We start from the raw sequence: 57,046 nt of genomic DNA on the forward strand, positions 1-57,046 counted from the left end.
ACGCGAGGACGGCGAGCTCGCGACCATCGTCGTACGACCGCGTGGCTGGCATCTTGACGAGCGGCACCTCACCTTCGACGGTCAGCCGGCGACAGGTGCGCTGGTGGACTTCGGGCTGTACTTCTTCCACAACGCGCGCGAGTTGCTGGCGCGAGACAGCGGACCGTACTTCTACCTGCCCAAGCTGGAGAGCCACCTCGAAGCCCGGCTGTGGGCCGACGTGTTCGCCGTCGCGGAGGAACTGCTGGGAATCGAGCAAGGCACCATCCGGGCGACGGTGTTGATAGAGACGATTCCCGCGGCGTTCGAGATGGAGGAGATCCTCTACGAGCTCCGACACTACGCGTCCGGGTTGAACGCCGGTCGGTGGGACTATCTGTTCAGCCTCATCAAGTATTTCCGTGACGCCGGGCAAGAGTTCGTTCTCCCCGACCGGAACGCGGTGACGATGACGACTCCGTTCATGCGTGCGTACACCGAGTTGCTGGTGGCGACCTGCCACCGGCGTGGTGCGTTCGCCATGGGAGGAATGGCAGCTTTCATCCCCAACCGGCGCGATCCGGAAATCAACGAACAGGCGCTGGGAAAGGTCCGCGCGGACAAGGAGCGAGAAGCCTATGACGGCTTCGACGGATCCTGGGTGGCGCATCCGGACCTGGTGCCGATATGTAAGGACGTGTTCGACCGGCAGTTGGGGAGTCGGGAAAACCAACTCGAGCGGCGTCGTGACGACGTGGAGGTAGCGGCGGCGGACCTCCTCGATGTGGGGTCGACGCCCGGGACCCCCACTGAGGCAGGGCTTGCGAACAATGTCGCCGTGGCGCTGCGGTATCTCGCCTCGTGGTTGGGCGGCAACGGAGCCGTCGCCATCTTCAACCTGATGGAGGACGCCGCCACGGCCGAGATCTCCCGCTCCCAGATCTGGCAGTGGATCCACCACGCGACACCACTGGACAATGGGGAGGTCGTCACGGCCGAGCTCGTCCGGAGCGTGGCCGACGACGAGTGCGCCCACCTACGCGAAGAGATGGGCGAAGAGAATTTCCATCGCAGTAATTTCTCGCCGGCTCGCGAGCTCTTCGAAAAGGTCGCTCTGGCGCCGAGCTACGCCGACTTCCTGACGATTCCGGCGTACGAACTCATTGACGAATCCCGTCCCTAGGGCGACTGTTGGTCATGCCGTTCGGGGGCCCGAATCCGGCCAGAAAAAGTCCCCCTGTGTTCATTGACCTCACGATTTCCGACTCGTACCCTCAGCGGTACCCCGCCGCAATACGGAGCATCTCTTCCATTGAGAAGAGTGGCCCATCGAGAAGGGATGGACCATTCAGGAGCGGTGGCCATGCTCATCCACCGCTCCGCCTTCGTCCGGCGACGCCGATCGCGTGGCCGCCCCGTCGAGTCACCTCGACCATCCCACCCCCACACCGAGTCCCACGGTGGAAGGGACCTACGCAACACCCCGAAGCAGGAGAGATGAGCAGCATGAGACGGGCCATTTCACGCAAGCAGTTCCTGACACTAGGTGCATCGGTTGTGGGCGCGAGCTTCCTTTCCAGTTGCAGCGCGCTGTCGATGGACCCCGACACGAAGGGCCAGAACGGTCAGGGCGGGGGCGGCACTGGCGGGGGAACGAAGGGCAAGGAGGCGCCGAGTCTGGCGGCAAGGGTCAAGGCAGGCGACCTGCCGCCGGTCGCCGAACGGTTGCCGAAGGCTCCACGGGTCATCGAGCCCCTCGACCAGATCGGAACCTACGGCGGGACTTGGCGAACGGTCGACGCCAGCACGGACCCCAGCTGGCCGTGGATGACGGTGTGCAACGACCACCTGATCACCTGGGACCCGACCTGGAGCGAGATCATTCCCAACGCCGCCGAGTCCTTCGAGGTCAACGGCGGCGGTAGTGAGTACGTGTTCAAGCTGCGCGAGGGAATGAAGTGGTCCGACGGTGAGCCCTTCACCGCCGACGATCTGGTGTTCTGGTACGAACACATCTTCTCCAACAAGAAGATCACGCCGGTGCCGCAGTCGCAGCTCACCATCAACGGAAAGCCGTTGGTGGTGGAGAAGCAGGATGACGTCACGGTGGCGTTCACCTACGCGCAGCCCAACGCCTTGTTCCTCGAGAACCTCGCGATCCACGGCCCGCCGTTCCGGTTGCTGCCCCGGCACTACCTCGAGCAGTTCCACGCGGAGTTCACCTCCGGCTTGCCCGACAACTGGCACGAGACGTTCCTGGAGCGGATCGACGAGCTCAACAACATCGAACTCCCGGTGCTCACCGGATGGATTCCGAAGAACCCTCATGGCGACGGCGACCGGCAGGTGTGGGAGCGCAACCCGTACTACTGGAAGGTTGATCCCGACGGAAGCCAGCTGCCGTACCTCGACAGCGTGGTCTTCACCTTCTTCCAGGACCAAGGCCCGTTGATCCTGCAGGCGGCAAATGGCGACGTCGACCTCTACCAGCGGGCGGAGGTCACGACGCCGAAGAACCGACCCGTGCTGGCCCGCGGCCAGGAGACCGGCGACTACAAGCTCGTCGACGTCAACGATCCCAACCACAACACCATGGGACTGTGCCTGAATCTCACCCACGAGAATCCGGCCAAGCGCCGGATGTACCGGAACAAGGACTTCCGGATCGGACTGTCGCACGCCATCAACCGCCAGCAGATCATCGACCTGGTCCATCTGGAGCAGGGCCAGCCGTGGCAGACCGCGCCACGTCCGGAGCTGCCGTTCTACGAAGCGGAGGAGATGGGCAAGCAGTACACCGAGTTCGATCTGGCCCTGGCGAGACAGCACCTGGAGAAGGCAGGCGTCGGTGAGGTCGACGGCCAGGGTCGACGGCTCGGCCCGGACGGGCGCCCGATCATCATCACGGTTCTGAACCAGAGCCGCTATCCGCTGATGGTGGACGCGCTGGAGTTCATCAAGCCCACCTGGGAAGAGGTCGGTATCGAGCTTCGCATCGACAACGTGGCCCCCGAGCTCGTCAGCACCCGGCTGGAGGCTAACCAGTACGACTGCACCCCCGACTCCGGCGAGCTCGGCTATCTCGACATGGTGGCGGATCCGCGCTGGTTCTTCGCCACGGGCGGATCGTCCTACGCGCCCCTGTGGTCGCGGTGGTACGAAGGCGGCAGCCCGCAGGAGGAGCCGCCGGAGGCGATGCAGCGACAGGCGCGAATCTTCCGGGAACAGGTGCTCGGCAACAGTGACCGGGAGGCGCAGTACGAAGGGATGCGGCAGATCATCGACATCGCCAAGGAGGAGTTCTGGACGATGGGGATCAGCCTGCCACCCAAGACCTACGCCGTCGTCTCCAACCGACTGAAGAACGTCCCCGGCGATGACAAGATGTGGCTGTCGTTCAAGTGCCCGTATCCCGCGGTGACGAACGTCAGCCAGTACTACATCGACGAAGGCTGACCCGGCAGATTAATGAGACGATGATCAACTTTATCGTACGCCGGGTGGTGTACATGATTCCGACGGTGTTCCTCATCTCCGTCGTCGCCTTTCTCATCATCTCGCTGCCACCAGGGGACTACCTCACGACCCTGGTGGCACAGATGCGGGCGCAGGGAATCGAGATGGACCAGGGCCAGCTGGCGTCCCTGCAACAGCGTTACGGCCTGGGCGAACCGATCTACGTGCAGTACTTCAAGTGGATATCGGCCATCCTCACCGATCTCGACTTCGGCCAGTCGTTCCAGTACAACCGGCCGGTCGCCGACCTGCTGGCACAGCGCCTACCGCTGACCATCGTGATGGCGGCGGCGACGCTGATGTTCACCTGGATCATCGCCTTTCCGGTGGGGCTGTACTCCGCGGTGCGGCAGTACTCGGTGGGCGACTACCTCTTCACGACGATCGGATTTCTCGGGCTCGCAGTGCCGAACTTCCTCATCGCTCTGGTGTTGATGTACATGGGATATCGGTTCTTCGGCCTCAGCGTCGGTGGGCTGTTCTCGCCGACGTATGCGGATGCGGGGTGGAACCTCGGCAAGGTGGTCGACCTCCTCGGACACATCTGGGTACCGATCGTCGTCCTCGGAACCGCCGGCACCGCGGGGCTGATCCGCATTCTCCGTAACAACCTGCTCGACGAGCTACGGAAGCCGTACGTCGTCGCGGCGCGAGCGCGCGGAATTCCTGAACGGAAGGTGATCCTCAAGTATCCGCTGCGGATCGCGATGAACCCGTTCATCTCCACGATCGGCTGGATCCTGCCGGTGCTCGTATCCGGTGAGGTGATCGTCGCCCAGGTGCTGTCCCTGCCGACGACCGGCCCGTTGTTGCTGAGCTCGCTGCTCAGCCAGGACATGTACCTTGCCGGGTCGCTCATCCTGATCGTGAGTGTGCTCACCGTCATCGGCACGTTGTTGTCCGACATCGCTCTGGCGTGGCTCGATCCCCGAGTCCGGCTGCGCGGAATGTAGCGGCGGGAAGGCGAAGCATGGCAGGGGTGACGGGACAGGTGCCGATCAGTCAGGTCGCCACCCCCGACGGTACGTCCGGTCCGGGCGCCGGCAGCGACCGCACGCGGGAGGAGGACTTCTCGGCGAGCCAGGCGAAACTCGTCTGGCGTGCGTTCAAACGCCACAAGCTGGCGATGATCGGTGCCGTGGCGGCGATCATCTTGTACCTGGTCGCGCTTTTCGCTGAGTTCGTCGCGCCGTACTCCACCGGAAAGTTCCACGAGGAGTATCCCTACGCGCCGCCGCAGATGCTGCACGTGCTCGACACGAGTGGCGGCGGCTGGGAGGTCGGACTCTATGTTCACGGCTACACGTCGTCGCGGGACCCCGAGACGTTCGAGAACATCTACACCATCGACGAGTCGAAGAAGATTCCCGTCCGGCTGTTCGACACCTCGACCGACGAGTACCGGATGTGGGGGCTGATCCCGACCAACCTGCACCTGATCGGTCCGGTGGACGACAAGCAACCGATGTACCTTCTCGGCTCGGACCGTAGTGGCCGGGACCTGTTGTCCCGGCTGGTCCATGGCACGAGGGTGTCCATGACCATCGGGCTCATCGGCGTCACCATGGCGTTCATGCTCGGTGTGGTGCTCGGCGGGATCTCCGGCTACTTCAGCGGCAAGATCGACACGTTGATCCAACGCATGGTGGAGTTCTTCATGTCGATTCCCACGCTGCCGCTGTGGCTGGGGCTTGCCGCGGCGGTGCCTGGCGGGTGGGGCCCACTGAAGCGGTACTTCGCGATCACGGTGATCCTCGCGACATTTGCCTGGACCGACCTCGCCCGCGTCACGCGCGGAAGGTTCATGTCGTTGCGGGTCGAGGAGTTCATCACGTCGGCCCAGCTGGACGGCAATCGCCCACGCCGGTTGATCTTCCGGCACATGTTGCCGTCGTTCACCAGCCACCTGATCGCGTCGTTGACCCTCTCGATTCCCGGCATGATCCTTGCCGAGACGGCCCTGTCGTTCCTCGGTCTGGGTCTGCAGGCGCCGGTCGTCAGCTGGGGTGTTCTCCTGCAGGACGCGCAGAACGTCCAAGTGATCGCCAACGCGCCGTGGTTGATGCTGCCGGGCGTGGCCGTGGTGATCGCGGTGCTCTCACTCAACTTCGTCGGCGACGGTCTGCGCGACGCGGCAGACCCGTACAGTCAGTAGGAGATCGATGCCACGTTCTGACGGTCTACTCGCGATCGAGGGACTGAAGACGCACTTCTTCACCGACGACGGTGTCGTCCGTGCCGTCGATGGCGTCAACCTCAGCTTGCCTGAGGGAAAGACGGTGTGCGTGGTGGGCGAGTCCGGTTGCGGAAAGAGCATCACCGCCCGGTCGATCCTCGGTCTGGTGGAGTCGCCGGGCCGGGTGGTCGATGGCCATGTCTGGTGGCGTACGGACGGTGCCGGAACGAACGGGTCCGCGGCCGCCGGTGAGGATCGCGTCGACCTGGCGGCCCTCGACATCCGTGGCGAAGGGATGCGGAAGATCCGCGGCAACGAGATCTCCATGGTGTTCCAGGAGCCGATGGCGTCTCTGTCGCCTGTCTACACGGTGGCCAACCAGCTCGTCGAGGCGATCCAGGTGCATCTGCCGTTGAGCAAGGAGGAGGCCTGGAAACGCGGCATCGGTCTGCTGGAACGCGTCGGCATTCCCCGACCTGAACGGACGATGGGCAGTTATCCGTTCCAGCTCTCCGGTGGCATGTGTCAACGGGTGATGATCGCTATCGCGCTGGCCTGCGAGCCGCGGCTGCTCATCGCCGACGAGCCGACGACGGCGCTCGACGTCACGACCCAGGCGCGCATCATCGACCTGTTCATCGACATCCAGCGCGACACCGGGATGGCGATGATGTTCATCACGCACGACCTGGGTGTGGTCGCCGAGATCGCCGACGAGGTGATCGTGATGTACCTCGGAACCGTGGTGGAGCAAGGCGGCGTTGACGAGATCTTCCATGACCCGAAGCATCCCTACACCCGGGCACTGCTGGACTCCATCCCCACCATGGGTCGCGGGGTGCGGCAACGACTGTCGTCGATCCGCGGGCAGGTGCCTCATCCGCTCGACCGGCCGAAGGGCTGTCCGTTCCAGCCGCGCTGCGACCACGCGGTCCCGGGGCTGTGCGACACGGTCGAACCGCCGACGGTCACGCTCGCCGACGAGCGCCGCGTCCGCTGCGTACTGCACGATCCTGATCTGCTCCGAAAGCACGAGCTGCGCCAGGCCACGGGAGTCCGGGTGGACGGAGGGGAGGGAGCATGACGACAGCGGCGGAAACCACCGACTCCGTGCGTACGGACGACACGGAAGCGTTGCTGCGGGTCGAGAACCTCTCGATGCGCTTTCCCATCAGAGGTCGCGGCCTCTTCGCGCGGACGACGGGCCATGTCCAGGCGGTCAACGACGTCAGCTTCGCGATCCGTCCTGGCGAGGTTCTCGGCCTGGTGGGTGAGTCCGGCTGCGGGAAGACGACGCTGGGCCGGTGCATCGTCCGCAGCTGCCAGCCCACCGACGGTCACCTGTACTACCGCAATGACGATGGCAGTGCGGTCGACCTGGCGCCGATGGGCATCCGGCAGCTCCGTGCGTACCAACGAAGGATCCGGGTGATCTTCCAGGACCCGTTCTCCTCGCTCAATCCGCGCATGACGATCCTGCAGATAGTGGGTGATCCGCTCACGGCCAGCGGGGTCGCGCGGGGCTCTGAGGTGGAGGACCGGGTGGCCGAGATCCTGCGCAAGGTCGGCTTGTCACCGTCGCACATGCGCCGTTATCCGCATGCGTTCTCCGGTGGTGAACGTCAGCGGGTCAACATCGCCCGCGCGCTCATCGTCAATCCCCAACTCGTCATCGCCGACGAGGCGGTGTCCGCGCTTGACGTCTCGGTCCGGGCGCAGATCCTCAACCTGCTACGCGATCTGCAGGACGAGTTCGATCTCACGTACCTCTTCATCTCCCACGACATGTCCGTCGTCGAGAGCATCTGCAACCGCGTGGCGGTGATGTACCTCGGAAGGATCGTCGAGGTCGCCACGACCGAGGAGTTGTACGACGATCCGCAGCACCCCTACACCGAGGCTCTGCTGTCGGCGGTGCCGCGCCCGGACCCGCGGCTGCGGGGCAGCGGACGTCGGATCCGGCTGTCGGACAACTTCCCCGACCCCGCCAATCCGCCGAGCGGATGCTTCTTCCACACCCGGTGCCGGTACGCCGACGAGGAACGGTGTACGTCGGAGCGACCGGAACTCCGGGTGATCGACGGCCACCACCTCGCGGCCTGCCACCACGCGGAGAAGCTGTCCCTCGCAAGTGCGACGATCCCCGCCGAGGACGCATGACACCCGGCCCGCGCCGCCTGCGTCCCCGAGGCACTCGTCGACGTCCGGTCTCACCTCCGCCTGGAGACATTCTCGCTTGACGCCGCGGTGTGCTTCCTGGTCTGCTTACCCGGCCCGATCAATGACTGGCGTGACGCCACCGAGACTGGAAGGAGACGAGTCATGTGTGTCCTGTTTCGTACCCTCGCTCCGAAAGGTCTCTCAGGTTGGCATTCGCACGTTCGTTCCGGTGCGCGCACTGCGGCGTAGACGTCTCGCTCGACGCGCCCGGCACCTCCCATCGCAATCACTGTCCGAGTTGTCTGTGGTCCCGGCACCTTGATCGCAACGTGCCGGGTGACCGGAAGACCGACTGCGCCGGCGGGATGGAACCCATCGCGGTCACCGTGCGCGGCAAGGGTCGGTGGGTCCTCATCCACCGCTGTACGAACTGCGGGCGGCTCCGGCTCAACAAGACCGCCGGTGATGACAATCCGCTGCTCCTCGTCCGCCTGGCCGCGTTGCCGTTGACGATGCCGCCGTTCCCGTTCCAGCGACTGCAGGACGAGTAGAGCGGGGACGGGTAGCTGGCCTCAGGGCGAGTGGTGAACAGGGGCGGGAGCTCCGGCGCCGGCCGGAAAAACGGCTGGCGGCGCACCCCTGCCCGGCTTGTACCGTGCGGGGGTGGCAGAAGACGGCGAGATCCTCCAGGACCGCTCCGACCGGCCGGTGGTCCGGGTCGGCTCGACTGTCCGCCATCCCCTGCAGCCATGGACTCCCGCCGTCCATGCGCTGCTCGGCTACCTGCGGGACGCCGGGTTTGCGTACGCCCCGCACGTGGTCGGCATCGAAGGCGACGTGGACATCCTCACCTACATCGAGGGCGAGTCCGGCCCGGACGGCTGGGCGAAGGTCGTCGACGAGCGCGGTCTGCGGGCGGCGGCGCGGCTGCTTCGGGAGTACCACGACGTCGTGGCGGCATGGCGGCCGGACGTCGAGCCGGTCTGGTTCACCGGGGAGCGCGGGACCGGCGGGCCGGGCGAGGTGGTCTGCCACGGGGACTTCGGGCCGTGGAACATCGTCTGGCAGGGCGTCCAGCCGGTTGGCCTGCTGGACTGGGAGTACGCCAACGTCGCGTCGCCCCGGCAGGACGTCGCGTACGCGCTGGAGTACATGGTTCCGTTCCGCGACGACGCCGAATGCCTGCGGTGGTTGCGCTATCCGGAGCCTCCGGACCGGCGGCGGCGCCTCGAGATCTTCGCCGAGGCGTACGGACTGGCATCGACCGATGGCCTGGTCGATGAGGTGATCGCGGTGCAGCTGGGCGGGCTGGACACCGTCCAGAGACTCGCGGACGAGGGGCACGAGCGCCAGCGGGAGCTGGTGGCCGCCGGCTATCTGGACGAACTCCGGGACCGCATCCGGTGGAGTGAGCAGAATCGCCGCCTCTTTGCGCCCTGACTGCTCGGCTGGCGGCATCTCAGGACCACTCCAGGATGGATGAGGGTGCCCCTGCTGCGAACCAGCCCGCACCGGCACCTCAGGTGAGGTGGTAGTCAGCGCGCCTGGCGCGACGGGCGCGTGCCCAGTACTCGAAGGAGAAGCCGGGCCAGATCGTCCGGTTGACACCGTCCTCGTCGAGATACCAGCTTCGGCATCCGCCCACACTCCACACCGCCTTGCGGAGTCGCCGGTGCAGGCGTTCGTTCGAGCGGCGTTGGGCGGACGGCCTGACCTCGATCACGTCCGCCCGGTGCCGCCGCAACAGCCGGAGGCAGCTCATGATGTGCTGGACCTGTGCCTCGATCATGAACACGACCGACGTGTGGCCGAGGCCGGTGTTCGGGCCGAGAAGCATGAAGAAGTTGGGGAATCCCGCGACCGAGATGCCATGGTGCGCCTCGATGCCGCCGGCCCAGGCGTCCTGGATCTTCACGCCGTTCCGGCCGACGATCTGGCGTTCCATGAGGGCAGAGGTGACCCTGAAGCCGGTGCCGTAGATGATCGCGTCGACGTCGTACGAATCTCCTTCGTGCGTACGGATTCCCCGCTCGTCGATCTCGGCGATTCCGTCGGTCACGAGATCGACGTGCGGCCGCGCGAGCGCTGGATAGTAGTCCGACGACAGCAGGATCCGTTTGCAGCCGATCGTGTAGTCGGGCGTGAGTTTCGCCCGCAGGTCCGGGTCGGAGACCTGGCGTTCGAGATGCCGCCGCCCCAGCGTCTCCAGCGGTTCCATCAGCGTGGGGTTCACCGCGAATCCGAGAGCGCGGAGTTCGAGCCCGCCGTAGATCGCCGTACGAAACGCCCACATCGCCGGCGGACTGCGCCGGAAGAGCGCGCGCCGCTTCGCGGGAATCTCGGTGTCCGGCCGGGGATGGATCCACGGCGGCGTTCGCTGGAAGACGTGCAGCCGGGAAACCTTCCCGGCGATCCGGGGAACGAACTGGACTGCGCTTGCACCGGTCCCGATCACCGCGACCCGCTTGCCGGTCAGGTCGTACGAATCGTCCCAGGCCGAGGAGTGGAAGCTCACGCCGCCGAACCGTTCCGCACCAGGGATGTCGGGATAGGAAGGCACGTGCAGCGACCCGACCCCGGACACGACCGCCCGCGGTGTCAGGACCTCGCCGGTCGCGGTAGTGACATGCCAGCGGCGCGTGTCGTCCTGCCATTCCATCGACTCGACGCGTACGCCGTAACGAATGTGCGGCGCCACCGCGTACTTCTCCACGCAGTGACGCAGATAGTCCCAGATCTCCTCGCGCGGTGAGAACATCCGCGACCAGTCCGGATTGAGTTCGTAGGAGTACGAATAGAGGTGCGACGGCACGTCGCAGGCACAGCCGGGATAGCCGTTGGCGCGCCAGGTGCCGCCGAGGTCGTCGTCCTTCTCGAGGATGACGAAGCTGTGGATTCCGGCCTTCTTCAGCTGGATCGCCATGCCGATGCCGCCGAACCCGGCACCGATGACCACGATCGCCGGCTCTGTCGTCGATGTGCCGCCGGTCATGGCCTGCGTCCTTTGACGGTCTGTCCGATCGTGGTGGCGACCAGGACGGGATCGTCGCTCATCGGTACGTGGCCGCAGCCCGGAAGGTCGACGTGACGGGCCTCGGGGAAGCGCTGTCTGGCGCGGTCGGCCTGCACGTACGGAAGGATCCGGTCCCGGGTCCCCCACGCCACGGTGACCGGGCACTGGAGGGTGCCCGCGACCGCATAGCCGCGGCCATGCCGCGCCACCGGCCGGAAGCTCTTCCCGGCGCGCATCGCGAGACTGTCGTCGAGGATCGCCGCGGGTGGAAGACGATCCGGCTCGCCGACGAACACTCCGTACGTCCAGCGACGCATCTGCCGCGAGGCGAGAAGGGAGCGTTGCACGGCCACCGGCAGGAAGGTGGTCGCCCGTAACGTGTGGAGCGTGGCCAGCGCCCGGCGGCGTTCCGACGTGGTCCAGAAACCTGCCGGCGCGAGGGCGGTGGCGGACGCGACCCGTCCGGAGATCGCGAGTTCCAGGGCGAGCGCGCCGCCGAGACTGTTGCCGGCGACGTGCGGGCGTTTCAGGCCGAGGTCGTCGCAGAACGCCGAGATGGCGGGCGTGAGGTCCTCGCGCCACCGCGGGCCGACCGGTGAGGATTCACCGAAGCCGGGCAGGTCGACGGCGATGACGTCGAACTCCCTGGCGAGCAGGTCGATCACCGGACGCCACCCCTGTCGGCGGTGGCCGAGACCGTGGAGCAGAACGAGCGGAGCACCGGTTCCCTGCCGTTCGTACGCCAGCGTCACGACGACCGTCTCCTCTCCACCCGTCCCGTCGACGACCACATTCTCACGGAATGGACGACCGGTCACGATCTGCTGAGGAGGGGCTGACGGCCACGGTCGGCCCGGGGGAAGGGCCGACGGTCACGGTCGGCTCGGGGATGGGCCGACGGTCGCGATCGGTTCAGGGAAGGGCCGACGGTCACGATCGGCGCTGAGACGCGATGCGGGTCTGGTCCGGACGCCGCTTCAGCGGTGGCGGCGCCAGAAGTCGTACGGATGCCGGCCCGGATGGAAGCCGGCGGCCTCCACCATCGCGGCGGCGGAGGAGAACCCGGTCGCGAGCATGGCCGGCTCGTGGGCGTCACTGCCGAAGGTGACTGCTTCACCGCCGACGTCGTACCACCAGCGAACCACCTGTGCGTGCAGGGGGAGCCGGGTGTTGACCTCGAGGGCGCGTCCCGAGCGAGCCAGAGCGTCGAGCGCGGTCCGAAACTCGTCTTCGAAGGCCGTCGGGTCGAACGGTCCCGCGTCGGCTGGCAAGTACCGGAGGACATAGTCGATGTGGGCCAGGACCTCGAAGGCGTCGGTCTGCTCGATGAGGCGGGTCACCTCGGCCAGATAGCCCCGAACGACCTCGGCCACTGGCTGCTCGCGGTAGAGCTGCGAAGGCTCCAGGTAGCGGTCGTTGCTCCGCAAGGCGTGCAGGGATCCCAGCACCCGGTCGAAGCGGTCGCCGGACAGCAGATCGGCGGCGGCCCGGCGGTGCCAGTGAGCTTCGCCGAGTTCGACACCGGACATGATCCGCAGGTCGGGGAACTTGTCTCGGCAGACTTGCAGACATGCCAGGTAACCGTCGACGTCGAGGCCCGGTGGGCTGAAGAGACCGTCGGCGGCGACGAGTGAGGGCGGTGGAGGCGCCGGATCGTCGGCGGCGACCACCCACGGCGTGAAGTCGGCGTGTTCGGTGAAGGCGATCGCGGGAAGACCGATCTCGACGGCCCGGGCGCAGGTCCGTTCCATCGAACCGTTCTGCGCATCCCATGACCATTCGCTGTGAACGTGGTTGTCCGGTGGTGGCGATGTTCGTCGGCTCATCACGTCCAGTGTGCCGTGCCCTTGCCGTTGGAACGCCAGGGGGCAGCGGGGTCACTGCCCTTCTGGGTCGTGGGGGCGGCACTCGACGGCGAGGCGCCCGGTCGGGAGGTGCCTGGTCGCATGGACCTCGAGCCCGGCCGCGCGGGCGAGCTCGCCGAAATCGGTGAGGCGTCGATCCTTGCCTCCCATCAGGACTGTCTCCGGTATCAGGGCGGCCGACCTTCCTGCGCCGTCGGAAACCCCACCGACTATCAGAACCCGGCCATGGGGGTGTGCCGCTTCGCCGCAGCGTTGCAGGATGGCGACGGCCTCGCGGTCCGGCCAGTCGTTGAGGATGGACATCAGGAGGTAGAGATCGGCCTTGCCAGGCAGCAAATCGAAGAAGCTCTGTCCATGTGTGGTGACGCGGTCGGCCACTCCTGCGGACCGGAATGTCGAGTCTGCGCGTGCGACTGTCCTCGGCAGATCGACCAGACTGGCATGGATGTGTGGATGCGTACGCAGGATTTCCGCGAGCAGCGCTCCTGTGCCTCCGCCGACATCGACCACGGTGCGCACCGAGTCCCAGTCGCCGGTGACCAGGATGTCGGTGTCTGGGGTGCCATGTCCCGCAGGGCCCATGAGATCGTCGAAGCTTGCCGCGACGTCCGGATGGGCGTCCAGGTCCTCCCAGAACGGTCGGCCGAAGAGTTCATGGTAGGCGGGCTCTCCGGTGCGTACGGCCTTCAGGAGCGTGCTCCATGCGTGGGCCATCCTGCCGCCGATGCCGTCGAGGTCGAGGAAGAGGTGCGTACCAGGGTCGAGCAGCGCGCGTGCGGTCTCGTTGATCGCGAACCGTCCGGGTGTGGGCTGGTCGAACACGCCTTTGGTGACGAGGTGCGAGAGCACTCGGTAGAGGACGTCGGGATCGCAACCCGCCGCCGCGGCGAGGTCGTCAATGCCTACGGTCGTGTCAATGTCTGCCGCGGCATCTGCGTGCGCCGGCCCGCTGCCGTCGCCCTCGCCGGCTGTCGTCCTGTCAGCCGCTGCGGTGTTGTCTGCGTCTGTGGTCCTGCCTGTCTCTGCGGTGCTCTCTGCGTCCGCGAGGAGTTCAGCGATGCGAAGGGTCGCCACGACCCGGATGCACCAGGGCGTGCAGAGGTCGCTGAGGGCTCCGAGGTTTGCCGACATGAGCGCCATCCTGCCGGTGAAGTGGACAACTACCAACCCCTACGCTCGAAGTCTTGCGTTGCGTACGGGTTCTCGGGTTCTGCTGACCCATTCGGGGGTGGGACAAATTCCGGCATGCCGTCGCCGGCTATGCGTACGGTCCAGGCTCCTTGGTGGGTGAGGCGGTGGTGAAATGCGCACAGCAGGACGCCGTTCGCGACCGTGGTTGGCCCGCCTTTCAGCCAGGCGATCACATGGTGGCCCTCACACCATGACGGCGGGCGGTCGCATCCCGGAAAGGCACATCCGCGATCCCGGAGTTCGAGGAGTCGGCGGGTCTTGCCGACGAATAGTCGGATGCCGTCGATGCGGATGACCAGGTGCGGCTTCTCACCGGCGTGGGATGGTGATTCGCCGGAGTCGAGGTAGCGGCGGAGGAGTTCGTGCAGTCCGTCGCCCATGCGTTGGGCGTAGGTGCGGGTGTCGGGTCCGTCGGCGGTGGTGGGGCGTGGTTTCGCCAGCGGCTCCAACGCGGTGCGCAGCATCTCCGATGTTTCGGCGTCGAGTTTCCCGCGAACGAAGGAGCTTGTGCTGTAAGGGTCATCGCTGATCGAGAGCTCTCTGGCGCGGGCTGCTCGCTTCTCCTCGTCGGCCAACTTCTTTGCCAGGATCTGGTCGGTCAACTCTGGGTCGACGGAGTTGAGGATCGTTTTGCCGATCTTCGTCAACTCCCCGGGGTGGAAGGTGTGGGCGTGCTCGAGCATGGCGTGTTCGGCGTCGAACCGCGTATCTGGTCCGGCCTCGGACGGTAGGTCCCGCATCGTCTGGGCGATCACGTCGGCGGTGTCGGCGCTGATCCGGCCGGCGTTCATCTCGGTCCGAGTCATCACCAACGATGTGTCGAGATCCTTGGCGAGTTTGACTTTCCGACTGGCCTGGCCGGGACGTATCCGCAGCATGTCGGACAGCCAGTTTGTGGTGGAGGTGGCGCCGGCGGTCTTGCCGAGGTCGCGACGATCGGCTTCGCTGATAGCGGCCAGCAGTCCGGCGTCGCACTGGGCGATCAGCCCCTGCAGGTCAACCAACAGGTCGATGAGTTCGTCCTCGCCCATCGACCACAACACCGGCGGCAACTCCTCACCAAGCCGGCTGCGCATGCGCGACACCAGCACCGACAACGCATTCGCTTGCTGCGGTGTGGTGCGCGTGGTCCCCGTTTACATGATCCAACCATAAACGCGACCACCGACAGCCGAACCGCGAAAGCCCTGTAGAACAAGGGCTGTTCCATGATCATGAAGGAATAGCCAACTATATAGGCCGAGAATCCTTCATGATCTCGATCATGATCACGGGACGGCGAACTCGCTGGCCGTACAATGCCTGGACGTTTGGGTGAGAGGATGCGGACTGTTGGAGCAGGGCGACGCGGCGAGGGGTCGTGCTCGTGGGCGGCGAGCGATTCTCGCCGGCACGATCCATCCCGAGCAGCCGCTCCACGACGGTGGTCGCTGGGGCATCAGTGTGGTCTTCCGCTCCGCTCATCCGGTGATGCAGGTGCTGGCCGACCTGGGGCGCGAGGCCGACGCGCTGGCAGGTTCTGGGCACTGGGCGCACGGACCCGACGACATCCATTTCACGATTCGCGCGCTCGAACCGCACCGGTCGTGTGTCCCGCGCGACGATCCCCGACTTCGTACGTACATCCGGGCGTTGGACGAAGCAGCCGAGGGTCTCCCTGCACTCCGCATGGTCGTCCGCGGCGTGAGCCCGCACCCGGGCGGCATTGCGGTGGTCGGCTACCCCCGCGACGACACCGCGGACGAGCTCCGTCGACGACTGCGAACGATCCTGGAGCGGTACGCAGTGCCCCCCATCGAGACCAGCATCCGCACAAGCTGGTACGCCCATCTGGTCCACTTCGCCGCGCCCGTTCCCGACACCACGGCGGTCGTCGCATGGTGCGATGCGCGCAAGAACCTGGAGCTGGGGGAGCTCGAGTTCGGCGCCGCCGAGCTGATCAGCTGGCACCAGCCGGACCCCGCCGGCGGCGTACGTGGCTCGTACCTGCACCGCGCGGCCCTTGCAGGCGGCGGGCATGACTCGCTCCTGCACCGCGCCGCACGTAACACTCAGCCCTGACGAGCAGCCACCGAGCCGGAGAGTCGCGCCGCCGCCTGCACGGTGTGGTGCAGCAGCATGGCGGTGGTCACCGGTCCGACGCCTCCGGGCACCGGTGTCAGCGCTCCCGCCACCTCGCCCACCGCCTCGGCGTCGACGTCGCCGACGAGCTCACCGTCCGGGGTCGGGTTGGTCCCCACGTCGATCACCACCGCGTCCGGGCGTACGTGCGAGGCGTCGATCAACCCCGGCCACCCCGCGGCCGCGACCAGGACGTCGGCCTCCCGGCAGACCGCCGCCAGGTCGCTCGTTCGCGAGTGGCACACGGTCACGGTCGCGTGTTCGGCCAGCAGCAACAGGGCAGTGGGTTTGCCGACGATGGTCGAACGTCCGACCACCACCGCCCGCCGACCGGGGAGGGCGACGCCGGACGAGCGCAGGATCTCCATGACGGCCGCCGCGGTCGCCGGCGCGAACGCCCCTGACACCCCCGCCGCGACCATGCCGAGCGACGTCGGGTTGGCCCCGTCGACGTCCTTCGCCGCCACGATCGATCCGGCGACCTCCGACAGCGTGGTGCCCGCGGGCAACGGCGTCTGGCAGACCACGCCGTGCACGGAGGGATCCGCGGACAGTTCCGCGAGCCGTCGCGCGATGTCCGAGCCCGACGCGGACACCATCGAGTCGACCCTGCAGTCGACACCCACCCGTTCGCCAGTACGCCGGATCGACCGGACGTACCACGCCGTTCCCTCGTCGTCGGTCGGCACGACGATCGCGAGCGTCGGGACGATCGGCTCGCCCGTGTCGCCCCGAAGCCGCTCGGCCGCGCGGATCGTACGTTCGTTGACCGCCGCCGCGATCGCCCTGCCGTCGATGAGAGTGCTCATGGCCCGATCTCCTTGCGTACGGCGTCGACGACGCTACGCCCGGCACTGACCTGCAGACGATGGCGCTCGATCTCCGCTGTCAACCGCGTCTTGACATCGACATCGCGGAGGGACCGCAGGTTGATGTCGGCGTTGACCCCCGCCGACTCCAGGCCGGCGACCGCAGAAGCCGCGGCGACCGCGATGTCGGAGACGACCGAAGGATTGGAACGACCGAGCAGGCTCTCCGCCAGCCCGACCACGCGCGCGGCCACAGCGGCGATGTCGATGGACACCTCCGTGGCGCGGACGGTCGCGGCCCGGATGGCGGTCGCCCGCGCGGCCTTGTCGGCGTCGGTCACCTTGGGGAGCCGGAACGTCGCCATCAGGGCGTCGAAGGCCTCAGCGTCCTGCGCGACCAGTTCCACGGCGCGGGTCCGCAGCTCGTCCGCCTCGTCGCGCACACGTGTCACGTGCGGGTGGTGTTCGGCGTAGGCCTGCCTGCCGATCGTGAGGTTGGCGACCATGGCGACGAGCGCGGCGCCCATGGCGGTGTTCATCGCGGCTGCGGCTCCACCCCCCGGCGCCGGGGCCGCCGATCCGAGGGCGTCGAGCCAGGCACCGATCGTCTCGTCATGGGTGGGTTTCGTCACGATGATCCCCCAGGTGAGCAGCAGTCGCTCACAGTACCGTCGCCCACCGCCCGCACCGCATTGGGCCATACACCGGAGTCGAGCTAGCCTCCCGTCCATGGCCGATCACGTCGATCACGGCGACAACGCCGTACGCGGAGGGCAGGAGCCGCCCCCGCGACGTGTCGAACGGGTCGGCGACACCATCCGCCGCCCGGTCGCCCCGTGGACTCCGGCCGTCCACGCGCTGCTGCGGCATCTGGAGTCCGTCGGGTTTCCCTACAGTCCGCGCGTGCTCGGTTTCGACGAGCAGGGCCGCGAAGTGCTCACGTTCCTCGAAGGCGAGTCCGGTCCCGCCGGCTGGGCCAAGGTCGTGCCCGACTCGGGGTTGCGCGCCGTCGGCCGGCTGCTGCGGGAGTACCACGACGCGGTAGCGGGCTGGCGGCGCGACCCCGACCTGCTGTGGTCGAGCGGCATCCAGGAGCCCGGCGATCCGGACAACCCCGACGAGATCGTCTGTCATGGTGACTTCGGCCCGTACAACCTCGTGTGGCAGGGCGACCGGCCCACCGGCATCCTGGACTGGGACTTCGCCTATCCCGCACCGCAACGCTGCGACATCGTCTACGCGGTCGAATACCTCGCGCCGTTCCGCAGCAATGCCGAGTGCATGAAGTCGCTCGGTTATCCCGAACCACCCAACCGCCCGCATCGCGTCGCCGTCTTCGCCGAGGCATACGGCCTCACCTCGACCACCGCACTCGTCGACGACGTCATCCGTACGCAGCAGGAGACGTACGACACCGTACGAAAGCTGGCCGCGGAAGGCTGCCAACCACAGGCGACCTGGGTCGAGCGCGGGTATCTGCACCTCCTCCTCCACCGGATCAGGTGGAGCGAACGCCTCCGCAGCCTCTTCGCCGGCTGAAGCCTGCTTCGTCGGCGGTCGAACTCCGTTTGTCGACGGTGAAGATCGTGGTGCCATAACCTTGATCTCCGCGGCCTGCGTGTTCCCGCCGGCCGGCCCGCGCGGCAAGGGGGAGCATCGTGTCGGAGGAACGCACCCGGGCCCAGATCCGCATCGTCGGGCAGTGGCGGCGGGTCCGCATCACCGTTCTCGTCGTCGTGGTGCTGCTGGCTGTGCAGTGGCCCATGCGCAACGCTGTGCTCGACGCCGACCCGGCCTGGGCCGAACGCTGGGGTGCGGGCATCGCCGGCGGAGTTCCCGCCTGTGTCGTACCCGCGCGGTTGTCGTTGCTGGTCGACGTCATGTTCATCTATGCGTACGTTCTCGCCGCCTGGCGAGCCCGCGACTTCATCTGTGTCCGTGCGCCCTGGTCGCGCACGCTGTCAAGGGTCGGTCTCGCGGGTGCGGGGCTCGTCTCCCTGGCCGCCGTGCTCGACGTCGCGGAGAACGTCGTCCTGTGGCAGCGGTTCGGCGCGGCGCCGCGGTCGTCGGGCGGCAGTGTGTGTCCGTCGCTCGAGGTCGCCACGCTCAGTCCGGTGATGTGGCTGGCCTGGCTCGCGGGCGTACTCGTCGTTTGCGGTGCGTTCCTCGCCGCCGTGTTGTCGCGCCGGCAGGTCGAGGGCCCCGAGCCGGCCGATCCGCGGCGCCGCGACGAGGGCGGACAGATCATCTGCTGTTCCGGTGGGGGAATCCGGTCGGCCGCGTTCTCCCTCGGCGCTCTCCAGCACCTGACTGACATCGGCGAGTACCAGAAGTCCACGTCGGTCATCGGAGTGAGTGGCGGCGGCTACATCGCGGCGGCCTTCCACATCCTGCGGCGCTCCCTCACCGGCCGGGAGGGCGAGCGGCCGCCGTTCGCCATCGGTACGCCTGAGCTGGCCCGGCTGCGGCGGCACACCAACTACCTGATGCCGTCGGTGTCGGCGGGCGCGCGGGGCATCATGTCGTTGCTGTACGGCGCTGTCGTCAACCTCGTCCTGATCGGTGTCGGCCTTCGCCTGGTGTCCTGGGTCCTCGGCTGGGCGATCGCCGAGGTCGGCGTCGTCAACGGTCTTGGCACGCCGGACGCCGCGGTCGACTTCGCCGATGTCCCGATGTGGTACTGGCTGGGGGCTCTCGGGCCACTCGCGCTGGTCGTCGTCCTGTTCCTCGTCGAGGTCGTGGTGGACCGGTTCCGGGTGCCGCCGGACTGGTTGCGTACGGAAGGACGTGCGTTCGCGCAGGCCCTCACTCTGCCGGGCTTCCTCGCGGCCGGCCTGCTGATCGGCATGCCCATGTTGCTCGTCGCCGCCAACGACTTCGGGCAGAGCCAGGTGAGCGTGCGCTCGAACGGCGGCGCGGGCGGGCCGGACGGCGCGGGTGACGCCGGCCTCATGGCCGACCTGGCGAACGGTGTCGCGACCGGCCTGGCCAATGCCGCCAGCGGCGTGGCCGGGATCGGCGCCGCAGGTGCCGACACGGCGCTGGACTCCCAGTTCGGCTTCGCGACGCTGGCCGCGTTGGGTGCCGCGTTCCTCGCGCTCGCCCGCTCGGCCTGGAAGGGGTTGGAGACGTTCGACGTCGGCGCTGACTCCCGGGCAGGTGCCGAAGCAGATGGCCGTCCTGGCGCCGTAGGCGCGGCTCGTACGGCGGGCACGTTCGGCGGCGGGCTCCGGGACCGGCTCGTGCGGTGGGCGAGGACGACGCTGGTGCCGTGGCTCGGTTCGGCACTCCTGCTGCTCGCGGGTCTCGTGGTGCTGTCACGGTGGACTGCCGGCTATGTCGCCAGCGAGGAGTGGCGGGCGCGCTGGTGGGTGGCCGCCGTGTGCGCCGGGCTCGTCGTGCTGGTGGCTGTGTTCACCGACGCCACGCGGACGTCGTTGCATCCGTACTATCGCGAGCGCCTGTCCACGGCCTACCTCGTGCGCCGCACCGGGCCGGACTCGGCAAGTGCGTACGACTATGCGATGCCGATGCCCTACTCCTCCTGGGGTGGAGCCACCGACGGCGGTCCGCAGCTGACGATCGTCGCGTCGGCGAATGCGTTCGACCGCGAGTTCATCCCGCCCGACCGGGGGTGTGTGCCGTTCGTCTTCGATCCGGCGTTCACAGGTGTCGCCGGCGACGTGACCCTGCCGAGCGAGGGACTGGAGTCGACGTCGGCGTACGAAGTGCGTGCGGACCATCGCCAGCGGGACGTCACGATCGCGGGTGCCGTCGCCATCAGTGGCGCGGCGTTCGCCCCCCTGACCGGACGCGAGAACGCACGGACCCGGCCCATGCGCCTGCTCTTCGCGGTGGTCAACGCACGGCTGGGTGTGTGGCTGCCCAATCCCTACTGGGGATCGACCTCGAAGCCGTCGGAGTTCGCGCAGAAGTGGCTCGACCGCGCGGAGCATGGCCGCGGTGGCGTGATGGCGCGGGTCATCGCGAAGGTCGCCGACCAGGGGGCTCACCTGGCGAGCGTGGCGGACAAGCCCGGTGCCTACCGGTTGTTCAAGGAAGCGGTCGGGCGGACGTCGCTTTATGACCGGCGGCTCTACGTCACCGACGGCGGGCACTACGACAACCTCGGGCTCGTGGAGGCGTTGCGCCGGCGGCCGCGTCGGATCATCGTCATCGACGCGTCCCTCGATCCGGAGGACAGCTTCGCCACCGTCGGATCGGCGATCGCGACGGCGCGGATGGACCTCGGTGTGAGTGTCAGTTTCGATCCACGCCAGGTGCAGCGTCATGACGGGGACCGGGTCCAACGCGGCTGGGTTCGTGGGCTGGCCCGTTATCCCGACGGCGGCGAGGCGGAGATCCTGCTGGTGAAGGCGATGCTCGCGGGCCAACTCTCCTGGGATGTCGAAGCGTACGCGCTGCGCCATGGCGACTTTCCCCTGCGTTCGACGGGCGACCAGATCTACGGCGAGTTCGACTTCGAGGCCTATCGCGCTCTCGGGCACTCGTTGACGAAGGACATGTGTGAACATCTGCGGGCTCCCAAGGTGTCGCCGGAGGTGGCGCTCGAGGTGGCGCCGGCCGACGTCGAGGGAAGAGCCGAGGTCGAGGGCAGGACCGAGGTCGTGGGTGAATCGTCAGGTCATCTGACTACCCAGGAGAACGCCGGGCGGGGCCGGTCACCGGTCGCGTGACGACCGGCACCTGTGGGCCCGCACAGGTCCGTGATCGTGCGCATGCGGTCGCCATCGTCGACGGCTTTGCCGAATCGTCACCTGACCCGCCGTCTCGGGTGACCTTCACGCCGCCCTGGTGGACGAGTAACGTGCGCATGCGATGATCACGCTACGGACCCGAGTCACGACAATGGGTGGGATGTCACATGACGGCGCGATTACTCACGCGTAGCGGACGTGCACCCGACGTGCGTACGGTCTCCGAAGCCCTCACCGCGGCAAGCCTCGCCACGTTTCTGCAGGTGACCGAGGTATCGGTGGCGGGGGCGGCACTCCCGCTGTTCCGACGCGGGACCACCGGCGACCTCGAGCAGGTCGTCCGCCTGGTCTTCACGCCGCCAGCCGCCGACGTCCGACGCGTCGAGCTGATCCGACCAGATGGTGGGATCGCCGTGTCGTGGACGGGGTCACTGTTCGGTGACGGCGTACTCGACCTGCTCGTAGCTGAGATCAGGTCACCCGCGACCTGGACGGTCGCGGTCACGATCGCCGGTGCGGAGCACCGTGGCACGTTGTCGGTGGCGCCCGGCCGCAAGCTGACCGTGCATCTCGTCCACCACTCCCATCTCGACATCGGATACACCGACACCCAGGGCGCCGTCCTGCGCAACCAGGTCGACTATCTCGACGCCGCGCTCGAGCTTGCGCGCCAGGGCGAGGACACCGATCCGGACACGCGCTTCCGGTGGACGGTCGAGTCCAACCTTCCCGTCCGGACCTGGCTGCGGCATCGGCCACGGGCCACCATCGAGGAGTTCTGCCGGCTCGCCCGGATGGATGTCATCGAGGTCACGGCGATGCCGTTCAACCTGCACACCGAGATGGCGAGCCAGGAGGAACTGGCGAGCCTGCTCCGCACGGCGATCGAGCTTCGTGAGGTCCACGGCATCCCGATCCGGTCGGCGATGCACACCGACGTTCCTGGCGCGACAACCGGCTGGGTGGACGCGCTCGCCGAAGCCGGTGTGCGGTATCTGTCGGCCGCGCACAACTGGGCCGGGCGTTCGGTGCCGTACCTCGTGGACGGGCAGGACCTGACGCGACCGTTCTGGTGGCGTACGCCTGGCGGAGCGCGCCTGCTCACCTGGTTCACCGACAGTGCGCACGGTGCGGCGTACCTGGAAGGAAATCTGGTCGGACTGTCCACTTCCTATACCGACACGCTTGCCCTCCTGCCGATGTACCTTCAGGCGCTCGTGACCCGGCCGTTTCCGTTTCCCGACGGCGTTTTCGGGCTCTCCGGCATTCCGGAGGGCGCCGAGATCACGAGACGTCCGTATGCGTTCGACCTGCTCCAGCTTCGCGTCCAGGGACGGCCTTCCGACAATGCCGGACCCAGCCGAACTCCGGCGGAGATCGCACGACGATGGAACTCCGAATGGACCTATCCGCGTCTGGTGTGCGCCACCAACGGTTCCTTTCTCGCCGCCGCCGAAACCGAGATCGGTGACCAGGTGGCCGAGCACTGCGGAGACTGGGGCGACTGGTGGGCCGACGGTGTGGGTGCGGGAGCGCGCCCACTCGGCTACAACCGTCGTACGCAGGGACTCGTCCGAACGGCCGAAACCGTCCACGTGCTTGCCGATCTGCAGCTGGGAATGCGGCATCCTGTCCGCGAGACCGTCGACTCCATCTATGACAAGGTGGGCCTCTTCGACGAGCACACGTGGGGCGCGGCGAGTCCCTGGCATGACCACGAGGCGGGTGTGGACTCCGGCGGCCTGCAATGGACGCGCAAGCAGGAGTATGCGCACCAGGCCTATGACGAGGCGCTGGACCTGCTGCAGGGTGGAATCCACCGTCTGGGCGCGGGTGTGGGATCCGCGACCTTCACCGACGTTCTCGGCTCGCTGGCGGTCTACAACACGACCGGTCAGCCGCGTACGGACGTGGTGCGGGCATTCGTACCAGAAGGCCAGCTGAGCGGAACCCCTGTCGAGGAAGGGTTTCTGGCCGTCGTCGACACCCGCAAGGACGAACGGGTGCCGGTGCGTGTCACGGCCGCGGACCGCCCGGCGACACCTCGCGGGTGGGAGCTGGAGTTCGTGGCGCGCGAGGTCCCCTCGCTGGGATGGGTACGTTTCGACCTCGTGGCCACCGGTGAGCCGTCCGAGGACGCCGTCACCGAGACTGCCACCGGCAGCGGCAAGGACGCCTTGACAGTGCCGGCGGCGCTCGCCCACGACGGGCTTCCTCCCGGACCCAAGTCGGCGTACCGGCTGGCCAACGACTACTACGAACTGACCTACGACCCGACCCAGGCGATGGTGACCTCGATCGTGGATCGACGCGCCGGTCGGGAGCTCGTCAACCTACACGCGTTGACCGGGGTCAACGAGTACATCGTCGACACCTATGGATCGGCCGCTCATGTCAACCACCTGTCAGGGCGGGTACGGGCCTCGGACCTCACTCTTCTCACCGCACGGCAGGTGGGGCGCCACGCGGTTGTCCTTCGTACGCGGCATTCCGCGCTGGGTGACGAGCTCGAGGTCGAGGTGAGAGCGCCCGGGGTCGATCGGCTTCGCACGACGATCTCGTTGCATGCGGGAGTTCCGCGGGTCGACATCACCAACCGGATCCAGAAGCCGGCAAGCTCGACGAAGGAGAGTATGTATTTCGCGTTCCCCTTGGCCGGAACGAGTGAGCCCCTCTACGAGCTCACCGGTTCCGTTGCCGGTGCCGGTGTTCCACACGTGCCGGGAGCGCCGGCGCACATGCACGGAATTCGGCACTGGGTGGGAATCCGCGAGGACGACTATGCGATTGTCTGGGCGACGCTCGAGTCACCGCTCGTACAGTTCGGCACGATCGCGTTGCCCTACCAACCGTTCCGGTCCACGATCGATGCCGAGGTGCCGGAGCCGTCCACGATCTATTCGTGGGTCGTCAACAATCTCTGGGATACGAACTTCCCTTCCCAGCAACAAGGCGAGATGACCTTCCGATACGCGATCGCCGGCTCGTCCACCGAGTCCGTGCAGGCGCTCGGCGCGTCGACCGCGGCAGGACTCACCGATCCCCTGGTGCCCATCGTCGCGGCTGGTAAGGGAATCGCGCCCCTCGTGTCCTCGGGAAGCCTGCTGGCGGTGAACACACCGGACGTCGTGGTGAGCAGCGTGGGACGGCCGCGTGACGGATCGGACGGGATCGCGGTGCGACTGCGGTCACTCGCGCTCGACACCGTCGATGCCGAACTCACCCTGGAAGGGTTCGACGCGTCGGCGGCAGCGCTCAGCACGCTCGTCGAGTACGCGACGCCCGACCTACCGGTGGAGGAGGTGCCGATCGGGGACGGCCGGGTGACGGTACGACTGCCGGCGGGAACGTCGCGTACCCTCCTGCTGCGACCCTGACCCGCGAGGAGTCGCGACTGTCAGGGGATCTCGGTGGGGGTGGCCTCGAACACCCGGATCTTCGCGGGCCCTTCGGCCGAGTCGGCGAGGACGCTGTCGAGGGCGGCCATGTGCGCGCTTGCCAGGTGGGCTTCCAGGGCTGCCGCGTCCCGCCACTCCTCCACGCAGGTGAAGAGGCAGTCGTCCTCGAGGTCGACCACGAACGCGTAGTGCAGGCAGCCGCTGTCGTCGCTGCGGGTGGCATGCTGCATCGCGATCAACGCCGCGATCGTCTCCGTGCGTCGTTCGGGGCGGGAGCGGAACACCGCGTGTACGACGATCATGCACCAACCCTATGCCGTCGTCCCGCCTGCGGGGAACGGCCGGGTGAGGCGGTCCGGTCGACGAGACACGAGCGCCGCGGACACCCACGACATGCTGAGATCGGCTTCATGAGCGGAAATGGAAACCAGACGCGTATCCACCGGATCGCGGTCATCCCGGGCGACGGGATCGGTGTGGATGTGACCGCCGAGGCGTGTCGGGTGGTCGACGCCGCGGGCAAGGCATACGGCTTCGACGTGGAGTGGACGTCCTACGACTGGAGCTGCGAGCGCTACGCCGCCACCGGCCGGATGATGCCGGACGACGCGCTCGACCAGCTCCGCCCCCACGACGCGATCCTGCTCGGCGCCGTCGGTTATCCCGGTGTCCCTGACCACATCTCACTGTGGGGCCTGCTGATCCCGATCCGCCGGGCGTTCGAGCAGTACGTCAACCTGCGCCCGGTGCGGCTGCTCCCGGGCGTCCAGTCTCCGCTGGCCGGCCGGACCGCGAGCGATGTCGCGATGACTGTCGTACGGGAGAACTCCGAGGGCGAGTACTCCCGGGTCGGCGGGCGGCAGGGCGTCGGCGTGGACGAGATGGCCATCCAGACGTCGGTGTTCACCCGGCGCGGTGTGGAACGTGTCGTGCGGTACGCGTTCGAGCTGGCGCGGGCCCAGGACCTCCCGGTGTGCTCGGCCACGAAGTCCAACGGGATCGTCTACTCGATGCCGTTCTGGGACGAGGTCTTCGCCGTGGTTGCCGCCGACTACCCCGACGTCGCCTCGGAGCAGTGTCATGCCGATGCGTTGGCCGCGCGGATGGTGCTGGCGCCGGAGCGCCTCGGGATCATCGTGGGGTCGAACCTGTTCGGTGACCTGTTGAGCGACCTGTCGGCGGCGGTGGCGGGCGGGTTGGGCATCGCGCCGGCCGCCAACATCAACCCTGAACGTACCCACCCCTCGATGTTCGAGGCCGTCCACGGCTCGGCCCCCGACATCGCCGGGCAGGGCATCGCCAATCCGGTGGCGCAGGTCCTGACCGCGGCCATGATGCTCGACCACCTGGGTGAGGCCGGGGCGGCGGCCGGGATCGGGACGGCGGTGGACGCGGCGCTCGCCGAGCCCGCCCATCGCACGCCCGACCTGGGCGGCCAGGCGACGACGACGGAGTGCGGGTCGGCCATCGTGGCGGCCCTGTGAGCTGACCCGGAACCGCACGCTCCGAAGGTCTCCCCGGCTGGGCGCTGATCCCTTCCAACAGGTCGGGGCTCGGGTGCGGTGCGAGACCGAACTCTCTGCGTTTTCAGCGCGTTCTCCAGCAGTTCCGGATTATCCGGGATAACGTCTTTTGGTGGGCCGGACTCACCCGGACGGATTCGCGGAATGATCGATTTCTTACAATATTCTCATCGTCACGACGCCATACATGGATTGTTTGCCGAGTGGGCTAACCACCGCCTTTCGGCATGCGGTGTGGCTCACGCGATCTCGGGTCGATCATGAGGAACGAAGTCGCCGCCGTGCCGGCTGTCTCCGCCGTGCCGGCCGTCTCCCCGGCGAGATTCGTTCTCGACCGCGCCGCCAACCTGGCCGTTCGCGTGTGGATGCTGTCTGTCGTCCTGTTCGGCACAGCGCTGCTCTCCGGCGCCGGGATCATTGCGACCGTACGCCAGCTTCCCTTGTGGATCTGGGCTCTCGTCATCGTGGTTCTCGCGCCGCCGGTGATCCAGGCCCGAAGCTGGAAGCGTGCCTCGGTGGCGACGAGAGGCCTGGTGCGGTGGAAGGGCCGGGTCGCGCTCATTCTCCTGTTCGAGGCCGCGAACTACGCGCTGCTGTATCTTCTCGGAGTCGCGTTGGGCGGAGAAGCGGAATACCAGTCGCACATGAACGCGTACGTCACGTTCATGATGAGTGCCGGCACGAGCTACCTGAGTTTCCTTGCCGTTTTCTACTGCGCCTGCACATTGCGGTTTCCGATCATCGACCGACTCGCGTCGGTGATCTCGCGTCCTCCTGTGCGGTTACCGTCGCCCGCCAGGTCGAGGTCCGGTAGTGCCCTTCGCCAGCCTTCGACGACCCACGTGGCAACGGACCCGAGCGATTGCCGATCGAGGACAGGGATGCTCGCCAAGGGAGACGAACGTCCAGGGACTGGACATGGTCGGCTACCGTAGGCGCGGCGCAGGGTGCTCCCGGGGACCGGTGTCGTTCGCCGGAGCACCTCACAGTGCCATGCAGGTCGAGGGAAGGGTCGTAGGTGTCAAGTACCGCCGGTCAAGGCGACCCTGACACCTCATCCCCTGATCCAGCCTCACCCGCCGATCCGGCGTCATCCTCCGATCCGGCGTCATCCTCCGATCCGGCGTCACCCCCCGGTGCGGCACCGACCGGCAACGGCCGGCGGCGGCGGTTCGACATCCGCAAGATCGTGGTCGACACTCGCCCGCTGGCGGTCCGCCCGTACCGTCGGCTCTGGACGTCCACGATCGTCACCTCGGTCGGCAGCCAGCTGACGGCGGTCGCCGTCCCCAAGCAGATCTACGACATCACCGGCTCGTCGGCGTACGTCGGACTCTCGGGTCTCGTCGCCCTCGCCCCGCTGGTGGTCTTCGCGCTGTGGGGCGGTGCCATCGCCGACGCGGTGGACCGGCGGAAGCTGCTGCTCGTCACCAACACCGGGATCGCGGTCACCTCGCTGCTGCTGTGGGCACAGGCGGCGGCCGGCATGAACTCCGTCTGGGTGCTGTTCGTCCTGCTCGGCATGCAGCAGGCCTGCGCCGGCGCGAACCAGCCCGCCCGGAGCGCGTCGATCCCGCGGCTCGTGCCCGCGCACCTGCTGCCGGCGGCCAACGCCCTGAACTCCACCGTCTTCCAGACCGGTTCGATCATCGGCCCGCTGCTGGCGGGTTCCCTGATCCCGGTCCTGGGTCTGTCCACGCTCTACCTCATCGACTCCATCGCACTCACCGTGACGCTCTGGGCGGTGTACCGGCTGCCACCGCTGCCGCCTCTGAACGGTGCGCCGAAGCGGGCGGGGCTCCGCCATGTGCTGGAGGGTTTCGCCTACCTCGCGACGCGGCGGATCCTGCTGGTGTCGTTCCTCGCCGACATCATCGCGATGGTGCTCGGGATGCCGCGGGCGCTCTTCCCGCAGATGGCGCAGGAGACGTTCGGTGACCCGCCCGGTGGTGGTCTCGCGCTGGGCATCCTGTTCGCCGCCATCCCGCTGGGAGCGGTACTGGGCGGCCTGTTCTCCGGGGTGTTCTCCCGTGTCCGCAGGCACGGTGTCGCGGTCGTCCTCGCCGTCTGTGGCTGGGGCCTCGCGATCATCGGTTTCGGCCTGTCTCCGTGGCTGTGGCTGGCGGCGGTGTTCCTCGGGCTCGCGGGTGTCGCCGACCTGGTGAGCATGGTGTTCCGCGGCACGATCCTGCAGACCGCGGCGACCGACGAGATGCGCGGCCGGATGCAGGGCGCGTTCACCGTGGTGGTGGCCGGAGGTCCTCGACTCGCCGACCTGCTGCACGGAACCGCGGGCGCCGCGGTGGGTACGTCGATGGCGGTGAGCGGCGGCGGCGTCCTCGTCGTCGTGGTGATGCTCGCGGCGGTGGCGGCGTTCCCGGTGTTCTGGCACTACCGCGGCCCCGGACCGGAGAAGAACGAAACCTGAGTACGCGCTGGTGCCGCCGCCGATCAGCAGTGCACCTGAGCGTGCGTGCACCTGAGCGTGCGTGCGCCGGAAGGCCACCCGCGGACGACGTCCCGCGACGTTGGCCGCCGACGGTCAGAGTCGGACAAGTCGCCGCATTCCGGCCTATGCTGCGGCCACCTTGCTCGCCCGGCCGGTAGGGGGCCACCGTGCGCCGACGGTTTTCGACCATCGCCGTGGGCGCGGCCGCGCTCGGGTTGCTGGCGACAATGGCGTTCACCGCCAGCGCGCCGCCTTCGCGGGCGGCACACGGGGTTGTCCCGCCGGCGGTCGGAGTCAGGACCGTCCAGGTCGACGTCACCGTCGGACCGGCCAAGGACACCACCTGCCGGATCGTCGGCGACCTGTACCAACCCGCGACCGCCACCGCCGAGACGCCCCAGCCGGCGATTCTCACCACCCACGGCTTCGGCGGTAGCAAGGACGACCAGGCCGGTCTCGCGCACCGGCTCGCCGAGCAGGACTACGTGGTGCTGGCGTACTCCGGGCTGGGTTTCGGCGGTACGCAGTGCAAGATCCACCTCGACGATCCCGACTGGGACGGCCAGGCCGCCAGCCAGCTCGTCGACTACCTGGCCGGGGAGCGGGTGGACGCGGACGGCGACCGGCTCGACCTGGTGGCCCTCGACGGACCCGGCGATCCCAAGGTCGGCATGTTCGGCGGCTCGTACGGCGGGCAGGTGCAGTTCGCGGCGGCGGCCGTGGACGACCGGATCGACGCCCTCGTCCCGGCCATCACGTGGAACGACCTCGACTACGCACTGGCTCCTACCAACGCCGGGCTCACCCCCGGCACCGTCACCTCGGACGAGCCGGGGGTCTTCAAGCGGATGTAGGCGGACCTCTTCGCCGCGCTCGGCGTCCTGCGCGGCGCCGAGCACGCGCTCGGCGACCCGCGCCGGCTGACCGGCTGCCCGAACTTCGCCGACCAGATCTGCCCGGCGCTGATCGAGGCCAACGTCGCCGGCTACCCGTCGGCGCAGACCCGCGCCATGCTGCGCCGCGCGTCCGTCGCGTCGTACGTCGGGAAGGTGCGCGCGCCCACGCTGCTGCTCCAGGGGCAGGACGACACCCTCTTCAACCTTCAGGAGGCGATCGCCACCTATCGTGCCCTTGACGCGCAGGGGACGCCGGTCCGGATGGTCTGGCAGTCGTGGGGACACTCCGGCCAGACGCCCGCGCCGGGTGAGATCGACCTGAGTGGCGCCCGAGACCCGATGACGACCTACGAAGGCCGCCGGTGCTGGACTGGTTCGCGTACTGGCTGCGCGACGATCACACCGCCTCGCTCGGGCCGCCGCTCGCGTACTTCCGCGACTGGGTCCGCTACGACGGCGCGGCACCCGCCGGCGCTGAGCCCGCCTACGGCACCGCGGACGCCTACCCGGTCGGCGGGACACAGCGGTTGTACCTGTCCGGCGACCGCAGCCTGACCCCCGTGCCCGGCGATGTCGTCGCCGGCGCCCAGACCTGGGTCAACCTCGCCGCGGGCGTGCCGTCGTCGTACTCCGAGCTGCCGCCGGAAGTGGAGGCGATCCCGCCGTACGACACGGCCGGTACGCACGCCGCCTGGACCACCGCGCCGCTCACCGGCGACGTCGAGACCGTGGGCGTGCCGACCCTCGACGTCACGCTGCGGTCGCCGCTGGCCGGGGTCACCCAGGCCACCGGACCAGGTGGGCGGCTGATCGTGTTCGCCAAGCTGTACGACGTGGCGCCCGACGGTGAGCTCACGCTCGTCCACCGACTGGTCTCGCCGGTCCGGGTGGCCGACGTCACCGAGCCGAAGCCGCTGCACATCGAGCTGCCCGGCATCGTCCACCGCTGGCAGGCGGGCCACCGCATCCGGGTGGTCCTGGCCGCCAGCGATGCGGCGTACGCCAACAACGTCGCGGTCCTGCCGGTGACCGTGCGGACGACGGTCACGGATCCGCCGGTCCTCACCCTCCCCGTCCTGGGCCCGGATGCTGTCCTGGGACCAGGTGCTGTCCTGGGCCATAAGGCTGCCGTGGGCCCGGATGCGGAGCTCGCCCGGTCTGGCCGATGATGGGCCCATGCCGAAACCGCGCATCCTGCTCACCGGCGCCGCGGGTGGTGTGGGCCAGCTGCTGCTGCCCGGCCTGGTCGAGTCCTACGACGTGGTCCTGACCGATCGCGTGCCCGCGCCCGGGATGGTCACCGGCGACCTGGCCGACCCGGACTTCCTGGCCAAGGTCACCTCCGGTGTCGAGTCGATCGTCCACCTGGCGGCCAACCCGGACGCCGGCGCGACCTGGGACGAGCTCCGTACCCCCAACGTCGACGTGGTCGCCAGCATCCTGGCCACCGAAGTGCCACGCGTGGTGCTCGCCAGCTCCGTCCACGTGATGGGTGCGTACGCCGGACATCGGCAGGTCCCGGTCGACCCCGACTGGGCCCCGGCGCCGTGCTGTGCGTACGGCGCGACGAAGGCCCTGGCAGAGGCGCTCGCGCGCGTCCGTACGTACCAGACGGGCAGGTCGGTCGTGGCACTCCGGCTCGGCGCGACCTCGGCGGAGCCGGGCGACGTCACGGCGTTGGCGGGGTGGCTCGGACCGGCCGACCTCCAACAGCTGGTGGTGCGCGCGCTGGAGGCCGACGTGACGTTCGCGGTGTGCCACGGCGTGTCGGCCAACACCCGAAGCGACTGGCTCGTCCGCAACCCGATCGGCTACGAGCCCGTCCTCGACTCGGAGGACTACGCCGACCAGGTGCCTGTCGACGACTACTGGGCGTTGTGCTCGCCCGGCAGTGGGACACAGCGGTAGGGAACCAGGCGCCGGCAGCGGCTGATCCGTCCGCGACACCGGGACACCCGGAGGCGAGTTGTCCACAGCCTGTCAATCGTCGCTGGCGTGGTGACGGGGCGGCGTGCATGATCGAGCTGTAGGGAGTCCCGGGGGTGGAGGAGGCCGCATGTCGGGGACCGGCGATCTCAGTGCGACCGCCATCGACCAGTTGTTGACCGACACCCGACGTGCGCTGGAGACCATGCGGTCCGGCCAGCAGGTGGGGGAGCCGGCTGAGCCGATCATTGGTGAGGGCGAGGCTTCCGACGGCAAGGTGCACGCCGTCGTCGCGCTGCCCGGCGAGGTCCAGTCGCTGACCATGGATCCCCGCTTGATGCGGGAGGGTTCGGAGAGCGTCTGCGATGCCGTCGTCGAGGCCGTCAACGCCGCCTTGGCGGACCTGCGCGCGAAGGCCACGACAGAGGTCGGCGGTTCGGTCGACCTCGAACAGCTCAGCGGCGACCTCGAAGCCGTTCAGAACGAATCTCTGCAGACCATGAAGACGATGTTCGGCGCTCTTCAGGAGGTCATGGACCGCATCGACCGGAGGACGTGACGCATGAGCGCGAGGAGCCCTCGCGGAGGTACGCCGAGGTACGAGGCGTGCCGGAGTGAGGCACCGCAGTGGTCGTGCGAAAGGGGCATGGCATGAGCAAGCAGTTCGACCCGGACAAGATCGACACGGCGGGCAGGGACCTGTTGAAGGCAGCCAACCGGCTCGACGATCAGATCGACGACTTCCTCACCACGACGCAGGGCATCGGCGAGCCGTGCGGCGATGCGGAGCCGATCGGCATGCTGCTCGGCGTGAGCTACGCAGCCGCCGAGGAAGTCCTGACCGAAGCGCTCGAGTCGGTGGTCGAGTGTCTGGAAGGTCATGCGCAGAAGCTTCACGTCGCGGCCGCCAACTACGCGAACTCCGAACAGGACAACCTGACCGCCGTCGAAGGAGTGGGGATCTGAGCGATGGCACAAGGGATCGTCCTTCCCGGCCCACTCGTGACCCTGCTGTCCGAGCTGGGCTACCTGTGGCCGGACGCCGACGAAGTACGCCTCATGCAGCTCGGCCAGGCCTGGATGGAGGTCCAGGGCAAGCTCGACGAGGTCGTCCAGCAGGCCCAGGAGACCGCCGAGCGAGTCTGGAACGAAAACCACGACGACGCCATCGACGCGTTCAAGGCCTCATGGGAAGCACCGGACGACGGCCTCGACACGCTCCGCCAGAACGCCACCGGGGTCATGGTGGTGGGTGCGATCATCCTGGTCTGCGCGATCGTCGTTCTGATGCTCAAGATCTGGGTGATCGTCCAGCTGGTCACGCTGGCGATCGCGATCGTCCAGGCCATCGCCGCGGCTGTCCCCACCTTCGGCGCCTCGCTGCTCACCATTCCGGTGGTCAAGGAGATCATCGGCCGGATCATCAACCTGCTGATCAGCCGGGCCCTGGAGGTGCTTCTTGGGTAAGAAGCGCCTCCTGCGCGGCATGGCCGGCCGCCTGGAGGGCAAGGTCGCGAAGACGGCGGCGAAGGCGCTACCCAAGGCCAGGAGCGCCGCGCGCAAGGTTCCTGACATCCCGAAACGCAAGCCACCGGTGAAGCCGACGGCGACAAACACCAAGCTCCAACGGCACATCGACAACCTCTGGAAGCACGCCGGCAAGAAGGGCACCGCCGGCGACGGCACCACGTTCGACGCGATCCGGAACGAGCTGCTCACCGGTCGGGCGTCCAACGGGATCTTCCACCTCCAGAAGGGCCGGGAGATCATGAACGGTCTGCGAGGGCTACTACGGAAGACGGGCCGCGACGCCCTGTCCCCCTCAGACCGTAGGATCGCCCAGGAGCTGTTCAACGAGCTCAGAGACGCCTACAGACGAGGCGGTGGACACCCCTGATGTCGCAGCAGGTCGAGGCACTGCTGACCCGGCTCACCCAGGCCGTGCCCGGGCTGGCGTCGATGCTGTCCGAGCACCGGCAGCAGTTCGGTCACCAGGCGCCGAGGGCGTTCCTGCGTACGGCGGCGTTCGTCACCGCGGCCGGGTACCAGTCCAGGGACCCGGACAGCGCGGGCCAGTTCCAGGAGCTGCTGGACCTCCTGGAGTCCGAGGTCGGAAGGGACGACGAGACGGATGCGCTGATCGCTGGTTCGTTCCTGGCCAACCTTCCGCTCGGCGACGATCCGCGGGGGTCGGTCGACGCCATTCTCGGGCCCAGCTTGCGGAGTCTGCTCGATCGGCGCCCGTCGATCACCGCGTCGCACAGGGCGATCCAGCGCCTGGTCGCTGCCGAACCCGCGCTCATCGGTGAGCTCAATGAGCACCTCGAGACCTACGACGAACTCCTTCCCCACGTCTTCATGGGCGAGCTGATCGATCGACTCACCGAGTGGATCGGCTCAGGTCAGGAGCCCGCCCTCGCCCGGGTCCGCAACGTGCTGAGCACGCTGGAGGACGAGTACGGCAAGGATTTCGAGGTCGATGAGTTGATCGCCGCGTCCTTCCTCGAGGATCTTCCCGAGCGCGGTGAGCCGGGCAGCGGCATCCTCGACCTTCTCGGCCCCAAGCTCGGCAAGGAACTCAACCGGCAGCGAAGCTAGGTGTACTGCCCGGGCTCGCCGGGCGGCTGAACGCGGCGAACGGGTCCGCCACTGGTGCCCGCCTCCGGGTCGACGACGACCGGGCGTCGTACTCTCCAGGAAGTGGAAGCAGGGTAGGGTCCGCGTCGGCGCTGGCGATCCGAGTCGTTCGTACGACCGGATCGTAGGTCCGGCGCTCACGGGAGGAACGGAGGGCGCCGTGGCGAACCCGCATCGGGTGATCCTCGACACCGATATCGGCTCCGACGTCGATGACGCGCTGGCCCTGGCCATGCTGTTCGGCGCGACCGATATCGAGCTGCTCGGGGTGACGACGGTCTATGGCGACGTCGATCTTCGTGCCCGGATCGCCCGACGCCTGGCGCGGCTGGCCGGGCACGACGGGCTCGCCGTGGCCTCGGGCGCCGAGCGCCCGCTGTCCGGTGCCGAAGCCTGGTGGGCGGGCTTCGAGGGTCAGCTCTACTCCGACCTGGGTGGCGAAGTGTTCATGGAGGACGTCACCGCGGCTGAGTTCCTCGCCCAGACGGCCGCCGACATCCCAGGCGAGCTGGACGTCGTGGCGGTCGGGCCGTTGACCAACCTCGCGACGGCGATCCGGACCGATCCGGCGTTCGTGAGCAACGTGCGGCGGGTCTATGTGATGGGTGGCCGCTTCGACGTACGGGAGCAGGCGGAGCACAACTTCAAGTGCGATGCCGAGGCGGCGGCGGAAGTCTTCGCGTCGGGGATTCCGGTGACCGTCGTCGGCCTCGAGATCACCACGAGAGCTCGCATCGGGCCGGACGAGCTCGCACCGATCGCGGCCGCCGGTGCACTCGGCCGCCAGATCGAGGCGGAGGTGCACCAGTGGTGGCAGTACACCGAGCACCAGTGGAACCACCCGCACGATCCCATCGCCGTCCTCGCCATGCTGCGACCGGACCTGCTCGGCCTGAAGGGGCCCGTTCGGGTACGCGTCGAGCCGGAGGGTGACCTGGCCGGCGTCAGTGTGGCCGAACCGGTGCCCGTCGGCGAGAGTGTGGACGCGGCGCGCGCGACGTACGTCGTCGACAGGGTCAACGTGGCGGGTGCGGTGGCGGCGACGGTCGCGCTGATCAAGGCCGCCGGCGACCTGGGACCGTCCTGAGGTGACGAGAGCTGGTAAGGGCCAGCCGCGCGGGTTCATGATCATGCACGGGAAGCCGGGGCTTCGAGGTCAGGCACCCGTCGAGGTACTCAACCCGCGCGGGTGAACGCAGCGGTGGCGCCCGCCGGCAGCCGGTAGGTGTAGGCCGTACCCGCCCAGGACACCTCGAACGTCGCCACCTGCCGTCCCGCGTTGTAGACGACCTCCAGCTGGGTACCGTCAGGCAGGCTCGCCGTCCGGCGCTGCAGGTCACCCTCGCCGGTGGTGGTCACGGCGGGCACGGCCGCGTTCGCACCCGCGGCGGCCGCGTTGGATGCGGTCGCACCATCCGGCGCCAGGAGGTTCAGCTCGTGGATCGACCACCAGCTGCCCGAGCTGCCCGTGTTGACGATCCGGACGTACCGCGCCTGGACCGGTGGAACGAGAACCCGGAGCTGCGTACGCCCACCGCCGCGGGCGATCGGCTCGCCCCATGTCTCGCCGTCGTCGGAGACGTAGACCTCGTAGCCGCGAACGAAGTCGCCGGGGCTGCCCGAGGTGTCGAGGCTGATCTCGCTGAACGACGTCGGCGCGCCGAGGTCGACCTGGAACCAGTCCCCGGGTGCCATGCCGGCGCCGGTGCTCCACCGCGTAGCCGGGTCGCCGTCGATCGCCTGACCCGCCGGATCCGCTGGCGCACTGGCCGATGCCGAGACCGTCCAGGCATCCCGCGGCAGCGCGGTCGGCGTACCGGGTGGTTCGAGCGCGCCACCGGTCGGTACGGAATAGCCGAGCCAGTTCTCCCCGACCCGGACCTGGTCGAGAGAGGTGAGCAGCCCGGAGTCGTAGCTCACGACCGGCCGGCTGCCGTCAGCGGCCCTGAAGGCGAGGTCGACCTGCCCGATCGTGTCGGCATCGGGCTCGCCGTGTTGGCGACCCGACCACACGAACGTCGCCGCGGCTCCTGGGGCGAGTGCGTAGGAGAACCACCGGTCGCCCCACTGGATCTGGAAGGTCGTGCGTTCGGTCCCGGAGTTGTGCGCCACCAGGGCCTTCGAGCCGTCGGGGTTGACGAACGCGACGTCTGCGACGTTGCCGGCGTCCAGCGTGTTCGAGGCGATCCGGCGGGCGCCCGGCCGGACGAACTTGCTGGCGTGGCCGAGCGCGTAGTAGTCGACCGTCTTCGCGTAGTCCCAACCCCCGTTGGCGTCCTGCGTCACCTTCAGCACGCCGCGGCAGGTGAGGCAGCCACCGTTGGTGGGGCCGTTGGCCGCGTCGAGCGCCATGTTCCACCGGACGACGGACTTGGCCCAGTCGCGCGTGGAGTTGATGACGAGACCGATCGCACCGGCGAACCCGTCCTCGTCGGTGCCTTCCCATTCCCCGCCCGAACATTCGGTGTGGTACGCCGGCTTGGCCGGATAGTTGTTGTGGGACAGGGACTGCGCCCGCACATCGCCGCCGTAGCAGTGCCATGCGGTGCCGTGGACATGGCGCGCCGTTTCGGGGTCGGCGTAGAGGCTTTCCGGATAGCTGATGACGTCCCAGTTGTGGTCGTAGCCGAGAATCCTGGTGTCGATTTCGTGCTTGCGCAGCGTGGGTCCGAGGTGGTTTCGAATCAGCTCGCCCGCTTCCTCGGCGCTCAGGCCGAGGCCTGGATATCCACCGGGGATGTAGAGCGGTTCGTTGTTGGGAGAGATGTAGCGGATCGGAATTCCCTCGTCGGCGTACGCCTGGATGAACTTCGCGAAATAGTCGGCGAGTGGTTGGTAGGCGTCGGGTTTGAGATTGCCGCCGATCATGTTGTCGCTGGTCTTCATCCACCCGGGCGGGCTCCATGGCGAGGCCATCAGGGTGAGCTGTGGGTTGAGCTTCCGGGCCTGGGTGAGCAACGGAATGATGTAGGCACGATCGTGGTCGATGGAGAAGTGGGCGAGAGTCGGATCGGTCTCACCCGCCGGCATGTCGTCGTAGGAGTAGTTGCCCTCGACGGCGAAGTCGCTCGCTCCCATGGGTTGCCGGACGAAGCTCAGGCCGATCCCGTCGCGCGCGCTGAACAGGTCGCGCATCGCGGCGTTGCGGCGTTCGGTGTCCAGGCGGGTGCCGACCAGCCAGGCGGACGAGTCGGTGAACGACGCGCCGAAGCCCTCCATGCGCTGGTATCTGCGGGTCTCGTCGATCGCGATCGTCGATCCTTCGGGGGCGCCACCAAGCCGCCATGACACGCTCGGCGCCTGCGTCAGGTACGTCCCGGCCGCCGGATCGCTGACCCAGACGTCGACGCCGCCCGCCGGTGCCGCCGAGACGTCCTGGCTCGCGGAGTCAGCGGCCGCGGTCGTGCCCAGTGACGCGGCCACCATGGCGACACCGAGAGCCAGGCCATACAGTCGTCGAGGCATCCGTCCCCTCCCGGGTTCCTGGCCGGAACGTAAGCCCGGTCGAGGTCGTGGTCAATCCCGGTCGTCAGGCGCGACCAGATCGGCCATGCGTTCGTCCTCATGCGTGCCACCGAACGGACGGCGTTCCCTTGCGGTGAAGGCGGATCCGGCGCTACGCCGTGCGGGTGCCGACCAGTAGAGAGTTGGCGAGGTCGGGGAAGACGACCTCCACCGACACGAGCCGCAGGTTGCCGAAGAAGAAGTCCCGCTTGGGATCGTTCTTACGCAAGGGGGAGTCGGCCGGCAGCGCAGCATGTGGTGTGACGTCGTCGAAAACCACGCGGCCGCCGATCCGCAACAGGTCGACGGTTGCATCGTCGGCCGTCCACCCGCCGTCGACGAAAAGCAGGTCGTACGGCGCGTGATCGGCGAGCACGAGTTGCGCATCGCCGTGAACGACCCGCACCCGAGAGTCGGCGCGGAACACCTTCGCGGCCGCCTGGGCGCGCGCGTCGTCGAACTCAACCGTCACCAGCGTGGCGGAGGCCGGCATTGCCGAGGCCATCCATGCGGTGCCGACGCCGGTGCCGGTCCCGGTCTCACCGATCCTCCCGTCCTGGCACCCCGCCGCAAGCATCGCGAGGACCCGCCCGGCGTCGGGCAGCGAGCACGAGGGGTCCCGGCCGTCCGCCTCGTCGCGGCTGGTGGGGAACCTGAGGTCGCGGGCCGCCGCCAGGGCTTCCCGTACCAGAGCAGGAAAGTCGTTGTCGTTGTCCGCTGTCATCGAGTTGCCGACCCTTCACTACCACCGCGTCGCGGTTCGTTCGGGTTCATCGTTCCAGCCGGGTCGCGTAGGCACGGAGGGCGCGCAGGAAGTCCCGCTGCCGGAAACCCGGCCAGTAGACGTCACAGAAATGGAGTTCCGAGTACGCCGTCTGCCAGATCAGGAAGTCGGACAGTCGCTGCTCACCACTCGTACGAATGACGAGATCCGGCGCGGGTTGCCCACTGGTGTCCAGATGGCTCGCGATGTCGGCGGTCGAGAGCCGATCGGCCAGCGCGCGGACGGAGGTTCCGGCGCGGCCCTCGTGCTCGAAGAGCGAACGCAGCGCATCGACAAGCTCGGCCCGTCCGCTGTAGCCGATCGCCAGCGTCACGTGGCTGTCGGTCTCCTGCCCGGCGGTGGTCTCCCGGGCGAGTTTGAGGGCGTGTGCCGTCGAGTCCGGCAACAGGTCGAGGTGTCCGGCGAGATGGATGCGCCAACGACTGGAGGGCTGCGCGAGGCGCTCGGCGATCACCCGCTCGGTCAGGTGCATGAGAAAGGTGATCTCGTCGGGAGAACGCTTGCGGATGTTGTCGGCGGAGGCGACGAAGACGGTGACGTGCCGAATTCCCGCGTCCGCGCACCAACCGAGGACCGTGTCGATGTGTTCGGCGCCGGCCTGGTGGCCGAGGCTGACGTGGGCCAGTCCCATCTGGCGAGCCCAGCGGCGGTTGCCGTCGATGATGAGGGCGACATGTCGCGGGATCGGCCCGGACGCGACCTGTCGGCGCAGCCGCCTGAGGTAGAGCGAATTCACCAGATCAACGAAACCCATCCGGTTCAAGCTACCGCACGCCTCGCTCCTCCACCGCCGGGAACTCCACGCCGACACTCGTCAGGCCGCAGCCTGCGCCGACAGCCTGATCGTGGTGTCCGTGGACGTGCCGTTCACCGTGACGGCGAGCCGGATGGACGCCGGCCTCCACGCGGTGAGAGTGCCGGTACGCGGGTCGAAGACTGCCGCGTGCCACACTTCGCGCTCGGACTCGTCGCCGATCAGGACATTGGGCGAGCCGGACCACGAGGCTGTCATCGGATAGCCGACGGGGAACGTCTCCTCGCCTTGTGTCAAGAGTGCCTTGACATCCACCGACTCGCCGACCCCGACCTCGCCTGGCGCGGCCAGCTCGAGGGCGTCGACGTGCGGGCGTACCTCCGCGGCGATCCACTCCGGTGCGTCGCGCAGCGGATCGTCGCGCGCTGCATCGGCCTCCTTGCCGGTGACCGGATCGACGCCCCACCGGGACCAGCCGGTGACGCCACCGTCGGCCGGTGCAGTAGCCGGGGACTTCGCGGAGTTGCCGTTGACGAACGCAGGAACGCCGTCCACATGCGCGGCATGGAACGTTCCCACATGCGCGCCGATGAACACCGCGCCCTTGCCGGTCGAGCGTTGGAAGTCCGACAGCCACGACTCGATGACCGCCGCCTCCTTGCGATCGCTCAGCTCGCTCGCCTTGGCGGGCGTGGGGTCGCGCAGCGGCACGTGCTGGACCAGTGCGACCGATCCGACGCCCCGATCCTGCGCGGCCTTGTCCAGCTCCTGTCGCAGGGTGCGCAGCTGCGTCCAGTCGCTGCCTCTGATCGACAACGCGGAGGTGTTGATGGTGATGAACCGGGTCCCCTTGTGGTCGAACACCCGGCTCGTCTCGCCGAACGCCGCGGTGAAGTTGTCGATGCTGCCGCCCATCACCTCATGGTTTCCGGGTACGTAGTAGTACGGCAGCTCGCCCTCGAGGTCCTCGTCGAGGATGCGTGTGGCGAGGGCGAAGTCCTCAGGAGAGGCTTCGTCAACCAGATCGCCGTTGATGAGCAGGAAGTCGGGATCGCTCGCGCGGATCTCCCGCAGGGTACGCCGCGCCTGTCTCACCAGGGCGCTGTCGGGATCGCGGGCGACGAACTGCGCGTCGGACATCACCGCGAACGTCCACGGTGCGCCGTCGACCGTTCCGTTCTGCACGATCAGCGGGTCTTCGACCTTCGGCGCTGGTGGGACCTCGACCTCCGGCGGGACCAGGGCGGTCAACTCGTCGATGATGAGTTCACCCTTGTACTGCGCCTCCGGCTTGGTCTCGGCCGAGTAGTAGCGCCGGATCGTCAACGGGTACTGCGTTCCCGCCGGCACACTGAAGCTGAGCTGCTGCCATCCGGTCGAGGTGAGATAGCCCGCGCGGAACGCCGGCAGCAACGCCCCGGTCCCGTCGTACGCCTGCAGACTCGCCCACTCACCATGGCCGGACGAGTGGACCCAGAGCCGCAGTTCGCGTGGCTGGCCCGGGACCTCGATGCCGTCGGTCGCGAGCGCTCCACCGGTCCGCGTGGCCGTCGACTCGTCGAAGTTGTAGGTCAGTGCGAGGCCCTGGCCGACCTTGCCGGGTGCCGGAGCGATACTGCCGGTGGCACGCTCGCCGAAGTAGCTCCACACGCTCGGGTCCTCGAAGTCCGACACGACGATCTCGTCGAGACCGACGGTGACGGGCAGTGTCAAGCTCACCTTGCCCGCTCCGGTCGTCGCGCTGATGACCACCTGCGTCGAACCACGTGGCTGCTTCGCGGTCACCGTGAACTGCCCGGTGCTGTCCGGTGTGATGTCGATCAGCGCGTCGTCGTAGGACAGCGTGAGCTCGCCGGGCTCGATCGGAGCGGTGTAGCCGCCGGCGTCCTGGCCGACCACACCGAACCTCGCGGTTCCTCCGTCGTCGACGATCGCCACCTGCTGTGTGCTGGCGGAGAGTCTGGCGAGCGGGCCCAGCACGTGGAGTTCGGTCGTCCCACGGACACTTCCGTCGTAGGCCTCCACGGTGACCCTCCCAGGTTTGCCGGCGTGGAAAACTCCGTCACCGTTGACGGTTCCGTGCTTCGGTTCGTCCGTCGTCCAGGTCGGGTCGCCGTCGGCCGGACCGTAGGTCTCGTCGTAGCCCGTCGCGGTCAGTCGCCGGGTCAGCCCGGGGAACACCCGGTCCGGCCGGGCCGGCGCGACGCTCGACGAGCCGGCTGCGGTGTCGGGATCCAGCGCGGTCTCCACCCAGAGGCCGTGGAGTTCCTTGCTGCCCTCGGGCGCGAACAGCGCCAGCCCGTTGGGATCGGAGCGTTCCCTGCCGTCGGACGGGCGGTTCTCGACCTCGGCCGTCGTCGCGCCCGGTGTGCGGGCAACCATGGTGGTGGACCCACCGCCGTCGAGGTTGACCGCGTTGTGCGCACCGAGTTCGACCATCATGGTGGCCAGCTCGTCGAGTCCGAGTCCGTCGGCGAACGCCGGCTGCCGGCCGTCGGCGGTCAGGACGTACATCTTCGTACCGTCGGCGGAGAATCCGACCGCGGTGCGTGGAGCCGGCGGCACGTTGTTGCCCTGACTGGCCTTCTGTGGGACGCCGTCCACGACGAGCAGCTGCCGGCCGTTGAGCGCGGTCCGGATCTCCTTCTCGTCCGCCGTACGTGCCGCGTAGTCGATGCTCACGGCGTCACCGATCGCCAAGCCGGCAAGGGCATCCGCGCCTGCCTCGCGACCGACGAGGACGAAGCCGCCGGCCGGGATGGCACCCTCACCGGCTTGCGGCCGCACCGCGGTCACCGTCCCGTCGACGACCTCGACCTCGGTCACCTTCGCCGCGTCCTGGGTCGCTCGGCACCGGCAGTACGTGCCCCAGAGCGGGGTGAACGCCTCGATCGCGTCCGGCGCGAGCGTCGGTTTGTTGATGCCGGCAAGGGGAGCGGACGCGCCGTCCGGCAACGCGATCGTGCCGTTGAAGAGGACCTCGCCGATGCGGCCGAGGCCGTCAGGAGTGAGAATCGCCGCCGACTTGTGCCAGGTCGGATTGGTGTCGGGCGACTGGATGACCTCGCCGTCCCTGATGCCGACACCCAACGGTGCGGTGGAGTTGTTGATGTCGAAGAAATCGCCGTTGACGGCCGCGACGGCGCCGACCCGGTTGGCCTGGACGGAGATGGGCTCGCCCTTGGCGACCTGACCGGGGAAGAGGTAGCCCGGCACCGTCCCCTTGGTGAGGTCGACGGTCAGGCTGTCGGCCTGCAGCCAGGTGGGCGTACCGGTGAAGCCATCCGGTCCGTACCGGTCGAACGACCGCAGGGTGACGCCTGGTGCGACGGGTCTCTGCCGTTCGTACGTCTCCATCCGCGGTTCGACCGCGGCCGATGCCTTGGGCGCGCTCCTCGGCGCGTCCAGGTCGAAGCGCGCGGCGTCCGACGTCGACGACCGCAGGTCGGGGAGTGGCGCCGGCGTCGCGTCAGGCGGGCCGGCCGCGGCGGGTCTCGTCCCGCCCGGCAGGACCAGACCGAGGAGAAGCAGCGCGGCCGCGGCGATCGCCGTGGCGGGTGCGAGACGTCGAGTGCGTGTGGACGTAGCCGTCGAAGACATCTGAGCCTCCCCTGGGTCGTACGCAGTGAAGCGCAGAAGGAGGCGGTTTACCAGACATTGAGCTTGACCGAAAGAAAACACCGCATGGCCGGCGGGAGTTGCGGCGGCCGCGGGCCGGGAGTTGCGGCGGCCGCGGGCCGGCGTCGCGGGAAGCGCGGGTCGAGGCGTTGGGGTGCGGGGTCAGGTGAGGACGTTCACCGGAGTTGCGGCGAGGTACGCGGCGATCGCGTCGACGGCCTCGGGATACCACGTGGCGTACGTCCCTCGCGTCACGAAACCGATGTGCGGCGTCAGCACGGTGTTCGGCGCGGACAGAAGCGGATGTCCGGCGGGAAGCGGCTCCTTGTCGTAGACGTCGAGGGCGGCGCCGGCAATCTGGCGGTCCTGGAGCGCCGCGACGAGGGCCGACTCGTCGACGACCGGCCCGCGCGAGGTGTTGACGAGAAAGGCCGTCGGCTTCATCAGGCCGAGCTCATGGGCACCGACCAGTCCGCGCGTCCGCGCACTGAGCACGAGATGCACGCTGAGGACGTCGGATCGCGCGAACAGTTCGTCCTTGTCCACGCGCACGGCGCCGCCGTCAGCCGCGGCGGAGTCGGTGAGATTCTGACTCCACGCGATCACGTCCATGCCGAACGCCCGCGCCACCGGCACCATCGCCCGCCCGAGCCGGCCCAGACCAAGCAGCCCGAGCGTCGACCCGCCGAGATCCGTGCCGAGCGTGTGCTGCCACCCACCTGCCCGCATTCGTGCGTCCTCCGCCGGCAGGTGGCGTACGACCGCGAGGATCAGCGCCCACGCCAACTCCACCGTGCCCGGCGTACCGCCTCGCGTCCCGCACACGGTCACGCCATGCTCGCGGGCGGCGTCGAGGTCGATCGAGGCGTTGCGCATGCCGGTGGTGACGACCAGGCGCAGCCGGGGAAGCCGGGCGATCAGGGGCCGTCGCAGCGGGGTGCGCTCGCGCATCAGCACGAGGACGTCGTAGGACTGGAGCCGGTCGACCAGCGCGTCCTCGTCGTCGAGGTGGTCGGCGAAGAACGTCACCTCGGTACCGTCGGGGAGGGCTTTCCAGTCGGCCAGGTCGGCCGCCACCTCCTGGTAGTCGTCGAGCACCGCGACCGTCGTCATCACGCGTCCCTTCCGCCGGTTGTCACCGGCCCGATCATGCCGGGTCGGCGTGGTCCACGGCCAGGGACACCTCCGGCAACCCGGCGTCCACCAGTCCGCGCCCGCGTGCGGCGGCGTTCCGCTAGGCTTCCGCGATGACCGCCCTGCCGCCCGACGTCCAGCGCAAGGTCCGGCAGCTCGACAACGACGTCCAGTCGATCTACGAGCTGCTCGTGACCATCCAGGTGACCCAGCAACGCCAGGGCAACCGACTGGACGAGCTGGCATCGGACATGGGCGCGCTCAGGTCCGATGTGGGTCTACTCAAGTCCGAGGTGGGTGCGCTCAAGTCGGACGTGGGCCTGCTCAAGTCGGATGTGGGTCTGCTCAAGTCCGACGTGGCCAGGCTCCAGGCCGAGCACGGGGCAAAGCTCGACGCGATCCTCGACCTCCTGCGCAACCGCGAGTCGGAGCGGCCCGGGGCGCGGGACGGTCAGCCCGCGTAAAGGGAGAACTCGCCGGCCGGGCTCAGCCGGCGAAGGGGAGGACGGGGAGCCCGCGCACCCCGGTCTCGGCGACGAAGATCGCACCCGCCGACGGCTGCTTTCCTTCGGGTAGCCCTTGGCGCGAGGTCGTGATGTAGAGCTCGTCGAGGTTCGACCCGCCGAACGTGCACGCCGTCACCTGCGTCACCGGCAGCTCGACCACACCGTCCAGTCGCCCGTCTGGCGCGTACCGGCGGACCGCGGAACCGCCCCACATCGCCACCCACAGGTAGCCCTCTGCGTCGACCGTCATGCCGTCCGGGCCGCCGTGTTCGCCGGGGATCGTGACGATCGGGCGTCGGCTCTCCGCCACGATGCCCCGCGCCGGGTCGTAGTCGAACGCATCGACGCGCTGCGTACGGGTGTCGATGTAGTAGGCAAGGTGCTGCTCGGGCGCCCAGGCGAGGCCGTTGGAGATGGTGACGTCGGTGAGGACGACGGAGACCCTGCGGTCGGGGTCGAGGCGATAGACCGTACCGGCGCCGGGCGTCCCGGCGAAGGCCATCGAGCCGCAGTAGAACCGGCCGTGCGGATCGCAACCACCTTCGTTCATCCGGATGGTGGGATCGGACCAGACCTCGCCGAGGTGTTCGATGGTGCCGTCGTCGGCGAGGAGGAGGAACCCGCGCTCGTTCGCCGCGACCAGTCCACCGCCGACCCGGGGGCGGAAGGCCGCCGCCACCTCTCCGATGTGCGTACGCGTGACGGCGCCGGTCGCGAGGTCGGCGGTGAGGATGTCGCCCGCGAGCATGTCGACGAAGCGCAGGCCGCCCCAGCTGGGGTGCCATACCGGGCCCTCGCCGTGGTGCGCGTGTGGGTCGGTGACCTGCTCGACAGCGACCATGGTGTCCTCCGCGTAGTCGTCCTCTGGGTCGGCGGCCTCGGCGGCCAGCTCGGTGCCGCCGGGTGATCCGGCACCACTCGCCATCGCGATGATGCCGGATCACCACCGTCCGCGGCCAGCCGCGGCAGCAAGTGTCCCGACGAAACGGATCAGGTAACGGAGGGTGATGTCAGGATCAGACAGGTTGTGGCCACGCAGGTGCATGGCTCGTCGGCGGTCCGCCCACGCATCCTGGTGGGACGAACGTCAGTATCGCGAAGGGGTGTGCCATGTCCGCTGTCCCACAGGTCGAGCGGCGGCCGTCGCCGGTCGTCCTGCACGAGACGGTTTCTGACGCGTTGATCGAGCAGGTCCGAGAGGACGGCTTCGCTGTGCTGGCAGGTGCGCTGTCGCCGGCCGAGGTCGCCGAGATCAACGCGGAGGCCGTCCGCCTGTGCCGCGGCGACCTGGGCGAGATCAGCGGAGTCGAGGCGGCGGACGCCGACGAGTCCGACGCCGACGTGATGCGGCGCTATCTGTGCATCCACTTCCCGAACAAGCTGTCGAAGGTGATCCAGCGCTCGCTGCACCATCCGCGGATCGTCGACGCCCTCACGAAGGTGATCGGGCCGAACGTCAAGTGCATGCAGTCGATGCTGTTCATGAAGGCGGAGGGCAAGCCGGGACAGGCGTGGCACCAGGACGAGTTCTTCATCCCGACCCGGGACAGGTCGTTGACGGCCGCGTGGATCGCGTTGGACGACGCCACGATCGAGAACGGCTGCCTGTGGGTGCTGCCGGGTTCGCACCGCCGCGGCGTGATCTACCCCGACCGCGACCAGGACGACGAGCGTTTCGACTGCACGGTCGAGCTGTACGACTTCCCCTACCGTGACGAGGACGCCGTGCCGGTGGAGATCCCGGCGGGCGCCGCGGTCATCTTCAACGGCTACCTGCTGCACCGGTCGCTGCCGAACTCCGGCCGGGATGGGTTCCGGAGGGCACTGACCAACCACTACATGAGCGCCGAGTCCCTGCTGCCCTGGGGCAAGGTGCCCGACAACATGCACGTGGCCAAGTGGGACTACCGCGACATCGAGATGGTCGCGGGCGAGGATCCGTACGCCTACAAGGGGACCGAGGACTTCGCCCGGCCCGGCGTGCGTCCTGACAAGGAGGGCGGCTGCGGCCGCTGACCCGCGCCTGGCGCGGCCGGGAATGACCACGCTGAGCATGCCTGTGGCACCTGGGCATGGTGTCGGCACCTCGATGACGTACGCACGCATGCTCAGCGTGGTCATTCGCACGAGGCGCAGTCGCCGCCCGTCGCACGACAGGTCAGGCCGGGCGGCGTGGATCCAAGAGAGCCGACTCAGCTCTTGATCGAGCCGATCATGAGGTTGTCGAGGATGTGCTTGCGGCCCGCGACGATGACGATCGGCACGGTGACGAGGAACGAACCCGAGAGGATCGTGCCGTACTCCGTGTTGTAGAAGCCGACCAGGTTGGCGAGCCCCACCGGATAGGTCTGGCGCTCGGGGCTGCTCAGCACGATCGACGGCCAGAGGTAGTCGTTCCACGAGGCGAGGAACGTCAACACTCCGAGCACCGACAGCGCGCCCGGGCGGGCGAAGAGCGCGGGGTTCTGTTCAGGAGGTGCGGAGCAGGCGGCACCACGGGTGCAGCGGTGCCTGCACGACGACACAACCCATCGAGCGCGCGAAGCGGATGAGCTCGGCGACCTGACGCTCGAGCGCTTCGGTAGTCGCGGCGCCCGGTCCGCCCGCCGCGCCGGCCCCGGCCGCCGCGCCGGTCGCCCCGACCACCAGCAACAGCGTGGGTCCGGCCGTCAAGACCAGCGTCGGCGTACCGGCCAGCACCGGTGTGCCAGCAGGTGCCGGCGTACCAGCGGTGACAGCGGCCGGGCCCGAACCCGACCGCAGTGCGGCAACGGGTCCCAGGTCGGCCGGGCCTGGAAGCCGTTCCTGAAGGATCGCCACGTGCAGCGCGCGGGTGGCGCGGGCCGGATCGACGCCGAGCTCGGTCGCGAGGGCGGAACACCCGCGCACTCGACCTTGCCGACGAGTCCGGCTGGCGGGAGGCGCGAGCCGTCGCGCTCGGGGAGATCGGCATCCTGCGCCGCCGTGCCGGGCGGCTCGACGGGGCGGCCGACTACTTCTCGCGGGCGCTCGACACCGCGCAGGAGATCGGCTGGATGCCGATCGTCGCTGGCCGGTTGGTCAGCCTCGGCAACCTCTTCGCCGAGGCCGGCAACCTGCCGCGGGCGGCCGAGTACTACGCGGAGGCACTGCCGGTCTTCCAGCAGGTGGGTTCCCGCGGCGGCCAGGCGGTGCTCCTCGGCAACCTCGGTGAATGCTGCCTCGTCCTTGGCCGGCTCGACGAGGCACTGACCCACTTCACCCAGGCGCTGTCGCTGAACCGGGAGCTGGGCCATCGCGTCCAGGAAGCCGACAACCTGCGCGCCCTCGCCACGGCACACTGCGACGCGGGGCGGTACGCCGAGGCGCTCGAGCTCGCCCGGGCCGCCCTGTCGGGGAGCCGCGAGGCGGGAGACCGGCGGTTCGAGGCCGATGCCCTGAACACTCTCGGTACGGTCCACCAACGGCTCGGCAACTTCGCCGAAGCGGTCGACCACCATGACCACGCCCTGCGGCTCAGCCGCGAGATCGGAGTCCGCCAGCACGAGGTCGCCGCGCTGATCGGGCTGGCTCATTCGTACCAGCATCTCGGCCGGGCAGACGACGCGAGCGGCTGCGTCGAGCAGGCGCTCACGATGGTCCGGCAGGCGGGGTACCGGCTGCTCGAGGGCCCGGCGCTCACGGCATCCGCCACGATCATGATGGCGCAAGGCCGGCTTGACGAAGCGGTCGAGGGTGCCCGGACGGCTCTGGGGGTGCACCGCGAGGTCGGGCACCGCCTCGGGGTGGCCCGCACGCTGCTCGTGCTGGGTCGGGCGTTGCGGGAACGGAACGAACCCGGCGCTGCCGAGAGCGCCTGGTAAGAGGCGCACACGGTGTTCGCCGAGCTGAACTCGCCCGAGGCCCACCCGGTCCGTATCCTCCTCGCCGACTCCTCCCCGTCCGGGTGATCCTGGGGATCAGGAACCACTGGACGGGTCGTCGGCCGGCGTCGGGTCGGAGGGCGCCGGGTCAGCGATCGGTGTCGGGTCGTCGGCGGGCGTTGGGTCGGCAGGCGTCGGCTCGGCGACCGGGGACAGCAGCAGGATGGGGATCCGGCGACGGGCCGCGGCAGCGCGCCGTTCGTACTTCTTCCATCCCGGGTGGACATCCAAGGCCAGCCGCCAGAGTCGCAGGCGTTCGTCGCCGGTGGTCTCGCGCGCCTCGACCACGGTCGAGACCCCATCGACGGTGATGATCGCGCGGGGATGGGCGCGCAGGTTGTGGTACCACGCCGGATGGTGGCTCTGGCCGAAGTTCGACGCGATGAGCACAAAGTCGTTGCCGTCCGGGATCGTGAGCACCGCCAGGGTGCGTTCCTTGCCCGTCCTGGCACCGGTCGTCGTCAGCATCGTCACGGGCAGGCCCGACACCAGGCTGGACGCGGTGTGCCGGCCGTGGGTACGTCGATAGACCAGGGCGTCGATCCGGTGCAGTATCCGCGCATAGACCCAGGACACGGGAGCTGTCGCCGACGACCAGCGAACGAAGCGGGCGAACGGTCCTGCTTCCGTGTTCCTCGTCAGTCTCATCGCCATCAGATCCCCACTGGTTCGTCGAGGGAGAGCTGGTAGATGTGCCAGGACCCAGTGTTCTCCACCGGCAGCGGCGTCGTACCGGTGAACCCTGCCACGGTGGCATTGGCAGCGATGGGCTCCGTCATGTTGCCTCCGCTTTCGACCGCAGTTCTACTCCCCGCCGAGCGCAGCCGGTGGCCCGCCCCACCGCAGCCGCGCGTCATCGGGCGGGTGCGATGGTGCCGCTCAGGACGACCCGTCCGAAGGACTCCGTACCCTCACCCTCGCGCTGAAGGGTGACGGTGAGCAGCGGATAACGGGCGGGGTCGATGCCGGCCCAGAGCTCGACCGGTTCCTCGTCACCCTTGAGGTGGAACGTTCCGATTGGGAGCAGGTCGCCCTCCGGTGACTTCATCCATGCCTCGTAGAACGTTCCCGGTGGTGCGGGTGGCAGGCCGGTGACCCGGACGGTGATCGCGAGTCCGCTCGCGGTGTCCCTGACCCGAGCCACGGCGCCCGCGTCCGGGGCGAGTTCGGTGCCTGCCAGGACCACCTCGGTGCCCCGTCGTCCGACGTTCTCCTCCGCGGCGAACCAACCACCGACGGCGCCACCACCGAAGATCAACACCGCGGTGGACGCGGTGCGACCGGGACTTCACGGTGCCCAGACGGGTGCCGAGGTCACGTGCGTCTTCGACGGCGCGACTCTAGCCGACGTCTCTTCGAGTTCGGCCGTCGGCATCCGCCTGCGGGAGCGCCAGATGTCGACCGAGACCCGGCGGGCGATCGTGAAGAGCCACGGAGCGATGTCCTGCGTCGGGTCATAACGCGCCGCTGCCCGCCAGGCGCGGACGAACGTGTCCTGGACAGCCTCGACCGCCAGCTCCCGATCGCCGAGCACGCTCCACGCGACGGCGAAGACCGGACCGTTGTAGGCGAGATAGACCTCGCGCACGCCACTGTCCTCGCCCCGACGGAACGAGTCCAGTACGGAGGGCGCGAGCGCGGTCGTCGTACGTGCGGCCATTTGGTCGCGAGCTTGGTCCCGGACATTGCAGTGGCGTTGCGGCTGCGCCCCCTGCAACCGCGGTGCAACGCGCCGCGGCAGCGTGCCGGCTGGTGTTCCGCGAGCGACGCGCAACGTCCGCGGAACACCCACAGCCCATCAGGAAGGAACGTGAGGGCGCGATGGACAACGACAAGCTGATGGAGTTCCTGGGTCGGTTCGTCGGCGACGTCGGAGCGACGATGGCGGCCGGAAACGTCGTCGTCGGCGAGCAGCTCGGGTTGTACCGGGCGTTGGCCGAGTCGGACAAGCCGCTCCAGCCGGCCGACGTCGCCGAGCGGACCGGCACCGATGCCCGCTATGTCGAGGAGTGGCTGCGTGGGCAGGCCGCCGGGGGCTATGTGGAGTACGACGCCGACGCGGGCGCGTACTCCATGACCGAGGAACAGGCGTTCGTCCTGACCAACCCCGACGGCGCGGTCAATGCACCAGGTGCGTTCCAGCTCGCCCTCGGATCCCTACGCGCGCTGCCGAGGATCGTCGAAGCCTTCCGTTCCGGCGAGGGTGTCGGCTGGCACGAGCACGCCCAGGAGGTGTTCGTCGGGTGTCAACGCTTCTTCCGCCCGGGCTACATCGCGCATCTCGTGAGCGAATGGCTCCCGGCACTCGACGGCGCCGAGGCGAAGCTGGCGGCCGGTGCGCGGGTGGCCGACGTGGGGTGCGGTCACGGCGCGTCGAGCGTGTTGATGGCGGACGCCTACCCTGCTTCGACATTCGCAGGCTCGGACTACCACGCCGGTTCGATCCGTTCGGCGAACTCCCGTGCGGCCGAGGCGGGCCTGTCCGAGCGGGCGAGTTTCACGGTCGGATCGGCGCAGGACTTCACCGGTGGTCCGTACGACCTGGTGACCACGTTCGACTGCCTGCACGACATGGGCGATCCGCTTGGTGCCGCGCGACACATCCGGGACTCGCTCGCCTCCGACGGTACGTGGATGGTCGTCGAGCCGTTCGCGGGGGACTCGGTCGCTGCGAACCTCAACCCGGTGGGGCGTGTCTACTACTCGTTCTCGACGTTCCTGTGTGTTCCGAACGCCCTGTCGAAGGACGGTGGCTACTCCCTCGGCGCGCAGGCCGGCGAGCCTGCGATCCGGCAGTTGGTGACCGACGCGGGATTCACGAGGTTCCGCCGGGTCGCCGAAACGCCGTTCAACATCGTGTACGAAGTGCGCCCCTGACCCCACCGGTCGACGCTTACGGCGCAGGCGTGCTCCCGCCGCTTCTGTTGCATGAGGGGCACCTTGATCCAGGCGGCTGCTGGATCACGGGACCCCTCATGCAAACGCCGAGCTCCCGACGAACACCCGCCGCCTAATGGGACTCGCGCGGGACCGCGTGCCCACGGGAGCCTTGCAGGAAGTCGAAGTCCACTCCCTCGTGGGCCTGAAGCACGTGCTCGGTGTAGAGCCAGGCGTACCCGCTCGTGTACTTCTGCTCGGGCGGGGTCCATTCCGCCCGGCGGCGTTCGAGTTCGGCGTCGGACACGTCGACGGTGAGGGTGCGGGCCGGCACGTCGAGCACGATCCGATCGCCCGTACGCACCAACGCCAACGGTCCGCCGACCGCCGCCTCGGGCGACACGTGCAGCACCACCGTGCCGAATCCCGTCCCGCTCATCCGCCCGTCGCAGATCCGCACCATGTCGGTGACGCCGGCCTTCAGCAGCTTCGTCGGCAGCGGCACGTTGGAGACCTCGGGCATGCCCGGGTAGCCCTTGGGTCCGGAGTAGCGGATCACCAACACGTCCGACGCGTCGACGTCCATGTCCGGATCGTCGGACACGGCGTGGTAGTCCTCGGGTGAGTCGAAGACCAGCGCCCGTCCCTCGTGCTTGAGCAGCCCGGGCGACGCGGCCGACTGCTTGATGACGGCACCGTTCGGCGCGAGGTTGCCGCGCAACACCGCCGTGCCCGTGTTGGGCGGCTGGAACGGTTCGTCCAGCGCGTAGATCACGTCGCGGTTGTAGCACTCCGCGTCGGCGTTGTTCGCGGCGATGCTGCGTCCGGTCACCGTGATCTGGTCGTTCCGCAGCAGCCCACCGTCGGCGAGTTCGCGCAACACCACCGGCAGACCGCCGGCATAGCAGAAGTCCTCCATGAGGTACTTCCCGGACGGCATCAGGTTGACCAGCGTCGGCACCGGTCGCGCGAGGGTGTCGAAGTCGTCAAGGTCGAGCTGTACGCCGAGCCGGCCGGCCAACGCGAGCAGGTGCACGATCGCGTTGGTCGAGCCGCCGATGGCGGCATTGGCGCGGATCGCGTTCTCGAACGCCGGTCTGGTGAGGATCTGGCTCGGCCGCAGCTCCTCGTGCACCATCGAGACGATCCGCTGGCCGGCGCTCTGCGCGACTTCGTAACGGCGGGAGTCGACCGCCGGCCAGGTCGCCGAGCCCGGCAGCTGCATGCCCAGCGCTTCGGCGACACATGCCATCGTCGACGCCGTGCCCATCGTCATGCAGTGGCCGTTGGACCGGGCCATGCATCCCTCGGCGAAGTAGCACTCCTCCTGGGTCATCTTGCCGGTCTTGAGGTCGGCCTCGAACTTCCACACATGCGTACCGGACCCGACGTCCTGGCCCTTGTACTTGCCGTTCAGCATCGGCCCGCCAGTCACCATGATGGCGGGGATGTCGACCGACGAAGCGGCCATCAGCAGGCCCGGAGTGGTCTTGTCACAACCGGAGAGGAGGACGACGCCGTCCATCGGGTTGGCCCGCATCAGCTCCTCCGCCTCCATGGCGAGGAGGTTGCGGTAGAACATCGCGGTCGGCCGCAGCATCGTCTCGCCGAGTGCCATCGCCGGGAACTCCAGCGGGAAGCCGCCGGCCTGCCAGACACCGCGCTTGACGGCTTCGGCGACGCGGTGCAGGTGCGAGTTGCAGGGCGCGAGCTCTGACCAGGTGGTGGCGATCCCGATCACGGGCCGGCCGTCGAACACGTCGGGTCCGAAGCCCTGGTTGCGCATCCACGAACGGTGCGTCATACCGGAACGCCCGGTCGCGCCGAACCACGTCCGGCTCCGGAGGGGCGCCTTCTCCCCTACGGCTCCCTGCGCTGACGCTCCCTGGCCTGGCGTCGACTGGCCTGGCGTCGACTGGCCTGGCGTCGACTGGGTGCGTGCTTCCTGGCCTGATGTCGGCTGCTCTGACATCGCCCGCTCCTTCGAGGCTCGGTCACCGCCAGGCGTGCAGTACGGAACACGCTGGCCTGCTGGGGCGTACTCAGCGGACAGCATAGACATCTGACGTATTCCGCCGGCCGGCCGTGGCATGGTTCGTGGACAGCCCGGCCAGCCGACACGGTGGCGATCATGCAGGGCGAACTGGAACGATCGCCGCGACGCGGGGGCCACTGGAAGGACGCAGGGACCACGCAGGACCACGAAGGGACCACACCGGGACGACGACGCTGGTCAAGCAGCGCCCTTACGTTGCACAAGTCGATGTCCGTGCTGGCTTTTCGTACTCGAGTGATCGCATACTGTGGCAAGGGTCGGGGCACAGCGCGCATTCGGACGACCTGATTCTGCGGGTCCGAGCGCGACGGGAGGGCCGGAAGCGGTCAGGTTCATGACATCAAAAGGGGCGGAGCTGTGCGGACGGGGTTGACGCTTCGAGTGGACCTTCGAGTGGACCCTCGCTTCGTCGGCTACATCCTCGCGCGCGGCCTCAGCTACGTGGGCGACAACGTCTGGCTCATCGCCGTCGGCTGGTCGGCCGCACAACTCGGCGATCCACGGTTGACCGGAATCGTCCTGGCCGCCACGGGCATTCCCCGTGCGGCGTTCATGCTCGTCGGCGGTGTGGTGGCGGACCTCCGGGGGCCACGACGGTTCATGTTGGCGGCTGACGTCCTGGCCGGTCTCACCGCTCTGGTAGGCGCCGGTCTCACCGCCGGTGGCGAGCCTCCCACTGCGTGGCTCCTCATCGCTCTCGGTCTGGCGTTCGGCACGATCGACGCGTTCTACCTGCCGGCCGCCAACAGCTATCTCGCAGCGCTCCTGCCCCACGCGGAACTTCCGCGGGGTGCGGCCGTCCGGCAGTTCACCCGGAGCATCTCCGAGGCGCTCGGACGAGGTGCCGGTGGCATCCTGGTCGCTCTCGGCGGATTCGCGCTGGCTGCGTTCGTCAACGGCGCGACTTTCCTGCTCTGCTTCGCGATTCTGATGTTCGTGCGTCCGCGGTTCACGATCGTACGACCGAAGCGGGACACCGGCGTCAGGCAGGCGCTGACCGACGGGCTGCGTTACGTCGTAGGGCATCCGCTGATCCGCGGGCTGGCCGTCATCACGCTGATCCTCAACATGGTGGCCATTCCGGTCGAGACGATCGGTGTCGTCCTCAAGGCACAGGACGCGGGCTGGGGACCGTCCGGATACGGCCTGGTGGCGGGATTCCTTGCCGGTGGGCTGATCGTGGGTGGCCTGCTCGGCGCGGTCGCGCAGCCGCCGAAACGGGCCGGCTTCGCGTTGGCGCTCTGGATCACCGCCGGACTTCCCGGCTTCGCCGGGCTGATCTTCGCCACCGACGTGTGGACGGTCTGCGCGGCCGCGGCATGGTGGTCGTTCTGCCTCGGACCCTGCAACGCGATTCTCAGTGGCCTGCTGCTGACCGAGACCAGGCCGGATGTTCTCGGCCGGGTCCAGAGCGTCGTGACGGTGGTGTCGAGTGCCATGACGCCGTTGGGGATCGCGGCGTTCGGTGCGTTCGTCGGCGTGGCCGGCCTCGGGCCCGTCGGGGTGGCCTGTTTCGGCTGTGTGGCCGCCACGACCGGATGGATGCTGCTGTCGCCGGCGATCAGTCGGGCGGAGGTCCATGACCACTCTGACGGCCCCGGTCACGCGCCTGCGGCGATGTCCTCATCGGACTGACGACCGACGCCGGCCGGGCTTCACGGCGATCCGGCGGGTAATGAGGACGATTGCCTCGTACGCAGCGTGCTTGCATACTATGCGAGGTCGAATCGCTTCGACCTCTGGTCGGCAGCTTCGTCGGCACCATCCTTGTGTGAGCAACAGCTTGTGGTGAGCAACAGCAGGGGTAGCCATGGTCGGGATCGTGGATGTCGCTCGGCACGCCAAGGTGTCGGCCAGCACGGTGTCCTACGTGCTCAGCGGCAAACGCCCGATCTCTCCGGAGACCCAACGCCGCGTCCACGCGAGCATCCGGGCGCTGGGATACCACCCGCACGCGGGCGCACGGGCCCTTGCCAGCAAGCGCAGCAACGTCCTCGCCCTGGTGGTTCCGCTGCGTACCGGCGTGCACGTTCCGGTCCTCATGCAGTTCGTCACCGCCGTCGTCACCCGGGCCCGCGAGGTCGACCACGACGTACTCCTCCTCACGCAGGACGAGGGTGAGCGCGGCCTGCGCCGCGTCGAGGCGAGTGCGCTCGCTGACGCGATCATCGTGATGGACGTCGAGTTGGACGACGTACGTGTGCCGTTGGTGCGGTCGCTGCGGACTCCCTGCGTACTCATCGGGTTCCCCGCAGACGCCGAAGGACTGACCTGCGTCGACCTCGACTTCGCCGCTGCCGGGCGGGCGTGCGTGGGGCACCTCGCCGACCTCGGGCATCGACGGATGGGTCTCGTGGGGAGCCCGCCGGCGGTCTACGCGCGCGGCACCGGCTTCGCCACCCGGGTCGCCGGCGGGGTGGCGTCGGCGGCAGCCGAGCGCGGCGTCCTCGTGGAGACGCGTGCGTGCGAACCGACCCGGGAGGCGGCGTTCGCGGCGATCGACGAGTTGCTGCAGACGATGCCGGAGCTGACCGGGCTGGTCGTCCACAACGAGTCGGTGATCGAGTCGGTGCTCGCCGCCCTTCGCGAACGCGACCGGCGAGTGCCCGACGACATTTCGGTGGTCGCGATCTGTCCGGACGAGCTGGCCGCGCGCCTCGACCTGTCGTGTGTCGCCCTGCCCGCCGACGACGTGGGCCGCCGCGCGGTCGACCTGGCGATGGCCAAGCTGTCCCAGGGTGTGGTGCCGGCCGCCACGCAGCTCGCGCCACGGCTGACGGCCCGCGCTACGTCCGCGTGCGCGGTCGAGGGTCGGCTGCTGCGGTGATTGACCACGCTGAGCAGGTTTCTTGTCGGCGCGGCCCCGTCGGCCGCTGCGGTGATTGACCACGCTGAGCAGGTTTGGTGTCGGTGTAGCCCGTCGGCGTGGCATCGTGGTTGGGCTGGTCCGGCCAGGGGAAGTTTGGCAGGCTACTTGCCTGGTCGGGTCCGCAACTCGCCTGGTTGGCTGGGTGACTCGCCTGGTTGGCTAGGTCTGTGGACCCTGGGCGAGGTGTTGACGCCGTCTTTGTGTCTCCATGCCTGGTTGACCTGGCCTTGTTCGGGCGGCGTGTTCGGGCGGGCCCGCCGCGTTGACCAGGCCACTATCGCGGCTGTGCCTCACGACCAGCGCATCCACTGGGACAGCCACCACCGTGGACGTCAGCCATCGCGGAGGGCGTTCCCGGTCGGTCAACCCCGGTCGGTCAGGCGGATCGGCCCGCTCGACCAATCCCGATCGGGCCCGCTCGAACAGGCCCGGTCGAACAGGCCCGCTCGACCAGGCCCGATTGAACAGGCCCGCTCGACCAGGCCCGATTGAACAGGCCCGCTCGACCAGGCCCGATTGAACAGGCCCGGTCGACCAGGCCCGATCGAACAGGCCCGATCGAACAGGCCCGGCAGTCCGCCCGACCGGGTGAGAGTCAGCCCTTGAGGCCGGTCCTGGCGATGCCCTCGACAATCCGGCGCTGGAACAGCAGGAACACCACCATG

Annotated in this window: 52 protein-coding genes and 1 pseudogene (2 of these 53 only partly in view); 31 read left to right on the forward strand and 22 right to left on the reverse strand. The window is 68.5% G+C overall.

Going from position 1 to position 57,046, the window contains the following annotated elements; translation table 11 throughout:
• The 8 genes from aceB to ABN034_RS21745 all read left to right on the forward strand — a co-directional run.
• Window positions 1–1,162 carry the 3' portion of a malate synthase A gene (gene aceB, locus ABN034_RS21710; protein WP_349692829.1) on the forward strand. Its footprint begins 458 nt before the window's first position, so 1,162 of the gene's 1,620 nt are visible here — the last part of the coding sequence; its start codon lies off the left edge, out of view; it ends in the stop codon at window positions 1,160–1,162.
• 413 nt (window positions 1,163–1,575) lie between these two features.
• Window positions 1,576–3,435, forward strand: a complete 1,860-nt coding sequence (locus ABN034_RS21715; RefSeq protein WP_349692830.1) for an ABC transporter substrate-binding protein — start codon at window positions 1,576–1,578, stop codon at window positions 3,433–3,435.
• A gap of 20 nt (window positions 3,436–3,455) precedes the next feature.
• A complete protein-coding gene (locus ABN034_RS21720) occupies window positions 3,456–4,448 on the forward strand; it encodes an ABC transporter permease (RefSeq protein ID WP_349692831.1) in 993 nt (330 codons plus the stop codon).
• A gap of 17 nt (window positions 4,449–4,465) precedes the next feature.
• On the forward strand, window positions 4,466–5,650 hold the full coding sequence (locus ABN034_RS21725; protein ID WP_349692832.1) for an ABC transporter permease: 1,185 nt from the start codon (window positions 4,466–4,468) through the stop codon (window positions 5,648–5,650).
• Window positions 5,651–5,657: 7 nt separating this feature from the next.
• A complete protein-coding gene (locus tag ABN034_RS21730; protein WP_349692833.1) occupies window positions 5,658–6,755 on the forward strand; it encodes an ABC transporter ATP-binding protein in 1,098 nt (365 codons plus the stop codon).
• A complete protein-coding gene (locus ABN034_RS21735; protein ID WP_349692834.1) occupies window positions 6,752–7,831 on the forward strand; it encodes an ABC transporter ATP-binding protein in 1,080 nt (359 codons plus the stop codon). The genes ABN034_RS21730 and ABN034_RS21735 overlap by 4 nt, the downstream gene beginning before the upstream one ends.
• Before the next feature lie 164 nt (window positions 7,832–7,995).
• Window positions 7,996–8,382, forward strand: coding sequence for an RNHCP domain-containing protein (locus ABN034_RS21740; RefSeq protein ID WP_349692835.1), 387 nt, complete (start codon window positions 7,996–7,998; stop codon window positions 8,380–8,382).
• 112 nt (window positions 8,383–8,494) lie between these two features.
• The gene (locus tag ABN034_RS21745; protein WP_349692836.1) at window positions 8,495–9,271 is read left to right on the forward strand and encodes an aminoglycoside phosphotransferase family protein; all 777 of its coding nucleotides are present in this window, start codon (window positions 8,495–8,497) and stop codon (window positions 9,269–9,271) included.
• A 79-nt stretch (window positions 9,272–9,350) separates the two neighbouring features.
• Here the strand turns inward: ABN034_RS21745 and ABN034_RS21750 are convergent, their stop codons facing one another.
• From ABN034_RS21750 to ABN034_RS21770, 5 genes are all read right to left on the reverse strand, one after another.
• Window positions 9,351–10,823 (reverse strand): flavin-containing monooxygenase, encoded by a 1,473-nt coding sequence (locus tag ABN034_RS21750; RefSeq protein ID WP_349692837.1) that lies wholly within the window; start codon window positions 10,821–10,823, stop codon window positions 9,351–9,353.
• The gene (locus ABN034_RS21755; RefSeq protein WP_349692838.1) at window positions 10,820–11,662 is read right to left on the reverse strand and encodes an alpha/beta fold hydrolase; all 843 of its coding nucleotides are present in this window, start codon (window positions 11,660–11,662) and stop codon (window positions 10,820–10,822) included. The genes ABN034_RS21750 and ABN034_RS21755 overlap by 4 nt, the downstream gene beginning before the upstream one ends.
• Before the next feature lie 159 nt (window positions 11,663–11,821).
• The gene (locus ABN034_RS21760) at window positions 11,822–12,670 is read right to left on the reverse strand and encodes a PHP domain-containing protein (RefSeq protein WP_349692839.1); all 849 of its coding nucleotides are present in this window, start codon (window positions 12,668–12,670) and stop codon (window positions 11,822–11,824) included.
• 51 nt (window positions 12,671–12,721) lie between these two features.
• Entirely contained in the window at window positions 12,722–13,840 is a 1,119-nt protein-coding gene (locus ABN034_RS21765; RefSeq protein ID WP_349692840.1) for a methyltransferase, read from the reverse strand.
• 29 nt (window positions 13,841–13,869) lie between these two features.
• Window positions 13,870–14,976 carry an HNH endonuclease signature motif containing protein gene (locus tag ABN034_RS21770; RefSeq protein ID WP_349692841.1) on the reverse strand — a complete coding sequence of 369 codons (1,107 nt, stop codon included), beginning with the start codon at window positions 14,974–14,976 and terminating at the stop codon, window positions 13,870–13,872.
• A gap of 256 nt (window positions 14,977–15,232) precedes the next feature.
• Here ABN034_RS21770 and ABN034_RS21775 point away from each other — a divergent pair, with 256 nt between their 5' ends.
• Window positions 15,233–15,961, forward strand: coding sequence for a hypothetical protein (locus ABN034_RS21775; RefSeq protein WP_349692842.1), 729 nt, complete (start codon window positions 15,233–15,235; stop codon window positions 15,959–15,961).
• On the opposite strand, the gene ABN034_RS21780 is transcribed toward ABN034_RS21775, so the two are convergent.
• Both ABN034_RS21780 and ABN034_RS21785 read right to left on the reverse strand, forming a co-directional pair.
• A complete protein-coding gene (locus tag ABN034_RS21780; protein ID WP_349692843.1) occupies window positions 15,952–16,830 on the reverse strand; it encodes a bifunctional 5,10-methylenetetrahydrofolate dehydrogenase/5,10-methenyltetrahydrofolate cyclohydrolase in 879 nt (292 codons plus the stop codon). The two genes, ABN034_RS21775 and ABN034_RS21780, sit on opposite strands and share 10 nt — an antisense overlap.
• Entirely contained in the window at window positions 16,827–17,531 is a 705-nt protein-coding gene (locus ABN034_RS21785) for a cyclodeaminase/cyclohydrolase family protein (RefSeq protein WP_349692844.1), read from the reverse strand. The genes ABN034_RS21780 and ABN034_RS21785 overlap by 4 nt, the downstream gene beginning before the upstream one ends.
• Window positions 17,532–17,559: 28 nt before the next feature.
• On the opposite strand from ABN034_RS21785, the gene ABN034_RS21790 reads away from it, so the two are divergent.
• The 3 genes from ABN034_RS21790 (at window position 17,560) to ABN034_RS21800 (ending at window position 24,925) form a co-directional block, all read left to right on the forward strand.
• Window positions 17,560–18,369 (forward strand): aminoglycoside phosphotransferase family protein, encoded by an 810-nt coding sequence (locus tag ABN034_RS21790; RefSeq protein ID WP_349692845.1) that lies wholly within the window; start codon window positions 17,560–17,562, stop codon window positions 18,367–18,369.
• Window positions 18,370–18,488: 119 nt separating this feature from the next.
• Window positions 18,489–21,527 (forward strand): patatin-like phospholipase domain-containing protein, encoded by a 3,039-nt coding sequence (locus tag ABN034_RS21795; RefSeq protein WP_349692846.1) that lies wholly within the window; start codon window positions 18,489–18,491, stop codon window positions 21,525–21,527.
• 188 nt (window positions 21,528–21,715) lie between these two features.
• The gene (locus ABN034_RS21800) at window positions 21,716–24,925 is read left to right on the forward strand and encodes a glycoside hydrolase family 38 N-terminal domain-containing protein (protein ID WP_349692847.1); all 3,210 of its coding nucleotides are present in this window, start codon (window positions 21,716–21,718) and stop codon (window positions 24,923–24,925) included.
• Window positions 24,926–24,945: 20 nt separating this feature from the next.
• On the opposite strand, the gene ABN034_RS21805 is transcribed toward ABN034_RS21800, so the two are convergent.
• Window positions 24,946–25,248 carry a putative quinol monooxygenase gene (locus ABN034_RS21805; protein WP_349692848.1) on the reverse strand — a complete coding sequence of 101 codons (303 nt, stop codon included), beginning with the start codon at window positions 25,246–25,248 and terminating at the stop codon, window positions 24,946–24,948.
• Window positions 25,249–25,356: 108 nt separating this feature from the next.
• Between ABN034_RS21805 and ABN034_RS21810 the strand changes: the two genes are divergently transcribed.
• The 13 genes and pseudogenes from ABN034_RS21810 to ABN034_RS21865 all read left to right on the forward strand — a co-directional run bounded on the left by ABN034_RS21810 (window position 25,357) and on the right by ABN034_RS21865 (window position 35,464).
• The gene (locus ABN034_RS21810) at window positions 25,357–26,430 is read left to right on the forward strand and encodes a tartrate dehydrogenase (RefSeq protein WP_349692849.1); all 1,074 of its coding nucleotides are present in this window, start codon (window positions 25,357–25,359) and stop codon (window positions 26,428–26,430) included.
• 299 nt (window positions 26,431–26,729) lie between these two features.
• Window positions 26,730–27,404, forward strand: coding sequence for a hypothetical protein (locus ABN034_RS21815; protein WP_349692850.1), 675 nt, complete (start codon window positions 26,730–26,732; stop codon window positions 27,402–27,404).
• A gap of 83 nt (window positions 27,405–27,487) precedes the next feature.
• Window positions 27,488–28,897 carry an MFS transporter gene (locus tag ABN034_RS21820; RefSeq protein WP_349692851.1) on the forward strand — a complete coding sequence of 470 codons (1,410 nt, stop codon included), beginning with the start codon at window positions 27,488–27,490 and terminating at the stop codon, window positions 28,895–28,897.
• A gap of 188 nt (window positions 28,898–29,085) precedes the next feature.
• Window positions 29,086–29,772 (forward strand): alpha/beta hydrolase, encoded by a 687-nt coding sequence (locus tag ABN034_RS21825; RefSeq protein ID WP_349692852.1) that lies wholly within the window; start codon window positions 29,086–29,088, stop codon window positions 29,770–29,772.
• 156 nt (window positions 29,773–29,928) lie between these two features.
• A pseudogene (locus ABN034_RS34500) lies at window positions 29,929–30,042 on the forward strand (hypothetical protein); the annotation flags it as partial.
• A 134-nt stretch (window positions 30,043–30,176) separates the two neighbouring features.
• A complete protein-coding gene (locus ABN034_RS21830) occupies window positions 30,177–30,983 on the forward strand; it encodes a CocE/NonD family hydrolase C-terminal non-catalytic domain-containing protein (RefSeq protein WP_349692853.1) in 807 nt (268 codons plus the stop codon).
• 7 nt (window positions 30,984–30,990) lie between these two features.
• Window positions 30,991–31,722 carry an NAD-dependent epimerase/dehydratase family protein gene (locus ABN034_RS21835; RefSeq protein WP_349692854.1) on the forward strand — a complete coding sequence of 244 codons (732 nt, stop codon included), beginning with the start codon at window positions 30,991–30,993 and terminating at the stop codon, window positions 31,720–31,722.
• Between the two features lie 148 nt (window positions 31,723–31,870).
• Window positions 31,871–32,299 carry a YbaB/EbfC family nucleoid-associated protein gene (locus ABN034_RS21840; protein ID WP_349692855.1) on the forward strand — a complete coding sequence of 143 codons (429 nt, stop codon included), beginning with the start codon at window positions 31,871–31,873 and terminating at the stop codon, window positions 32,297–32,299.
• Between the two features lie 92 nt (window positions 32,300–32,391).
• Window positions 32,392–32,706 (forward strand): type VII secretion target, encoded by a 315-nt coding sequence (locus tag ABN034_RS21845; protein WP_349692856.1) that lies wholly within the window; start codon window positions 32,392–32,394, stop codon window positions 32,704–32,706.
• Window positions 32,707–32,709: 3 nt separating this feature from the next.
• Entirely contained in the window at window positions 32,710–33,207 is a 498-nt protein-coding gene (locus tag ABN034_RS21850) for a WXG100-like domain-containing protein (RefSeq protein WP_349692857.1), read from the forward strand.
• Window positions 33,200–33,637, forward strand: coding sequence for a hypothetical protein (locus ABN034_RS21855; RefSeq protein ID WP_349692858.1), 438 nt, complete (start codon window positions 33,200–33,202; stop codon window positions 33,635–33,637). The genes ABN034_RS21850 and ABN034_RS21855 overlap by 8 nt, the downstream gene beginning before the upstream one ends.
• A complete protein-coding gene (locus tag ABN034_RS21860) occupies window positions 33,637–34,338 on the forward strand; it encodes a DUF7674 family protein (RefSeq protein WP_349692859.1) in 702 nt (233 codons plus the stop codon). The genes ABN034_RS21855 and ABN034_RS21860 overlap by 1 nt, the downstream gene beginning before the upstream one ends.
• Before the next feature lie 199 nt (window positions 34,339–34,537).
• A complete protein-coding gene (locus ABN034_RS21865) occupies window positions 34,538–35,464 on the forward strand; it encodes a nucleoside hydrolase (RefSeq protein WP_349692860.1) in 927 nt (308 codons plus the stop codon).
• Between the two features lie 89 nt (window positions 35,465–35,553).
• Here the strand turns inward: ABN034_RS21865 and ABN034_RS21870 are convergent, their stop codons facing one another.
• The 5 genes from ABN034_RS21870 to ABN034_RS21890 form a co-directional block, all read right to left on the reverse strand.
• Window positions 35,554–37,842: a discoidin domain-containing protein gene (locus ABN034_RS21870; protein WP_349692861.1), complete on the reverse strand. Its 2,289-nt coding sequence runs from the start codon at window positions 37,840–37,842 to the stop codon at window positions 35,554–35,556.
• Between the two features lie 151 nt (window positions 37,843–37,993).
• Window positions 37,994–38,605, reverse strand: a complete 612-nt coding sequence (locus ABN034_RS21875; RefSeq protein ID WP_349692862.1) for an O-methyltransferase — start codon at window positions 38,603–38,605, stop codon at window positions 37,994–37,996.
• Window positions 38,606–38,651: 46 nt separating this feature from the next.
• Window positions 38,652–39,419: a polyprenyl diphosphate synthase gene (uppS, locus tag ABN034_RS21880; RefSeq protein ID WP_349692863.1), complete on the reverse strand. Its 768-nt coding sequence runs from the start codon at window positions 39,417–39,419 to the stop codon at window positions 38,652–38,654.
• Window positions 39,420–39,479: 60 nt separating this feature from the next.
• Window positions 39,480–43,019, reverse strand: coding sequence for a phosphodiester glycosidase family protein (locus ABN034_RS21885; protein WP_349692864.1), 3,540 nt, complete (start codon window positions 43,017–43,019; stop codon window positions 39,480–39,482).
• A gap of 180 nt (window positions 43,020–43,199) precedes the next feature.
• Window positions 43,200–44,150, reverse strand: a complete 951-nt coding sequence (locus ABN034_RS21890) for a D-2-hydroxyacid dehydrogenase family protein (RefSeq protein WP_349692865.1) — start codon at window positions 44,148–44,150, stop codon at window positions 43,200–43,202.
• A 134-nt stretch (window positions 44,151–44,284) separates the two neighbouring features.
• On the opposite strand from ABN034_RS21890, the gene ABN034_RS21895 reads away from it, so the two are divergent.
• Entirely contained in the window at window positions 44,285–44,635 is a 351-nt protein-coding gene (locus ABN034_RS21895) for a hypothetical protein (protein WP_349692866.1), read from the forward strand.
• A 22-nt stretch (window positions 44,636–44,657) separates the two neighbouring features.
• Here ABN034_RS21895 and ABN034_RS21900 read toward each other — a convergent pair whose 3' ends face one another.
• Window positions 44,658–45,602 carry an SMP-30/gluconolactonase/LRE family protein gene (locus ABN034_RS21900; protein WP_349692867.1) on the reverse strand — a complete coding sequence of 315 codons (945 nt, stop codon included), beginning with the start codon at window positions 45,600–45,602 and terminating at the stop codon, window positions 44,658–44,660.
• A 185-nt stretch (window positions 45,603–45,787) separates the two neighbouring features.
• Here ABN034_RS21900 and ABN034_RS21905 point away from each other — a divergent pair, with 185 nt between their 5' ends.
• Complete coding sequence (locus ABN034_RS21905; RefSeq protein ID WP_349692868.1) at window positions 45,788–46,693, forward strand: phytanoyl-CoA dioxygenase family protein; 906 nt, start codon at window positions 45,788–45,790, stop codon at window positions 46,691–46,693.
• A gap of 176 nt (window positions 46,694–46,869) precedes the next feature.
• Here the strand turns inward: ABN034_RS21905 and ABN034_RS21910 are convergent, their stop codons facing one another.
• Together ABN034_RS21910 and ABN034_RS21915 are read right to left on the reverse strand one after the other, a co-directional pair.
• Window positions 46,870–47,106 carry an ABC transporter permease family protein gene (locus ABN034_RS21910; RefSeq protein WP_349692869.1) on the reverse strand — a complete coding sequence of 79 codons (237 nt, stop codon included), beginning with the start codon at window positions 47,104–47,106 and terminating at the stop codon, window positions 46,870–46,872.
• A 40-nt stretch (window positions 47,107–47,146) separates the two neighbouring features.
• Window positions 47,147–47,566, reverse strand: a complete 420-nt coding sequence (locus ABN034_RS21915; RefSeq protein ID WP_349692896.1) for a hypothetical protein — start codon at window positions 47,564–47,566, stop codon at window positions 47,147–47,149.
• A 65-nt stretch (window positions 47,567–47,631) separates the two neighbouring features.
• Between ABN034_RS21915 and ABN034_RS21920 the strand changes: the two genes are divergently transcribed.
• Entirely contained in the window at window positions 47,632–48,519 is an 888-nt protein-coding gene (locus ABN034_RS21920) for a tetratricopeptide repeat protein (RefSeq protein ID WP_502879072.1), read from the forward strand.
• Window positions 48,520–48,615: 96 nt separating this feature from the next.
• Here ABN034_RS21920 and ABN034_RS21925 read toward each other — a convergent pair whose 3' ends face one another.
• From ABN034_RS21925 to ABN034_RS21940, 4 genes are all read right to left on the reverse strand, one after another.
• A complete protein-coding gene (locus ABN034_RS21925; RefSeq protein ID WP_349692870.1) occupies window positions 48,616–49,227 on the reverse strand; it encodes a nitroreductase/quinone reductase family protein in 612 nt (203 codons plus the stop codon).
• A gap of 5 nt (window positions 49,228–49,232) precedes the next feature.
• Window positions 49,233–49,358 carry a hypothetical protein gene (locus ABN034_RS21930; RefSeq protein WP_349692871.1) on the reverse strand — a complete coding sequence of 42 codons (126 nt, stop codon included), beginning with the start codon at window positions 49,356–49,358 and terminating at the stop codon, window positions 49,233–49,235.
• Between the two features lie 74 nt (window positions 49,359–49,432).
• Window positions 49,433–49,840 (reverse strand): anti-sigma factor, encoded by a 408-nt coding sequence (locus ABN034_RS21935; protein WP_349692872.1) that lies wholly within the window; start codon window positions 49,838–49,840, stop codon window positions 49,433–49,435.
• 27 nt (window positions 49,841–49,867) lie between these two features.
• Window positions 49,868–50,239 carry an RNA polymerase sigma factor gene (locus ABN034_RS21940; RefSeq protein ID WP_349692873.1) on the reverse strand — a complete coding sequence of 124 codons (372 nt, stop codon included), beginning with the start codon at window positions 50,237–50,239 and terminating at the stop codon, window positions 49,868–49,870.
• Window positions 50,240–50,400: 161 nt separating this feature from the next.
• On the opposite strand from ABN034_RS21940, the gene ABN034_RS21945 reads away from it, so the two are divergent.
• On the forward strand, window positions 50,401–51,456 hold the full coding sequence (locus ABN034_RS21945; protein WP_349692874.1) for a class I SAM-dependent methyltransferase: 1,056 nt from the start codon (window positions 50,401–50,403) through the stop codon (window positions 51,454–51,456).
• A gap of 133 nt (window positions 51,457–51,589) precedes the next feature.
• Here ABN034_RS21945 and ABN034_RS21950 read toward each other — a convergent pair whose 3' ends face one another.
• On the reverse strand, window positions 51,590–53,518 hold the full coding sequence (locus ABN034_RS21950) for an IlvD/Edd family dehydratase (protein WP_502879071.1): 1,929 nt from the start codon (window positions 53,516–53,518) through the stop codon (window positions 51,590–51,592).
• Between the two features lie 387 nt (window positions 53,519–53,905).
• Between ABN034_RS21950 and ABN034_RS21955 the strand changes: the two genes are divergently transcribed.
• Both ABN034_RS21955 and ABN034_RS21960 read left to right on the forward strand, forming a co-directional pair.
• Window positions 53,906–55,147, forward strand: coding sequence for an MFS transporter (locus ABN034_RS21955; RefSeq protein WP_349692876.1), 1,242 nt, complete (start codon window positions 53,906–53,908; stop codon window positions 55,145–55,147).
• Window positions 55,148–55,334: 187 nt separating this feature from the next.
• Complete coding sequence (locus tag ABN034_RS21960) at window positions 55,335–56,339, forward strand: LacI family DNA-binding transcriptional regulator (protein WP_349692877.1); 1,005 nt, start codon at window positions 55,335–55,337, stop codon at window positions 56,337–56,339.
• A 637-nt stretch (window positions 56,340–56,976) separates the two neighbouring features.
• Here ABN034_RS21960 and ABN034_RS21965 read toward each other — a convergent pair.
• Window positions 56,977–57,046: the 3' end of a carbohydrate ABC transporter permease gene (locus ABN034_RS21965; RefSeq protein WP_349692878.1), read on the reverse strand. Its footprint extends 815 nt past the window's final position; 70 of the gene's 885 nt are visible here — the last part of the coding sequence; the start codon falls outside the window, past its right edge; its stop codon occupies window positions 56,977–56,979.

Source organism: Actinopolymorpha sp. B11F2 (assembly GCF_040195635.1).
In the GTDB taxonomy this organism is placed as follows: Bacteria; Actinomycetota; Actinomycetes; order Propionibacteriales; family Actinopolymorphaceae; genus Thermasporomyces.

What these genes read in the sequence shown, in the direction of transcription:
- ABN034_RS21715 (WP_349692830.1), top strand. Translation starts at nt 1,576, where the DNA reads ATGGACCCCGACACGAAGGGCCAGAACGGTCAGGGCGGGGGCGGCACT.
- ABN034_RS21720 (WP_349692831.1), top strand. Translation starts at nt 3,456, where the DNA reads ATGATCAACTTTATCGTACGCCGGGTGGTGTACATGATTCCGACGGTG.
- ABN034_RS21725 (WP_349692832.1), top strand. Translation starts at nt 4,466, where the DNA reads ATGGCAGGGGTGACGGGACAGGTGCCGATCAGTCAGGTCGCCACCCCC.
- ABN034_RS21730 (WP_349692833.1), top strand. Translation starts at nt 5,658, where the DNA reads ATGCCACGTTCTGACGGTCTACTCGCGATCGAGGGACTGAAGACGCAC.
- ABN034_RS21735 (WP_349692834.1), top strand. Translation starts at nt 6,752, where the DNA reads ATGACGACAGCGGCGGAAACCACCGACTCCGTGCGTACGGACGACACG.
- ABN034_RS21750 (WP_349692837.1), bottom strand. Translation starts at nt 10,823, where the DNA reads ATGACCGGCGGCACATCGACGACAGAGCCGGCGATCGTGGTCATCGGT.
- ABN034_RS21760 (WP_349692839.1), bottom strand. Translation starts at nt 12,670, where the DNA reads ATGAGCCGACGAACATCGCCACCACCGGACAACCACGTTCACAGCGAA.
- ABN034_RS21765 (WP_349692840.1), bottom strand. Translation starts at nt 13,840, where the DNA reads ATGTCGGCAAACCTCGGAGCCCTCAGCGACCTCTGCACGCCCTGGTGC.
- ABN034_RS21770 (WP_349692841.1), bottom strand. Translation starts at nt 14,976, where the DNA reads ATGCGCAGCCGGCTTGGTGAGGAGTTGCCGCCGGTGTTGTGGTCGATG.
- ABN034_RS21780 (WP_349692843.1), bottom strand. Translation starts at nt 16,830, where the DNA reads ATGAGCACTCTCATCGACGGCAGGGCGATCGCGGCGGCGGTCAACGAA.
- ABN034_RS21785 (WP_349692844.1), bottom strand. Translation starts at nt 17,531, where the DNA reads ATGGCCCAATGCGGTGCGGGCGGTGGGCGACGGTACTGTGAGCGACTG.
- ABN034_RS21790 (WP_349692845.1), top strand. Translation starts at nt 17,560, where the DNA reads ATGGCCGATCACGTCGATCACGGCGACAACGCCGTACGCGGAGGGCAG.
- ABN034_RS21800 (WP_349692847.1), top strand. Translation starts at nt 21,716, where the DNA reads ATGACGGCGCGATTACTCACGCGTAGCGGACGTGCACCCGACGTGCGT.
- ABN034_RS21805 (WP_349692848.1), bottom strand. Translation starts at nt 25,248, where the DNA reads ATGATCGTCGTACACGCGGTGTTCCGCTCCCGCCCCGAACGACGCACG.
- ABN034_RS21810 (WP_349692849.1), top strand. Translation starts at nt 25,357, where the DNA reads ATGAGCGGAAATGGAAACCAGACGCGTATCCACCGGATCGCGGTCATC.
- ABN034_RS21815 (WP_349692850.1), top strand. Translation starts at nt 26,730, where the DNA reads ATGAGGAACGAAGTCGCCGCCGTGCCGGCTGTCTCCGCCGTGCCGGCC.
- ABN034_RS21835 (WP_349692854.1), top strand. Translation starts at nt 30,991, where the DNA reads ATGCCGAAACCGCGCATCCTGCTCACCGGCGCCGCGGGTGGTGTGGGC.
- ABN034_RS21840 (WP_349692855.1), top strand. Translation starts at nt 31,871, where the DNA reads ATGTCGGGGACCGGCGATCTCAGTGCGACCGCCATCGACCAGTTGTTG.
- ABN034_RS21845 (WP_349692856.1), top strand. Translation starts at nt 32,392, where the DNA reads ATGAGCAAGCAGTTCGACCCGGACAAGATCGACACGGCGGGCAGGGAC.
- ABN034_RS21850 (WP_349692857.1), top strand. Translation starts at nt 32,710, where the DNA reads ATGGCACAAGGGATCGTCCTTCCCGGCCCACTCGTGACCCTGCTGTCC.
- ABN034_RS21860 (WP_349692859.1), top strand. Translation starts at nt 33,637, where the DNA reads ATGTCGCAGCAGGTCGAGGCACTGCTGACCCGGCTCACCCAGGCCGTG.
- ABN034_RS21870 (WP_349692861.1), bottom strand. Translation starts at nt 37,842, where the DNA reads ATGCCTCGACGACTGTATGGCCTGGCTCTCGGTGTCGCCATGGTGGCC.
- ABN034_RS21875 (WP_349692862.1), bottom strand. Translation starts at nt 38,605, where the DNA reads ATGACAGCGGACAACGACAACGACTTTCCTGCTCTGGTACGGGAAGCC.
- uppS (WP_349692863.1), bottom strand. Translation starts at nt 39,419, where the DNA reads ATGGGTTTCGTTGATCTGGTGAATTCGCTCTACCTCAGGCGGCTGCGC.
- ABN034_RS21885 (WP_349692864.1), bottom strand. Translation starts at nt 43,019, where the DNA reads ATGTCTTCGACGGCTACGTCCACACGCACTCGACGTCTCGCACCCGCC.
- ABN034_RS21890 (WP_349692865.1), bottom strand. Translation starts at nt 44,150, where the DNA reads ATGACGACGGTCGCGGTGCTCGACGACTACCAGGAGGTGGCGGCCGAC.
- ABN034_RS21895 (WP_349692866.1), top strand. Translation starts at nt 44,285, where the DNA reads ATGACCGCCCTGCCGCCCGACGTCCAGCGCAAGGTCCGGCAGCTCGAC.
- ABN034_RS21900 (WP_349692867.1), bottom strand. Translation starts at nt 45,602, where the DNA reads ATGGCGAGTGGTGCCGGATCACCCGGCGGCACCGAGCTGGCCGCCGAG.
- ABN034_RS21905 (WP_349692868.1), top strand. Translation starts at nt 45,788, where the DNA reads ATGTCCGCTGTCCCACAGGTCGAGCGGCGGCCGTCGCCGGTCGTCCTG.
- ABN034_RS21925 (WP_349692870.1), bottom strand. Translation starts at nt 49,227, where the DNA reads ATGAGACTGACGAGGAACACGGAAGCAGGACCGTTCGCCCGCTTCGTT.
- ABN034_RS21930 (WP_349692871.1), bottom strand. Translation starts at nt 49,358, where the DNA reads ATGACGGAGCCCATCGCTGCCAATGCCACCGTGGCAGGGTTCACCGGT.
- ABN034_RS21940 (WP_349692873.1), bottom strand. Translation starts at nt 50,239, where the DNA reads ATGGCCGCACGTACGACGACCGCGCTCGCGCCCTCCGTACTGGACTCG.
- ABN034_RS21945 (WP_349692874.1), top strand. Translation starts at nt 50,401, where the DNA reads ATGGACAACGACAAGCTGATGGAGTTCCTGGGTCGGTTCGTCGGCGAC.
- ABN034_RS21950 (WP_502879071.1), bottom strand. Translation starts at nt 53,518, where the DNA reads ATGTCTATGCTGTCCGCTGAGTACGCCCCAGCAGGCCAGCGTGTTCCG.